The organism is Streptomyces sp. NRRL B-1347, from assembly GCF_000720325.1.
Taxonomy (GTDB): Bacteria; Actinomycetota; Actinomycetes; order Streptomycetales; family Streptomycetaceae; genus Streptomyces.
The window spans coordinates 57,672-115,342 of sequence record NZ_JOJM01000037.1 but is presented as its reverse complement, the minus strand read 5'-3'; the positions used below and the strand labels follow the sequence as shown (position 1 = coordinate 115,342).

General features: G+C 73.0%; 40 protein-coding genes (1 of these 40 only partly in view). 27 read left to right on the top strand and 13 right to left on the bottom strand.

The features are described from left to right. Positions 1 to 527 precede the first annotated feature (527 nt). The 9 genes from IG74_RS0127885 (at position 528) to IG74_RS0127845 (ending at position 18,794) form a co-directional block, all read left to right on the top strand. The gene (locus IG74_RS0127885; RefSeq protein WP_030682957.1) at positions 528 to 767 is read left to right on the top strand and encodes a phosphopantetheine-binding protein; all 240 of its coding nucleotides are present in this window, start codon (positions 528 to 530) and stop codon (positions 765 to 767) included. Continuing rightward, positions 764 to 1,618 carry a siderophore-interacting protein gene (locus IG74_RS0127880; protein WP_030682956.1) on the top strand — a complete coding sequence of 285 codons (855 nt, stop codon included), beginning with the start codon at positions 764 to 766 and terminating at the stop codon, positions 1,616 to 1,618. Before IG74_RS0127885 ends, IG74_RS0127880 begins: the two co-directional genes overlap by 4 nt. Positions 1,619 to 1,726: 108 nt before the next feature. Next, positions 1,727 to 2,722 carry an ABC transporter substrate-binding protein gene (locus tag IG74_RS0127875; protein ID WP_030682954.1) on the top strand — a complete coding sequence of 332 codons (996 nt, stop codon included), beginning with the start codon at positions 1,727 to 1,729 and terminating at the stop codon, positions 2,720 to 2,722. Then, on the top strand, positions 2,719 to 3,762 hold the full coding sequence (locus IG74_RS0127870; protein WP_030682952.1) for a FecCD family ABC transporter permease: 1,044 nt from the start codon (positions 2,719 to 2,721) through the stop codon (positions 3,760 to 3,762). The genes IG74_RS0127875 and IG74_RS0127870 overlap by 4 nt, the downstream gene beginning before the upstream one ends. Before the next feature lie 44 nt (positions 3,763 to 3,806). Beyond that, positions 3,807 to 4,802, top strand: coding sequence for an iron chelate uptake ABC transporter family permease subunit (locus IG74_RS0127865; RefSeq protein ID WP_030682950.1), 996 nt, complete (start codon positions 3,807 to 3,809; stop codon positions 4,800 to 4,802). After that, positions 4,799 to 5,584 (top strand): ABC transporter ATP-binding protein, encoded by a 786-nt coding sequence (locus IG74_RS0127860; protein ID WP_030682948.1) that lies wholly within the window; start codon positions 4,799 to 4,801, stop codon positions 5,582 to 5,584. Before IG74_RS0127865 ends, IG74_RS0127860 begins: the two co-directional genes overlap by 4 nt. A gap of 1 nt (position 5,585) precedes the next feature. Next, entirely contained in the window at positions 5,586 to 15,569 is a 9,984-nt protein-coding gene (locus IG74_RS0127855) for a non-ribosomal peptide synthetase (protein ID WP_030682946.1), read from the top strand. After that, entirely contained in the window at positions 15,566 to 16,966 is a 1,401-nt protein-coding gene (locus IG74_RS0127850; protein ID WP_030682943.1) for an MDR family MFS transporter, read from the top strand. Before IG74_RS0127855 ends, IG74_RS0127850 begins: the two co-directional genes overlap by 4 nt. 277 nt (positions 16,967 to 17,243) lie before the next feature. After that, the gene (locus IG74_RS0127845) at positions 17,244 to 18,794 is read left to right on the top strand and encodes an alpha/beta fold hydrolase (protein ID WP_107059037.1); all 1,551 of its coding nucleotides are present in this window, start codon (positions 17,244 to 17,246) and stop codon (positions 18,792 to 18,794) included. Here the strand turns inward: IG74_RS0127845 and IG74_RS0127840 are convergent. The 4 genes from IG74_RS0127840 to IG74_RS0127825 form a co-directional block, all read right to left on the bottom strand. Further along, positions 18,775 to 19,290: a hypothetical protein gene (locus tag IG74_RS0127840; protein WP_158857802.1), complete on the bottom strand. Its 516-nt coding sequence runs from the start codon at positions 19,288 to 19,290 to the stop codon at positions 18,775 to 18,777. The genes IG74_RS0127845 and IG74_RS0127840 overlap by 20 nt on opposite strands. Positions 19,291 to 19,596: 306 nt before the next feature. Beyond that, positions 19,597 to 22,032 carry a CHAT domain-containing protein gene (locus tag IG74_RS0127835; RefSeq protein ID WP_030682937.1) on the bottom strand — a complete coding sequence of 812 codons (2,436 nt, stop codon included), beginning with the start codon at positions 22,030 to 22,032 and terminating at the stop codon, positions 19,597 to 19,599. An 87-nt stretch (positions 22,033 to 22,119) separates the two neighbouring features. After that, positions 22,120 to 23,628 (bottom strand): CATRA conflict system CASPASE/TPR repeat-associated protein, encoded by a 1,509-nt coding sequence (locus IG74_RS46330; protein ID WP_037826130.1) that lies wholly within the window; start codon positions 23,626 to 23,628, stop codon positions 22,120 to 22,122. Next, a complete protein-coding gene (locus tag IG74_RS0127825) occupies positions 23,625 to 24,023 on the bottom strand; it encodes a CATRA system-associated protein (protein WP_030682935.1) in 399 nt (132 codons plus the stop codon). Before IG74_RS0127825 ends, IG74_RS46330 begins: the two co-directional genes overlap by 4 nt. A 273-nt stretch (positions 24,024 to 24,296) precedes the next feature. On the opposite strand from IG74_RS0127825, the gene IG74_RS0127820 reads away from it, so the two are divergent. From IG74_RS0127820 to IG74_RS0127800, 5 genes are all read left to right on the top strand, one after another. Next, on the top strand, positions 24,297 to 26,318 hold the full coding sequence (locus IG74_RS0127820; RefSeq protein ID WP_158857800.1) for a dynamin family protein: 2,022 nt from the start codon (positions 24,297 to 24,299) through the stop codon (positions 26,316 to 26,318). 131 nt (positions 26,319 to 26,449) lie between these two features. Further along, positions 26,450 to 30,541 (top strand): Hsp70 family protein, encoded by a 4,092-nt coding sequence (locus IG74_RS0127815; protein WP_078869087.1) that lies wholly within the window; start codon positions 26,450 to 26,452, stop codon positions 30,539 to 30,541. A gap of 124 nt (positions 30,542 to 30,665) precedes the next feature. Then, complete coding sequence (locus IG74_RS0127810) at positions 30,666 to 31,544, top strand: hypothetical protein (protein ID WP_030682928.1); 879 nt, start codon at positions 30,666 to 30,668, stop codon at positions 31,542 to 31,544. Further along, entirely contained in the window at positions 31,541 to 33,730 is a 2,190-nt protein-coding gene (locus tag IG74_RS0127805; RefSeq protein ID WP_030682926.1) for an Hsp70 family protein, read from the top strand. Before IG74_RS0127810 ends, IG74_RS0127805 begins: the two co-directional genes overlap by 4 nt. 161 nt (positions 33,731 to 33,891) lie before the next feature. Beyond that, positions 33,892 to 34,077, top strand: coding sequence for a hypothetical protein (locus tag IG74_RS0127800; RefSeq protein ID WP_030682923.1), 186 nt, complete (start codon positions 33,892 to 33,894; stop codon positions 34,075 to 34,077). A gap of 291 nt (positions 34,078 to 34,368) precedes the next feature. Here IG74_RS0127800 and cspE read toward each other — a convergent pair whose 3' ends face one another. Beyond that, positions 34,369 to 34,572, bottom strand: a complete 204-nt coding sequence (gene cspE, locus IG74_RS0127795) for a transcription antiterminator/RNA stability regulator CspE (protein WP_199818895.1) — start codon at positions 34,570 to 34,572, stop codon at positions 34,369 to 34,371. A 464-nt stretch (positions 34,573 to 35,036) separates the two neighbouring features. On the opposite strand from cspE, the gene IG74_RS0127790 reads away from it, so the two are divergent. Together IG74_RS0127790 and cutA are read left to right on the top strand one after the other, a co-directional pair. Next, positions 35,037 to 36,392, top strand: coding sequence for a cytochrome P450 (locus IG74_RS0127790; protein WP_030682919.1), 1,356 nt, complete (start codon positions 35,037 to 35,039; stop codon positions 36,390 to 36,392). Between the two features lie 393 nt (positions 36,393 to 36,785). Beyond that, positions 36,786 to 37,109 carry a divalent-cation tolerance protein CutA gene (gene cutA / locus IG74_RS0127780; RefSeq protein WP_030682918.1) on the top strand — a complete coding sequence of 108 codons (324 nt, stop codon included), beginning with the start codon at positions 36,786 to 36,788 and terminating at the stop codon, positions 37,107 to 37,109. Here the strand turns inward: cutA and IG74_RS0127775 are convergent. Then, positions 37,106 to 38,398: a helix-turn-helix domain-containing protein gene (locus IG74_RS0127775; RefSeq protein ID WP_030682917.1), complete on the bottom strand. Its 1,293-nt coding sequence runs from the start codon at positions 38,396 to 38,398 to the stop codon at positions 37,106 to 37,108. The two genes, cutA and IG74_RS0127775, sit on opposite strands and share 4 nt — an antisense overlap. A 244-nt stretch (positions 38,399 to 38,642) precedes the next feature. Here IG74_RS0127775 and IG74_RS52835 point away from each other — a divergent pair, with 244 nt between their 5' ends. The 4 genes from IG74_RS52835 (at position 38,643) to IG74_RS0127755 (ending at position 42,760) form a co-directional block, all read left to right on the top strand. After that, the gene (locus IG74_RS52835; RefSeq protein ID WP_199818893.1) at positions 38,643 to 39,506 is read left to right on the top strand and encodes a hypothetical protein; all 864 of its coding nucleotides are present in this window, start codon (positions 38,643 to 38,645) and stop codon (positions 39,504 to 39,506) included. A 161-nt stretch (positions 39,507 to 39,667) separates the two neighbouring features. Then, entirely contained in the window at positions 39,668 to 41,581 is a 1,914-nt protein-coding gene (locus IG74_RS0127765; RefSeq protein WP_030682916.1) for a carboxypeptidase-like regulatory domain-containing protein, read from the top strand. 22 nt (positions 41,582 to 41,603) lie between these two features. After that, the gene (locus IG74_RS0127760; protein WP_030682914.1) at positions 41,604 to 42,107 is read left to right on the top strand and encodes a hypothetical protein; all 504 of its coding nucleotides are present in this window, start codon (positions 41,604 to 41,606) and stop codon (positions 42,105 to 42,107) included. Positions 42,108 to 42,304: 197 nt separating this feature from the next. Further along, entirely contained in the window at positions 42,305 to 42,760 is a 456-nt protein-coding gene (locus tag IG74_RS0127755) for a Crp/Fnr family transcriptional regulator (RefSeq protein WP_107059039.1), read from the top strand. Between the two features lie 81 nt (positions 42,761 to 42,841). Here the strand turns inward: IG74_RS0127755 and IG74_RS0127750 are convergent, their stop codons facing one another. The 3 genes from IG74_RS0127750 to IG74_RS0127740 all read right to left on the bottom strand — a co-directional run bounded on the left by IG74_RS0127750 (position 42,842) and on the right by IG74_RS0127740 (position 45,212). Continuing rightward, a complete protein-coding gene (locus IG74_RS0127750) occupies positions 42,842 to 43,321 on the bottom strand; it encodes a hypothetical protein (protein ID WP_234334473.1) in 480 nt (159 codons plus the stop codon). Between the two features lie 45 nt (positions 43,322 to 43,366). Then, complete coding sequence (locus IG74_RS0127745; RefSeq protein ID WP_030682911.1) at positions 43,367 to 43,852, bottom strand: universal stress protein; 486 nt, start codon at positions 43,850 to 43,852, stop codon at positions 43,367 to 43,369. A gap of 103 nt (positions 43,853 to 43,955) precedes the next feature. Continuing rightward, a complete protein-coding gene (locus IG74_RS0127740) occupies positions 43,956 to 45,212 on the bottom strand; it encodes an SLC13 family permease (protein WP_030682910.1) in 1,257 nt (418 codons plus the stop codon). Positions 45,213 to 45,530: 318 nt separating this feature from the next. Here IG74_RS0127740 and IG74_RS0127735 point away from each other — a divergent pair, with 318 nt between their 5' ends. From IG74_RS0127735 to IG74_RS0127725, 3 genes are read left to right on the top strand one after another with little or no spacing between them, the layout of a single operon-like run. Next, on the top strand, positions 45,531 to 46,460 hold the full coding sequence (locus IG74_RS0127735) for a metalloregulator ArsR/SmtB family transcription factor (protein WP_078869086.1): 930 nt from the start codon (positions 45,531 to 45,533) through the stop codon (positions 46,458 to 46,460). Then, the gene (locus tag IG74_RS0127730) at positions 46,457 to 47,059 is read left to right on the top strand and encodes a dihydrofolate reductase family protein (protein ID WP_030682908.1); all 603 of its coding nucleotides are present in this window, start codon (positions 46,457 to 46,459) and stop codon (positions 47,057 to 47,059) included. Before IG74_RS0127735 ends, IG74_RS0127730 begins: the two co-directional genes overlap by 4 nt. Positions 47,060 to 47,063: 4 nt before the next feature. Beyond that, positions 47,064 to 47,858 carry a class I SAM-dependent methyltransferase gene (locus tag IG74_RS0127725; RefSeq protein WP_030682907.1) on the top strand — a complete coding sequence of 265 codons (795 nt, stop codon included), beginning with the start codon at positions 47,064 to 47,066 and terminating at the stop codon, positions 47,856 to 47,858. A gap of 77 nt (positions 47,859 to 47,935) precedes the next feature. Here IG74_RS0127725 and IG74_RS0127720 read toward each other — a convergent pair whose 3' ends face one another. Further along, a complete protein-coding gene (locus IG74_RS0127720) occupies positions 47,936 to 48,688 on the bottom strand; it encodes a GNAT family N-acetyltransferase (protein WP_030682905.1) in 753 nt (250 codons plus the stop codon). A gap of 438 nt (positions 48,689 to 49,126) precedes the next feature. Here IG74_RS0127720 and IG74_RS0127715 point away from each other — a divergent pair, with 438 nt between their 5' ends. Then, positions 49,127 to 49,624: an RICIN domain-containing protein gene (locus IG74_RS0127715; RefSeq protein ID WP_158857798.1), complete on the top strand. Its 498-nt coding sequence runs from the start codon at positions 49,127 to 49,129 to the stop codon at positions 49,622 to 49,624. A 139-nt stretch (positions 49,625 to 49,763) separates the two neighbouring features. On the opposite strand, the gene IG74_RS0127710 is transcribed toward IG74_RS0127715, so the two are convergent. Further along, the gene (locus tag IG74_RS0127710; protein WP_030682901.1) at positions 49,764 to 50,774 is read right to left on the bottom strand and encodes a zinc-dependent alcohol dehydrogenase family protein; all 1,011 of its coding nucleotides are present in this window, start codon (positions 50,772 to 50,774) and stop codon (positions 49,764 to 49,766) included. 68 nt (positions 50,775 to 50,842) lie between these two features. After that, entirely contained in the window at positions 50,843 to 51,238 is a 396-nt protein-coding gene (locus IG74_RS0127705; protein WP_037826129.1) for a nuclear transport factor 2 family protein, read from the bottom strand. Positions 51,239 to 51,339: 101 nt separating this feature from the next. Here IG74_RS0127705 and IG74_RS48165 point away from each other — a divergent pair, with 101 nt between their 5' ends. After that, entirely contained in the window at positions 51,340 to 51,942 is a 603-nt protein-coding gene (locus IG74_RS48165; protein ID WP_051855533.1) for a TetR/AcrR family transcriptional regulator, read from the top strand. Between the two features lie 45 nt (positions 51,943 to 51,987). Here IG74_RS48165 and IG74_RS0127695 read toward each other — a convergent pair whose 3' ends face one another. Next, entirely contained in the window at positions 51,988 to 54,834 is a 2,847-nt protein-coding gene (locus tag IG74_RS0127695) for a hypothetical protein (protein ID WP_030682895.1), read from the bottom strand. 217 nt (positions 54,835 to 55,051) lie between these two features. Between IG74_RS0127695 and IG74_RS0127690 the strand changes: the two genes are divergently transcribed. Together IG74_RS0127690 and IG74_RS48160 are read left to right on the top strand one after the other, a co-directional pair. Beyond that, the gene (locus IG74_RS0127690) at positions 55,052 to 55,612 is read left to right on the top strand and encodes a potassium channel family protein (RefSeq protein ID WP_051855516.1); all 561 of its coding nucleotides are present in this window, start codon (positions 55,052 to 55,054) and stop codon (positions 55,610 to 55,612) included. A gap of 497 nt (positions 55,613 to 56,109) precedes the next feature. Beyond that, on the top strand, positions 56,110 to 57,671 hold the start of the coding sequence (locus IG74_RS48160; protein ID WP_078869084.1) for a non-ribosomal peptide synthetase. 13,144 nt of this gene lie beyond the right edge of the window; only the first 1,562 of its 14,706 coding nucleotides appear in the window; its start codon is at positions 56,110 to 56,112; the stop codon falls past the right edge of the window.

Below are 57,671 nucleotides of genomic sequence, written 5' to 3'. Positions count from 1 at the left end.
GTCGGCTCCCCTTGTGCGCGTCAGGCCGCGCGCCCGTATGCCGGTGGGCATCGACTGGGCGATCTTCGACGGCATGTGACGCGCAGTCACCTGGCGGGCTGTGGAGGGGTGGGCTTCCCGTGGCGTGAAGTCGTGTCGTACGAGGCCGTACGGCGTGAAGATCACTTGCATACACCGCACATAAGTAGTTAGGTTAGCCTTACCTGAGCGAGCGGGGGAGTATGCGTGGATTGCGGGGGTTTCGGGGCTGGTCGCCCTAGTTTTCGGAGCGGCCGCGGCGATTCGGCACGGCGTGGATCGGCCAGATCCGGCCAACGCGCTGACGTGACGTGGATACCGCGCCGCCCACTCCGTGCTGTTCCCGTCCCACCGCCGCCCTGCGCGGCATCCCGCAGAGCCTGTTCGCCGACGGCGGCGCGACCTCGCGCGCCGGTCGGGCCCTCGGCGTGCGGGCCACTCGGCCGCCAGACCACCACCGCCGCCGTGCCGACCGCGCCGTCGGCACCGATTCCCACAGGAGCCACCCGATGAACCAGACCCTGTCGCCCGAGAGGATCCGCGCCGACGTCGCGGAGCTGCTCGACTGCGACCCCGCCGAGATCGCGCCCGACGACAACCTGATGGACCACGGTCTGGACTCGGTGCGGATCATGACCCTCATCGAGCGCTGGCGCGCCGCGGGGGCGGCCGCGGTCGAGTTCCCCGACCTGGCCGAGCGGCCCGAACTGGGCCACTGGACCGCGCTGTTGACGGGTGGCGCCGCATGACGCTCAAAGACCACCGGGACCGGCACCTGGAGCGCATCGCGGAGGTCCGTGCGGGCCGCCACGCCGAGAAGGTGGGCTACCCGATCCGCATCCGGGAGACCGAGGTCGTCCGCACCGCCATGGTGGGCACCGGTCTGCTGCGCCTGACCCTGGGCGGGCCCGGCGCGGCCGGGTTCGAGGCCCACTCGCCGGACGAGCACGTGAAGTTGCTCTTCCCGGAGCCGGACGGCTCGCTGCGCCTGCCCGAGCCCAACGGGTCGATGCTGCGCTGGCCGCGGCCCTCGCCCACCTCGCGCGAGTACACCGTGCGCCGCTACGACCCCGTCGCGGGCGAGATCGACATCGACATCGTCCCGCACGCGGGCGGCCTCGCGTCGGACTGGGCCCACGAGGTCGAGCCGGGCGCCGTCGTGCACCTCGCGGGCCCGCCCGGCGGCCTGATCGTCCCGCACGCCTACGACCGCTATCTGTTCGCGGGCGACATCACCGCGCTGCCCGCGATCGCGCGCTGGCTCGAGGAGCTGCCGAGGGGCGCGCGCGGCTGGGCGTTCGTCGAAGTCGCCGACGCCACGCAGGAGATCGACCTGGCCGCGCCCGAAGGCGTCGAGGTGCGCTGGCTGCACCGCGGCGACCGCCCGCCGGGCACCGGCGACGCCCTGGCGCGGGCCGTGACCGAGGTGACCGTCCCCGAGGGCGAGCGCCTCTACGTGTGGGTCGCGGGCGAGGCCGGGCAGATCAAGCCGCTGCGCCGCTGGGTCCGTGACGAACTGGGCCTGGAGAAGGCCGACCACGACATCACCGGCTACTGGAAGCGCGGCGTCGCCGACTTCGACGACGAGCACGACCACTGACCGACCGGCACGCCGCCGCCCGCCCCCCGGAAGGCCACCGCTCGGCCTTCCCCCCTCCCCGAAACGCCGCCCACGAGGCGGCCTCCCCGAAAGAGCAAGGAGCTCCACATGTCGATACGCAGATCGTCGGGCCTGGTCGGCGCCGTCGCGCTGGGCCTGGTACTGACCGGATGCGGCTCGTCCAAGGACAAGTCGGACGCCTCGGACAAGGGCGGGACCCGGGTCTTCGCCGCGGACAACGGCAAGATCAAGATCCCGGCCAAGCCGAAGCGCGTCGTCGCCACCGGCTACGCCGTGCCCGTCATGATCGAGGCCCACGCCCCGCTGGTCGGCATCTCGTCGTGGAAGCGCGGCGAGCCCATGATGAGCAAGAAGGACCTGGCCGCCTACAAGAAGCTCCCCAAGGTCGCGGGCGAGCAGGCGACCGAGACCAACTACGAGGCCATCGCCGAGGCGGAGCCCGACCTCATCATCATCGGCGTCCCCGCCCCGGTGCTCGGCGACATCGACGTCAAGCGCCTGGAGTCCATCGCCCCGGTGGTGGCGATCGGCCCGACCGTCCCGTCCGCGTGGCGCGACCTGTCCCGCAAGCAGGCCGACGCGGCGGGCTCGCTCAAGCAGTTCGACGCCCTCCAGTCCAAGTACGAGGCCAAGGCCGCCGAGTTGGCGAAGAAGTACAAGAACGTGCTGCCCAAGCTCAAGCTCGGCCACGTCGGCGCCTACGGCGAGTCCGCCAAGGGCACCTTCCAGCGCGAGTTCGGCCGCTCCTGGGGCACCAACATCGCCGAGGACGTCGGCGCCAAGTACTACGGCAAGGTCAAGAAGCCCGGCCCTGGCTCCCGCGCGGTCAGCGAGTACCCCTCCATCGAGGAGCTCCCGGCCTCCCTGCGCGACGCCGACGCCATCACGTACTCGGTGATGGCCGACGGCAGCGTCCCGAAGTCGGTCCAGTACGTCATGGACTCGAAGCTGTGGAAGAACCTCCCCGCCGTCAAGGCGAAGAAGACCTTCCCGATCCGCTACACCGAGGCCGCGACCTACGGGCAGGCCATGCAGACCCTGGACGCGATCGACGAGTCGTTCGCTCCGCTCCTGAAGCGGTGACCGTCGCGGGCCGCGCGTCCGAAGCGGCACCCACCGGGCGGGAGGCGGCACCCGCCGAGCGGGGCGTGCCGCGGATCGGGCTGCTCGTCGGCGGCCTGGTGCTGCTCGCGGCCGTCGCCGTGATCAGCATCGGCGTCGGCGCCCGCTCGGTGCCGCCCGCGGAGGTCGTACGGGCGCTGTTCGACTTCCAGGGCACCGACGACCACGTGGTCGTGCGGGACGTCCGGGCGCCCCGCGCGCTGCTCGCCATCGCGGTGGGCGCCGCCCTCGCGGTGGCGGGCGCGCTGATCCAGACGCTGGCCCGCAACCCCCTGGCCGAGCCCGGCATCCTCGGCGTCACCGCGGGCGCCGGGTTCGCCATCACCATCGGCTCGGCGCTCGGCCTGGCCGGGGGGCAGGCGGGCGAACTGGGCTTCGCGGTCACGGGTTCCGTGCTCGCGGCCCTGCTCGTCGCCGCCGTCGGGCGGCACTCGCCGCTGCGTCTCGTGCTCGCCGGAGTCGCCCTGACCGCGGTCCTCAACGGCGTCGCCCTCGGCCTGCGCCTGATGCTCCCGGACGTCTTCGACACCTACCGCTTCTGGTCGGTCGGTTCGCTCGCGGCCCGCGAACAGGCGCCGCTCGCCCTTCCGTTGACGGCGATCGTGCTGTGCCTGGCCGGCGCGCTGCTGCTGAGCCGGGCGCTCAACGTCCTGAGCCTCGGCGAGAGCGTGGCGCACACCCTGGGCGCGGGCGTGGCCCGCGTACGGTTCGCGGCGCTCGTCCTGATCACCGTGCTCAGCGGGGCGGCCACGGCGGTGGCGGGCCCGATCCTCTTCGTCGGCCTGATCGTGCCGCACCTGGTCCGCAAGCCCGCCGGGGGCTCCGTGCCCTGGCTGATCCTCTACACGATGGTGCTCGGCCCGATCCTGCTCCTCGTCGCCGACATGGGCTCGCGCGTCCTGCTGCCCACCGGCGAGGTGCCGGTGGCCATCGTGACCGCCTTCCTCGGCGGACCCATGCTGATCTGGGCGGTCCGCCGCCACGGGGCGGGGGCGCTGTGAACACGCGGGAAACGACCGCCGTACGCACCCGGCGGGGGAGCGCAGTGAGCGCGTACGGGCTGCGGGTCGAACGCCGCACGGTGGTGCTCGTCGCCGTCCTGACCGTGCTGATCCTGGCCCTCGGCCTGGTGGGGCTCTGCTACGGCGCGTCCTGGTCGACCCCTCGCGAGGTGTTCGACGCGCTGAGCGGGGCCGAGCCCTCCGTGGTGATCCAGGACTGGCGGCTGCCGCGGGTCCTGGCCGCGGTGGTCTTCGGCGCCGCGCTCGGCGTGGCCGGGGCCCTCTTCCAGAACCTGACCCGGAACCCGATGGGCAGCCCGGACGTGATCGGCCTCGACTCGGGCGCCTACACCGGCGCCCTGGTCGCCCTCACCGTCCTCTCGGGCACCTCCACGCAACTGGCCGTCGGCTCGGTGCTCGGCGGTCTCGTCGTCGCCGCCGCGATCTACCTCCTCGCCTACGACCGGGGCTTCTCCGGTCTGCGCCTGGTGGTGATCGGCGTCGCCGTCAACGCCATGGTGACCGCGCTCAACTCGTGGATCGTGCTGCGTGCCGACCTGGAGGTCGCGATCGCCGCGGTCGGCTGGAGCGCGGGTTCCCTCAACGACGTGGACTGGGACGACGTCGGCATCCCCTTCACGGTCATCGGCGTCCTGCTGGCCCTGATCGCCACGCGGGCGCACGCCATGCACCAGGCGTCGCTCGGTGACGCCGTCGCCGTGACCACCGGGGTCGGCCTCGACCGGCTGCGGCTCCTCATGGTCCTCGTCGGCGTCGGCTGCACGGCCACGGTGACCGCGGTGGCCGGGCCGATCGCGTTCATCGCGCTCGCCGCCCCGCAGATCGGCCGCAGGCTCGCGGGCGCGCCCGGCGTGCCGCTGCTGCCCGCCGCGCTGACCGGCGCGGTCCTGCTGCAGGGCGCGGACCTGATCGCGCAGATGCTCCTCGCGCCCGTCTCCCTGCCCGTCGGAGTGGTGAGCACCGCGATCGGCGGCTGCTATCTGATCTGGCTGCTTACCAAGGAGGTGAGGCGCGCGTGACCGCACGCCTGACCGCGCGGGAGATCACCCTGCGCTACGGGGACCGCGTGGTCTCCACCCGGCTGAGCCTCGACGTGCCCGACGGCGCGTTCACCGCCATCGTGGGCCCCAACGCCTGCGGCAAGTCGACCCTGTTGCGGGCGCTCGTACGGCTGCTCCGCCCCGACACCGGGCACGTCGAGCTCGACGGCCGCGAGGTCGGCGGCTACGCCACCAAGGCCCTGGCCAAGCAGCTCGGCTTCCTGCCGCAGGACCCGCTGGCCCCCGAGGACATCAAGGTCCGCCAGCTGGTGGCCCGGGGCCGCTTCCCGCACCAGTCGCTCCTGGCCCTGTGGTCGCCCCGGGACGAGGAGGCCGTCGCCGGGGCCATGGCCGCCGCCGGAGTCGCCGACCTCGCCGACCGGCCGGTGCAGCAGCTGTCCGGCGGCCAGCGCCAACGCGTCTGGATGGCCATGGTGCTCGCCCAGGAGACCCCCTACCTCCTGCTCGACGAACCGACGTCCTTCCTGGACATCACCCACCAGTACCAACTGCTCGGCCTGCTGGCCAGGCTGCGCGACGAGGGCCGCACGGTCATCGCCGTCCTGCACGACATCAACCAGGCGTGCCGCTTCGCCGACCACTTGGTCGCCATGAAGGACGGCCGCGTGATCGCCGAGGGCGAGCCCGGCGCCATCGTGGACGCCGCGCTGATCAAGGACGTCTTCGACCTGCCGAGCATCATCGTCCCCGACCCCGTGACGGACACGCCGATGGTCGTCCCCACACTGCAAGGAGAGTGAATTGAGCACCGCACGCGTGTCCTCGGACGGGCTGCTCGACCTGACGAGCGCTCAGCTGGGCATCTGGAACGCCCAGCGCCTCGAACCGGACTCGCCGTACTACGTCGTCGGCGACGTCGTGGAGATATCCGGTGACGCCCCGGTCGACGTGGCCGCCCTGGTCGAAGCGGTCCGCGCCACCACCGAGGAGGCCGAGACGCTGCGGCTGCGGGTGCGCGAGACCCCGGACGGGCCGCGGCAGTCGGTCAGCGACGAGCCGGTCCCGGCACCCGAGGTGGTCGACGTCAGCGGTGCCGCCGACCCCGCGGCCGCCGCGGCCGCGCTCGTCGACGCCGAGCGCGCGCGGGCGGGCGAGACCTGTCGCGGCATGGTGGAACGAACGCTCTACTCACGCACGGTGATCCGGCTGTCCGACCACGAGGTCTGGTACACCCAGCTCGGCCACCACCTGATCTTCGACGGCTACACCGCCGCGATGCTCGCCCGGCGCACCGCCGCCCGCTACACCGCCCTCGTGCGCGGCACCGAGCCGCCCAGGTCGGCCTTCGGCTCCTTCGCCGAACTCGTCGCCGCCGACCGCACCTACCGGGACAGCGACCGGGCCGCCGATGACCGCGCCTACTGGGTCGAGCGGTTCACCCCGCTGCCCGACCTCGGCGACGTCGACACCGCCGCCGGGCCGCCCGACCGCACCCTGACCGCCCGCGCCGTCGTCCCGGCCGGTCAGGTCGCCCGGCTGCGCGCCTTCGCCGACGAGGCGGGCGTCACCTGGGGCGAGGCGCTGATCGCCGGATACGCCGCGTTCTTGCACCGCATGCTGGGCCGCACCGACGTGGTGTTCGCGCTGCCGCTGATGTGCCGCACCGGCTCGACCGAACTGCGCACCCCCGCCATGGCGGTGAACGTCCTGCCGCTGCGAGTGACCGTGCGCCCCGGCGACGACCTCGGCGAGCTGAGCCGCCGGGTCGCCGCCGCCATGAAGGAGATGCGCGACCACCAGCGCTACCGCGGCGAGGACCTGCCCCGTGACCTCGGCGTGCCCGGCGCGGGCGCGCTCCTGCACGGCCGCGGCATCAACCTCAAGGCGTTCGACCTCACCCTCGACTTCGCCGGGTCCACCGGAGTGATGCGCAACGTCGCGGGCGGCCCGCCCGAGGACATGGGCCTGAGCGTCCTGCCGACCCGCGACGGCGGCCTGCTGTTCGGCTTCGAGGTCGACGCCCGCAGCAACGACCAGGCCGCGGTCGACGCCAAGCTGACCGGCCTGCGGACCCTGCTCGCCGGGCTCACCGACGGCCTGCCCGTGGGACGGATCGCCCTGACCGACGACGCGGACCGGCTCCTCGCGGACTGGGCGCCGCCCGCCCTGCCCGGCACGCCCGTGGACGTGCCCACCGCCTTCGCCGCGACGGCCGCCGCCAACCCCGCGCACACCGCCCTGGTGTGCGGCGCCGAACGCCTCTCCGCCGGGGACCTGGCGGGCCGGGTGCACCGCGTCGCCCGCGCGCTGCGGGCCCGCGGCATCGGGCCCGACGACATCGTGGCCCTGGCCCTGCCCCGCTCCGCGGACCTGGTGGCCGCGCTGCTCGCGGTCCTCGCCGCGGGCGCCGCGTTCCAGCCCCTGGACGCCGCGCACCCCGCCGAGCGGCTGCGCGAACTGATCGACGACACCCGCCCCGCCCTCGTCCTCACCGACGGCACGCTCGACGGACTGCCGTGGACGACCCTGCTCGACGAGGCCGCCGGACGGTCCGACGCGCCGCTCCAGGCCGACGAGCTGGCCGCGCCCAGCCACCCCGAGCACCTCGCCTACGTCATCCACACCTCCGGTTCGACCGGCCGCCCCAAGGGCGTCCTCGGCCGGGTCGGCGGCCTCGCCGCGCTCCTGCACCACCAGAAGGCGACGGTCGTCGCCGAGGCCGAGGCAGCCGCGAGCAGGCGGCTGCGCGTCGCCCACACCTACTCCTTCGCCTTCGACTCCGCCTTCGACCACCTGGTGTGGCTGCTGTGCGGGCACGAACTGCACGTCTACGACGCCGAGACCACGCGCGACGCCGACGCCCTGCTCGCCGCGTACGCCCGCGACGGCATCGACGTCGTGGACACCACGCCGTCGATGGCCGCGCCGCTGGTCGACGGCGGCCTGCTCGACCTGCGCCCGACGCTCCTCGTTCTGGGCGGCGAGGCCACCCCGCCCGCGCTGTGGCGCAAGGTCGCCGCTTCGGGGACCACCGCGCGCAACATGTACGGGCCCACCGAGGCCACCGTGGACGCCACCACCGCACGGATCACCGGCGACGAGCCCACCATCGGCCACCCGCTGGCGGGCACCCGCGTCCTCCTGCTCGACCACGCGCTGCAGCCCGTACCGCACGGCACCGTCGGCGAGCTGTACCTGGCGGGACCGCACCTGGCCCGCGGCTACCTCGGCAGGCCCGGGGCGAGCGCCGAGCGCTTCGTCGCCGACCCCTTCGGCGCGCCGGGGCAGCGGATGTACCGCACCGGCGACCAGGGCCGGTGGGTGCCCGGACGCGGCCTGGAGTACCTCGGCCGCGGCGACGGCCAGATCAAGATCCGTGGCCACCGGGTGGAGACCGGCGAGGTCGAGGCCGCGCTCGGCGCGGTGCCCGGCGTCACCGCCGCGGCCGCCACGGTGCGCTCGTCCCGTCTGATCGGCTACGTCGTGGCCGCCTCGGTCACCGGCGACGCCGTCCGCGCCCATCTGGCCGAGCGGCTGCCCGAGCACATGGTGCCCGCGGCCGTGGTGGTCCTCGACGAACTGCCCGTCACGCCCAACGGCAAGCTCGACCGGGCCGCCCTGCCCGCGCCCGCGGCCACCGGCGGCGGCCGGGAGCCGCGCACCGAGCGGGAACGCCTGCTGTGCGCCGTCCTCGCCGAGGTGTTCGACGTCGAACGGGTCGGCGTGGACGACGACTTCTTCGCCCTCGGCGGCGACAGCATCACCGCCATCACCGTCAGCAGCCGACTGCGGGCCAAGGGCTTCGAACTGCGGCCGCGCGACCTGCTGGCCCGCCGCAGCTTCGCCGCCCTGGCCGCGTCCGCGGACGCGGTGGACGACGGCGCCCAGGAGGCGGACGACCCGACCGGGCCCGTGCCCGCGCCGCCGATCGTGCGCGGCCTGCTCGACCCGCACCCGGACGTGGACACCGTCGCCGGATACGCCCAGTGGACCGTCCTCAGCGTCGACGAACTCGCCCACGCCGACCTGGCCAAGGGCGTCCAGACCGTACTCGACCACCACGACGCGCTGCGGCTGCGCGCCGACGACGGCCTGGAGGTGCTGCCCCGCGGGACGGTGCGAGCCGTCGTCAACGAGGTGCACGTCACCGAGGTGCACGACGAGGACGTGACCGGGCTCGCCGAGCACCTCGCCGGTGAACTCGACCCGCGCTCGGGCGACCTGCTCCGCGCCACCCTGGTGCGGACCGGCGACGACGCCCCGGACCGCCTGCTCGTCGTCGTGCACCACCTCGCCATGGACGGCGTCTCCTGGCGCGTCCTGCTGCCCGACCTGCACACGGCCTGCACCGGCGGCACCCTCGCCCCGGCCGGCGCGTCGTGGCGGCGCCACGCGACCCTCCTCGCCGAACAGGGCACATCCGGCGCGCGGCGCGGCGAACTCGACCACTGGCGCGCCGCGCTCGACGCCGCGCCCCGCCTCGGCGCCCGGCCCCTGGACCGGACGCGGGACACGGTCGCCACCGCCCACCGCTCGGTCACCGTGGCCTCGCCCGAGGCCACCGACGCGCTGCTCACCACCCTGCCCGCGGCCTACCGCGCCGGAGTCGACGAGGTCCTCCTCGCCGCGCTCGTGCTCACCCTGCGGAACTGGGGCGTCGGCGGCGACGCGGTCACCGTCACGATGGAGGGCCACGGCCGCGAACACCTCGACCTGGCCCGCACGGTGGGCTGGTTCACCAGCGAGTACCCGGTGCGCGTGCCCGCGTCAGGGGACGTGGGACGGCTGCTGCGCGCGGCCAAGGAGGCTCGGCGCGCCGTCCCCGACGGCGGCGTCGGCTACGGCGTCCTGCGCCACCTCGACCCGGAGGCGGGCGCCGAGCTCGCGGCCACCCCGCCGCCGGACGTGCTCCTCAACTACCTGGGCCGGTTCGCCCAGCTGACCGGAATCGGCTGGCGCCTGCCGGAGCGGGACGCCTTCGCGGTCACCGAACCCGAGGGCAAGGCGCTGGAGCAGGTCCTCGCCCTCAACTGCTTCGTCCACGAGGAGGGCGCGCCGCGCCTCGCCGTCGAGTGGACGGCCGCGACCGAGGTGCTCCCCGCCGCCGCCGTGACGGCCCTCCAGGAAGCCTGGGCCGCGGCGCTCGACGCCCTCGCCGAGCACGCGCGCCACACCCCCGGCGGGCTCACCCCCTCCGACCTGCCCCTCGTCGACCTCGACCAGGACGCCATCGACGCCCTCGAACGCACCGGGCGCGTCACCGACGTCCTGCCCGCCACCCCGCTGCAACTCGGCCTGTCCTTCCACACGCTGGTCCGCGACGATCAGGACACCGACGTCTACGTGGTCCAGGCCGTGACGACCCTGGTCGGCGAGCTCGACCCGGACCGGATGGCCGAGGCCGCGCGCGAGCTGCTGCGCCGCCACCCCGCCCTACGGGTGTACCTGGGCACGGCGGGCGACGACGTGGTACAGGTGATCCCCGCCGACGTCGCCCTGGACTGGCGGCAGGACGACCGCTTCGACGAGGCGGTCCGCGCCGAGCTGGCACGACCGTTCTCCCCGGAGCGGCCACCACTGATCCGCTTCCTGCTGTCCCGCGTCGGCCCGCACGAGCACAAGCTGGTGATCACCAACCACCACGCCCTTCTCGACGGCTGGTCGATGCCGCTGGTCGGCCGCACCCTGCTCGCGATCTACGCCGAGCTGGGCGGCGGCCCCGCCGCGCCCGTCGCCCCGCCGCTCCAGGAGTACTTCCGCTGGCTGGCCGGGCGGGACCACCAGGCGTCCCTGGCCGCGTGGCGCACCGCCCTCGAAGGCGTCGACGACGCGACCCGCCTCGCCCCCGCGAGCACCGTCACCGGCGTCGAGCGGCCCGGCCGCGTGAGCGTCGACCTCGGCCGGGAGTTCAGCGACCGCCTGCGCGCCTTCGCCCGCGCCCAGGGCGTCACCCTGACCACCGTCCTCCAGACGGCCTGGGGCCTGCTGCTCGGCCGGCTCACCGGCCGCCGCGACGTCGTCTTCGGCTGCCCGGTGTCCGGACGGCCCGCCGAGGTCGACGGCGTGGAGTCGATGATCGGCCAGCTCGGCACCACCATCCCGGTGCGCGTGGCCCACCCCCAGGACCGCACCGCGCGGGACCTCATGGCGGACGTGCACGCCCAGAGCGTGGCCCTCGCCGACCACCACCACGTCGGACTGCCCGCGATCCAGCGCGCGGTGGGCGTCGGCGAGCTGTTCGACACGATGCTCGTGATGGAGAACTTCCCGCTCTCCAGCCGCAAGCGCACCCCGCTCGCCCCCGGCCTCGACCTGACCGGCGTGGACATCACCGACGCCACGCACTACGCGCTGACCGTGATCGTGATCCCCGACGACGCGATCACCATCGGCCTCGGCTACCAGCCGAGCGCCTTCGCCGAGACGACCGTGCGCGACTACGGCCGCTGGCTGCACCACCTCCTGCGGGAGATCGTCGCCGACCCGGCACGGCCCGCCGTCCGGCTGCCCGCGCTCGACCCGGACGAGCGGCAGCGGATGCTCCGCACCGGCACCGAGGTCGTCCCCGCCAAGACCCGCGGCCACTGGCTGGAGGAGTTCGCCGCCTGGGTCCGCCACAAGCCCGACGCCGAGGCCCTGGTCTGCCGGGACCGCAGCCTCAGCTACGCCGAACTCGACCGCGAGGCCAACCGCCTCGCCCACGCCCTGATCGCGCGCGGCGTACGGCCCCAGGACCCGGTCGCCGTCCTCCTCGGCCGGGACGTCGAGATGACCGTGGCCCTGTTCGGCGTGGCCAAGGCGGGCGCGGTGTACGTCCCGCTCGACCCGAGCTACCCGCGCGAGCGCCTGACGTTCATGCTCGACGACATCGCCCCGGCCGCCGCCGTGACGACCGGCGCCGAACTGCCCGCCGAGGCCGACGTCCCGGTCCTGCGGCTCGACGACCCGGCCACGCTCGCCGCCGCCCCCGAAACCGACCCGGCCGAGGCGCGCGCCAAGCTCACCGACGACGCGCTCGCCTACGTCATCTACACCTCCGGCACCACCGGGCGCCCCAAGGGCGTCGGCGTCACCCACCGCGGCGTACCCGACCTGATCGCCCTCCAGGAGGAGGTCGTCGGCGTCACCGAGCACGACCGGTACCTGCACTTCGCGTCGACCAGCTTCGACGTCGCGTTCTGGCAGACCATGGTGCCGCTGCTGTCCGGCGGCACCTCCGTGATCGCCCCCGAGGAGGTCCGCGTCCCCGGCGACGAACTCCTCGACTACATCGTCGAGCACCGGGTGACCGGCGTGAACCTGCTGCCGTCGTTCCTGGCCGCGATGCCCGACGACCGCACCGTCGACCCCGACGTGTTCTTCGTCGTCGGCGCCGAGCGCCTCGACCCGGCGCTGGCCCGGCGCTGGGGCACAGGACGCAAGGCGCTGTTCAACGCCTACGGCCCCACCGAAGTCACCATCAACTCCGTGACCTGGCACTACGAACAGGACGACCCCGGCCCGCTGCCGATCGGCCGCCCCGACCCCAACGTCCGCGCCTACGTCCTCGACGGCGGCCTCCAGCCCGTCGGCGTCGGCGTCACGGGCGAGCTGTACCTGGGCGGGCCCAGCGTGGCCCGCGGCTATCTCGGCCGCCCCGGCCTGACGTCCGAGCGGTTCGTCGCCGACCCGTTCGCCGCGCCGGGGGAGCGCATGTACCGCACCGGCGACCTCGTGCGCTGGCGCCCCGACGGACAGCTGGTGTTCCTCGGCCGCGTCGACCACCAGGTCAAGGTCCGCGGCTTCCGCGTCGAGCTGGGCGAGATCGAGTCCACGCTGACCCGCCACCCCGCCGTGCGCGCCAGCGCGGTGATCGTCCGCGAGGACCGGCTCGTCGGCTACGTCATCCCCACCGACGGCGCGGACCTGGACACCGCGGAGGTCCGCGCGTACCTGGCGGGCGAACTGCCCGACCACATGGTGCCGACGGCGTTCGTGGAGCTCGACCGGCTGCCGCTGAGCCCCAGCGGCAAGCTCGACGCCGCCGCCCTGCCCGCCCCCGAGATCGCGGCCGCCGCCCGCCGCGCACCGGCCACCGAAGCCGAAGCGGTGCTCCTCCGCGTGTTCCAGGACGTCCTCGGCACCGAGGACATCGGCCCCGACGACGACTTCTTCGCCATCGGCGGCGACAGCATCGTCTCGCTGCAAGTGGTCTCGCGCGCCCGGCGCAAGGGCCTCGGCCTGACCGCGCGGGACGTGTTCGAGGGCGAGACGGTCGCCGGGATCGCCGCGCGGGCCCGCGCCCTGGACGGCGGCGCCGGTCCCGTGACCGGCGACGCCCCGCTGACCCCGGTCATGCGGGACCTGCTGCGCCGCGCGGGCACCGCCGCCGACGGCTTCTGCCAGTGGGTGGAGATCTGCGTGCCCGCGGGCGGTGACGAGACGACCTGGCGGTCCGTGCTCGACGCGCTCCTGGCCCGGCACGACGTACTGCGCGCCCAGTTGGTGGCCGACGCCCTGCGCGTCCCCGAGGCCGGCGCCGTCACCGCGGCCGACGTCCTCACCCGCGTACGGGCGGACGACGGCGATCTGCGTGCCCTGGTCGACGCCCACGTCGCCGCGGCCCGCGAGGCGATGGACCCGCGCACCGGACCGCTCCTGCGCGCGGTGTGGGTGGACGCCGGACCCGAACGGCCCGGCAGGCTCGTCCTGATCGCCCACCACCTGGTCGTCGACGGGGTGTCCTGGCGCGTCCTTCTGGACGACGTCCAGCACGCCTACTCCGGCGGCGCCCTGGCCCGGCACGGCCAGTCCTTCGTCGGCTGGGCGCGCACGCTGCGCGACGCCGACCGGCGGGCCGAACTGCCGCACTGGCAGCGCATGACCGTCACCCAGGCGCTCGCCGCGCCGCTCGATCCCGCCCGGGACACCGTGGCCACCGCGGCGCACCACGAGCTCCGGCTCGACGCCGCCACCACCCGCGCCCTGATCACGACCCTGCCCGCCGCCTACCGCAGCACACCGGACGCCGTCCTCCTGACGGCGCTCGCCCAGGCCCTCCACGCCTGGCGCGGCACCCCGGAGGTCCTGGTCGCGCTGGAGAGCCACGGCCGTCCGACGTCGGTCGACCTGTCGCAGACCGTCGGCTGGTTCACCGCCGTACACCCCGTACGGCTCGACGCGAGCGACGACGTGCGCGCCGTACGCGAACGGCTGCGCGCCCAGGGCGACGGCCTCGGCCACGGCATCCTCACCGCCGCGGGCCTGCTGGACCCGGTGACACCGGAGGTCGCCTGGAACTACCTCGGCCAGTTCCCCGGCGCCCCGACCGCGGAGACGCCGTGGCAGCCGGCCCCGGACGCCGACCCGCTCGGCTCCGGCGGCACCGGCGAACTGCCCCTGCCGCACAGCCTGATGGTCAACGCCCTGGTGCGCGACGACGCGCTCGGGGTGCGGATCACCTGGCCGTCCGCGCTGTTCACCGCCGCCGAGATCGAGGACCTCGGCGAGCGGCTGCGGGCCGCCCTGGTGCGCACCGCCGCCGCACCGGAGATCAGCGCGCTCGACGGGGGCCGCCCCATCGCCGAGGTGCAGCCGCTCACGCCGCTGCAGGAGGTGATGCTGCGGCACGCGCGCACCGAGCGCCCCGACCCGTACACCGTGCAGTCGACGTTCACGCTCGCCGGTCCGCTCGACGTCGACGCCCTGCGCGCCGCGGGCACCGGGCTGCTGGCCCGGCATCCGAACCTGGGCGCCGTGTTCCCCGCGGACCTCGCGGTGCTCCCGGAGTCGCCCCGGCCGGACTTCCGGGTGTCCGACGGGCCCGCCGACGAGGTCCTGGCGGCCGACCTGGCCGAGCCCTTCGACCTGGCCGAGGGGCCGCTCGTCCGGCTGACCGTGATCCGCCGCGGCCCCGACCTCGCCGACCTGGTCCTGACCACCCATCACGTGCTCTCCGACGGCTGGTCGGCGCCGCGCGTCCTGACCGAGCTGTTCGCCCTCTACGCCGCCCACGTCCGGGGCGAGGACGCGGACCTGCCCGCCCCCGTACCGTTCGGGAACTATCTGCGCTGGCGCGCCGACCACGAGCCCGACCTCGACGTGTGGGCCGCGGAACTGGACGCCCTGCCCGAGGGCGACCATCTGGGCGGTGGCGAGCCGGGCCCGTCATGGCAGGAGCCCACCCTCATCGGCTTCGACGCGCCCCTGGTGGCCGAGCTCGCCCAGCTCGCCGCGCGCCGCGGCCTGACCCAGAACACGCTGGTGCAGGGCGCGTGGGCGGTCCTTCTCGCCCGGCGCTCCGGGCGTGCGGACGTCTGCTTCGGCGCCATGGTCGCCTGCCGTCCCCCGGAGGTGGAGGGGATCGAGGAGATCATCGGTCTGCTCGCCAACACCGTGCCCGTCCGCGCACGTCTCGGCGGCACGCTCGCCGAGACGCTCAGCGACCTCCAGGCCCGGCAGCGGGCCCTGGTCGAGCACCAGCACGTCGCCCTGACCGATCTGGAGCGGCTGACCGGGCGTCACCGCCTCTTCGACAGCCTCGTGGTGTTCGAGAACTATCCGGTCGACCCCGACCGGCTGCGCGAGCCCGCCCCCGGCCTCACCGTCGTGGGCACCCGCTTCCGCGAGGCCACCCACCACCCGGTGACCCTGACGGTCATGCCGGACGGCGACGGCTGGACCGGGGTGCTCGCCCACCGGGCCGGAGTGGACGTCGAAGGACTCGCCGACGAACTCCTCGACCTGCTCCGCGACCTGGGCGCCCACCTCGACGCCGACGTACGCGACCTCCTGGAGGACCGATGAGCGAGAAGGTCGCACCACCGCCCGCGAAGGTCGACGCGGAACTGCTGCGCATCGCGTTCATCCTGGTGCTCGGCACCTTCATGGCCACGGTCGACGCCACGATCGTCAGCGTCGGCATCGACACCCTGTCCGCGGAGTTCGGGGCCTCGGTCACCGAGATCCAGTGGGTCTCCACCGCCTACCTCCTCGCGGTGGTGGCGGCCGTGCCCGCGTCCGGCTGGCTGGCGGGACGCTTCGGCGGCCGCCGGACGTGGATCGCCGCCGTGGGCGTGTTCCTGCTCGGCTCGGCGCTGTGCGCGCTCGCCTGGTCGGCGTCCAGCCTGATCGTGTTCCGGGTGATCCAGGGCCTCGGCGGCGGGATGCTGCCCGCCACCGGGCAGGCCCTGCTCGCCCGGATCGCGGGACGCGAGCGCACCGGCAAGGTGATCAGCGTCGTGTCGGTCGTGCCGCTCCTGTCGCCGGTCCTCGGCCCGCTGCTCGGCGGCTCCATCCTGGGCGTGGCGTCCTGGCCGTGGCTGTTCCTGGTGAACCTGCCGATCGGCGCGGCCGCGGTGCTCCTCGCCCGCCGCTACGTGCCCGAGGTGCCGCCGTCGCCCCAGCGCACGGCGTTCGACCTGCGCGGCGCCGCACTCCTGTCGCCCGGCCTCGCCGTGCTGGTGTTCGGCCTCACCGAGGTCGCCCACGGCCGCACGCTGCCGGCCGCGATCGGCGTCTCGGCGGGCGTGGCGATGCTCGTCGCCTTCACGGTGCACGGGCTGCGCACGAGCGGGACACCGCTGGTCGACCCGCGCCTGTTCACGCGGCCGCCGTTCGGCGCCGCCGCGCTGGCCCTGCTCGTCCTGGGCGCTTCGGTGTTCGGCACGATGTTCCTGCTGCCGCTGTACTTCCAGACGGGCCGCGGCCTCTCGGCGTGGGAGGCCGGGCTGCTGCTCGCCCCCCAGGGCCTGGGCGCTGCGGCCGGTTCGGTCCTCGTGAACCGCACCATCGACAAGGTGGCGCCGCGGACCCTGGTGGTCACCGGCATCGCGCTGATCGTCGTCGGCACGGTCCCGTTCACCCAACTCGGCCACGAGCCACCGGACCTGCTGATCGCCGCGGCGCTCACCGTGCGGGGCGTCGGCATGGCGATGATCGGCGCGCCGGTGATGAACATCGTCTACAGCCGCATCGAGCCCGAACACCTCCCGCGCGCCTCCGGAGCCCTCAACCTGCTCAACACGGTGGGCGGTTCCCTCGGCACCGCCGTCCTCGCCGTGGTCCTGCAGAACCGGCTCTCCGCCCACGACGCCGACATCTCCTGGGCGTTCGGCGACACCTTCTGGTGGGTGCTCGGCTTCTGCCTCTTCGCGGCCGCCGGGGCGACACGACTGCCCCGGACCCAGGCCAGGAAGCCGTAAGGCGCTCCCGGCCCTGCCCGGCCGAGCCACCCGTGCGGGGGCGGCTCGCCACCACCGGAGGCGGTGACCGGCTCATGCCGGTCACCGCCTCCGGTGCGTCGGACACCCCTGGCACGCTGCCGACGCGGCCTCGTCCAGCAGCGACGCCAGCCGATTCTTACGTGCTTTTGCCGTAGCTCTGCCGTCCCTGTGAAGCCCGCCCCGCACTGTGGTGCTCGCACCCGGGGAACACCGGGGACTCCGGGAGCCCGAGGGGCCCGAGGCAGAGGAGAGGGCGATGACGTACAAGAGCACGGCGCGGCGCGCGGGTCTTGCGGTGGGCATGATGGCGGTGGTGGCCTCGGTGCTACCCACCGCGACCACGACGGCCACGGCGGCGGCGCCGGTGAGCGGCCCCGCGGCCGCGGCGGCCCCCGGCTGGTGCCCGGGCGTGCCCGGGCACCAGGTCGACTGCGACCGGGAGGAGCGCCCGCTGGTGACGGGCAAGCCGAAGCTCGGCACGGTCAAGGTGAGCTACGCGGTGGTGCGCCACCGCGCGCCGGGCCCCGCCAAGGGCACCGTCGCCCTGAACCCGGGCGGCCCCGGCGAGACCCTCATCGACAAGGCCAAGGAGGTCACCTGGGCCCTGGAGGGCCTCCTGAAGGACCACGACGTGCTGCTCGTCGACCCGCGCGGCACGGGCAAGTCGCAGCGCGTCCCGTGCGGCGTCACCGACGCCGAGTACCGGCTCGGCACGCGCGTCCAGCAGCGGGCCGCCGTGGAGCGGTGCGGCAAGAACCTCGGGCCCAAGGCCGCGGGCTTCACCTCGGCCGCCACCGCCGACGACATCGACGCCATCCGCGCCCGCCTCAAGGTGCGCAAGCTCAGCCTGTACGGCCTGTCGTACGGCACCTACTTGATGCCGGTCTACGCCTCCCGGCACCCCGAGAACGTACGCAACATCGTGCTTTCGGGGGCCTACCCCCTCGCGCTCGACACGATGGCGCGCCCCAGCGCACAGGCGGTCTCGACGACCCTGCGCCGGATCTGCGAGCGCAGCGTCCCGGTGGCGTGCGACGGAGAGCGGGCAGTGAAGGACCTGGCCACCACGGCGGCACGCCTGCGCACCAAGCCCCTGACGATCCCGATCACCACCGACCACGGCGTCTACAAGAAGAAGTTCACCGAGGACAAGCTCGCCAACCTGCTGTTCGAGGCGGCCAGCAGCCAGGTCGGCTTCCAGCCGGACCAGCCCTCGCTGCTCGGCCAACTGCCGTACGCCCTGCACCGGTTCGTCAAGGGCGACACCGCGCCGCTGCGCAAGCTGGTGCGCGAGGAGGGCGCCTCGGGCAGCAAGCTGGACCAGGCGCCGTACATCGCGGTCGTCTGCAACGACTACCGCAGGGACTGGTCGAAGGACGCGTCGCTGTCCGAGCGGTGGCGCCAGTACCGCGCCGCCCTCGCGGCCGTGCGCCCCGGTGAGCACGGCGCGTTCAGCGCCAAGGGCTTCACCGAGGGGACCACGGACGCGGGCGAGGTGTGCATCGGCTGGCCGGGCAAGAACACCCCCGACGCCCAGCCCACGAAGCCGAAGCTGCCGAACGTACCGGTCCTCGTCCTGTCCGGCGACCTCGACTCCAACACCCCCGACGCGAGCGGGAAGAAGGCCGCCAAGCAGTTCCGCGACAGCCGGTTCCTGTCCGTCCGCAACATGGGCCACGTGCCCGAGCTTGAGCTGAGCCGCTGCGTGACGGGCGTCTCCTCGCACTTCATCCGCGCCAACACCCCGGGCGACACCTCCTGCCTGCGGGCCCTCCCGCCGATCGCGGTCACTCCGGTACGCGGCTGACCCCGCCCCCCGGGGCCCCGGCCGCCGTCGGCCAGCAGGCGTGGAAGGCGAAGCGGAGGTGCCCCTCGGGGGTGCGGTGCAGCGCGAGGTCGTCATCGTCGGCCTCGCGCTGCGCGTACGTGTGCGGTGGCTCGGGCAGCGGCTGCTCCTGGTCGGCGGAGGACGCGGGCAGCCAGGTGGGCTGACCGGTCGGGCTGGTGCCCGCGTGGTCGGTGATGGTCAGGGTGACGCCGTCAGGACCGGTGTGCACCCACAGGCGGCAGCGCGGCCGTTGGCTGTGGCCCGCCACGTAGTCGGCCCCGAGCCGGGCCACCTCCGCCGCGCGCCGCGCGAGCACCGGTGGCGCGCCGATCGCGGTGAGCAGGCACTGGGCGGCCTCGCCCAGGAGCATCTGGGTGTGTGGCGCACAACCGACCTCGACGGCGAGGCACAGCCTCGGCGGTCGAGCGCCCGGAGCGCGGCGCGGGTCCACGTGGCGGTGGACGGCGGTCGGCATACCGGCCCTCCAGCTACGAGCCAGGAGAGGGCCGTGAGGGGACGCTCGCACGCCCGCCCGCGGCCTGACGACTACAGCGGTGGCCGGGGTCTGGGACCACGAGGAACCTACGGCGTGCGGCGCACGGATCCTAGGACGACCTCGGCCAATCTGTGCCGACCAGGGGCAACACCGCACGAGATACGCAGGATGGACGATCCGGTCGACCGCGAATCGAATGAACTTTCGCTGCGACGGGCGCGGTACGGCTGCGAGCCCGCCGGGTGGCGGCGGCACCCCGCCCCGACCTGCCGCAGGACGTCGGCATCACGGCGTGTCCCGCCGTGGCCCCGGTGAGCCGATGAGGGTGAACGCGGCCCAGATCTCCGGGGCCCGCCACTTGCGACGGGTCGTCAGGATCGCGCGGCGCAGCGCCTCGGCGGGGTCGTCGGTCAGGGCCAGCTCCTGGTGGAAGCAGACCAGGGCGTCGTGGGTCGGCTCCTCGGGAACCTCCCAGAGCGTGGCGACGACCGTGGAGACGCCGGACATGAGGAAGGTGCGGGCCAGACCGAGGACGCCGTCGGCGGTCACCAGGCCCTGGCCGGTCGCGCAGCAGCCGAGGACCGCGATCCTGGCCCGGGTCGGAGTGCTGGCGAGCAGGGTGCTGGTGAGCTGGCCGTGCTCGTCACCGGCGGGGGTCAGCGCGATGCAGCCGGGGAGCTGGTCGAGCCGCAGCCGGGCGTCGAGCACGGCGTGACAGGAGAAGTGCAGCAGGTCGGCGGAGCCCATCCGGTCGAGCACGGCGGGCACGGTCGCCGCGGCGCCCGCCAGGGCGGAAGCTCCGTGCACGCGAGCGACGGCCCGCGCGGTCTCCAGGGTCAGGGGCAGGTCGGACAGCGGCAACAGGCGCCCGTCCGGGGTCGGCACCACCGCGTCCCGGACGCCGCCCACCACGAGTGCGCCGGACGCCCCGGGCTCCCGTCCGCCGGCGCGCCACACGTCCTCGTGCGCGATCAGTTCCAGGGCGTGCAGGGACGGCACCAGGGTGAGGGAGCACCGGCTCACGAGCGGTTCCCCCGCGCCGACGGGCAGCGCGGCGAAGGGCACCGACCACAGTCCGCGCTGCGGCACGATGACCAGGCGCGCGGCCGGCCCCGAAGGCAGCAGCCGCGCGACCTTCCCCAGCAGGACCTCGGCCCACCCCGCCATGAGCGCGGCATCGCCGACCTGGCTCTCCAACTGCCGTACGGCGTCCAGCAGGTCCACCGGCCGCGACTCGTCCACGCGGTCGTGGTCGGTCACCTCATGTTGCACCTCGTGGTGGATGTCCCCGTCGGGAGTCACCACCCACATGTGGACCTCCCGCAGCCGCGGGGCCTGGCCGCTGACGGCCTCGATCTCGAAGTGCGGGGCGTACACGAGCAGCGTCGCTCCCAGGCGGCGGGCAAGGCGGCGCATCCGCTCGCTGCCGGGCGGCTCCGCGGGCACCTGGGCCCGCGCGGGGCGGGCCGCGCGGATGCGCTCGCTCAACGGGCCGGAGCGGCCCCGCTCGGCGGCCTCAAGCGCCCCGGTCACGTCGTCGACGCCGAGCCGCAGCTCCTGGGCGACCTGGGTGAGGGCCGTGGCGTGCACGTCGAAGAGGCCGACCGAACCCGCCTCGTCGCTCGCGGCCCGCAGCAGGGGCTCCCACAACTCCTCGGCCCGCCGCGCGTGGTGACGGGCGGAGGGCAGGTTCCCCGCGCCCAGGAAGGCGTGCGCCAGATTGAGGTGGCCGGTCGCCATACCCCGATGATCGGCGATGCGCTGCTTCAGTTCGAGGGCGCTCTCCAGGTCCGCGATCGCCTCGCCGGGGCGGCCTCCTTGGAGGCGGATGCCCGCCCGGAGGTTGAGGGCGACGGCACGCTGCCGCGGCTGCCCCAAAGGCAGCGCGGCGAGCAGCGCGTCGGCCATGGCCACGGCCTCGTCGTGCCGCCCCGCCCGGCTGAGCACCTCAAGCCTCGTCACCTGCGCCTGCTGGGCCATCAGCGGGATGTTCCGGGCGGCGGCCCAAGCCCGCCGCATGGCCTCTTCGGCCTCGTCGGTGTGGCCCGCGCGGCTCAGGGCCAGCGCGCGATTGCCCTCGACCTCGGCCACCACGAGGTCGTCGTCGTCAGGCCGCACCAGGCGGTGGGCGGCCTCGGCCCACTCCAGCGCCCGCTCCCGGTGCCCGACCCCGTTGACCGCCAGGCTCAACTGGCTCGCGGCGAGGGCCGCCCTGGGGGCGCTGTCCAGCTCCCGCGCGACATCGAAGGCCCGGCGCTGCACCTGCTCCGCATCGCCGAAGCGCCCGGCGTGGGCGAGGGCGCTGCCCAGGTTGCTCAGCAGGGACCAGCGCAGTTCCCGGCCCGCCTCGTCAGCGGGCTCGCCCAGCGCCACCAGGGCCTCGCGGAACGCCTCGGCCGCCTCGACGAGACGCCCGATCTGCGCGACCACCTCCCCGTACTTCCCGAGGGCGATGGCCCGGTCCTCGGGGCTGCCGTGGTCGGCGGCCCACGCGCGGTAGTCGATGGCGCGCCGCTCCGCCTCGTCCAGGAGTCCCGCCATCATGCAGGCGGTGACCAGGGGTTCGAGCGCCTTGGGCAGTTCGTCGCTCAGACCTTCGGCGGTGAGCGCCTCCAGGGCGAGGGTGAGGTCGTCACGGGCGGCCTGCCAGCGCCCTTCGCGCGCGGCCCGCAACCCGTCGACGCGCTTGACCTCGGCCCGCAGCCGCCGCCTGATCCCCATGCCGTTCTCCCCCCCTCGTACGTGCTCATGTCCCGCCCCGCGTACGTGGCTTGAGCTCATGCCCCGCCTTGCGTGCGCGGCCGGTGCTCACGTCCTGGTCCGCGTGCGCCACCGGCGGCCGAGCACGTCGGCCGCGGCCGCGGCCACCGCACCGGCTCCGGCGCCCACCAGCGACCACCGGTCCTGTTGCGCACCGCCGTCGGTGCCCCGGGCGACCAGGGTCGCCGCGAGCCACCCCACCGAAGCGCCCACGGCTCCCAGGAGCACGGGGTGCAGCACGGCGAACGAGCCCGTCCGCACGGTGCCGCGCGACCAGGCGAGCACGGTCACCGGAAGCGTCAGGGCGAGCGCGGCGAGCAGGGCGATCACCGGTGCCTGCACGGGGCCGGGCATCGGCACGCGGTAGCTGAAGGCCTGCACGGCGGCGAGACCCATCAACAGGGCGCCGATGAAGGAGGTCTGCAGCAACGTCAGGCTCTGCCGGTGGTCGGCCAGGTGCACCTCGGCCGCCGCCAGGGCCTCGCGGGACACCTCGGCCGACGCCTCGACGGCCGCCTGGAGGTACTCCAGCTCGTCGTCGACGTCCTGCCGCAGCCGCTCCCCGAGCAGCCGGTCACCGGCGAACGGGCTCGCGGACGGCAGCGTCGCGTCCGGCGGCGGATCGCACTCCCCGGGCACGGACGCCATCAGGTTGTCCAGGGCGATCTCCACCGTGCGGCGCATCATCCGCAGCCTCGACGCCGCCACGATCAGCCCTTGCGCGTCGGTCCTCAACGCGACCAGTTCGCCCCGGGCGTCGAGGACCTCGCGCAGCGCGGGCCCGTCCCCGCCGAGCAGCCGCGCGGTGACCTCCGACGCCCGCCGCACCGCCTCACCGGCACGGTCGCGCAGCTCCCCGTGACGGCTCCGGTCGAGCACCGCCCGCTCGTACCGCAGCTTCGCCGCGTGCAGCGCGTAGCGCGTCAAGGGGGCGGGACGGTCCCGGGCGTGCCAGGCGAAGGCGTCCAACTCGCGCTCCAGCGCGACCGGGGCGAGCGCCACGAGACGCCTCCGCGCCCCCGGGGTGCCGCCCCCGGGCGCCTCCCAGAGCGCGAAGCCCTGCCGGGTGCGGTGCGGCTCGCCGGGGCGGCTCCCCGGGAACAGGACAGCCACCTCACCCGCCACCTCGGGCACCACGCCGCCGCCCCCGTCCGCCGTGAACAACGCACCGGCACTGAGCCCGAGCAGCACCTGGACGGACCCCAGACTTCCCGGGCAGGCCCACGGCACCAGCCGCTCCAGCGACTGCCCATCGCTCTCGTGCTCCGGAGCCAGCAGGAGCGTGACGCCGACGACGTCATGGCTCTGGAAGAGCAGCGCCTGACGCAGTCCGCCGCCCGTCCGCTGCCGCGCCGCCAGGACGCGGTAGCGCGGCGCGGGCCCGTCGATCCCCGGCACCTCGTCGAGCAACGCCTCGCCCGGCACGGCCGCGTCCAGACCCAGGCGGCCGCAGTCGTCCCAGACGCGCTGCACCTGCGCGGCCCGCGCGCCCAGACCCGCGCGGCCCACTCCGTAGAAGACGTGCAGCAGCAGCGCCCGCCGCACCACGGCGCTCACGCGCCGCCCCCGTCCTCGTCGTCGTCCGAGTCGTCCGCACAGTCCGCACCGTCCTCGCCGACCGCCCCGGAACCCGGAGCGGAGGACCGCGACCGGTTCAAGATCTCCGTGATCAATACGTTGGACCGCTCGTGCACCTCCGCCGGGGCCGGGACGAGGGGGTCGTCCTCGTGACGCGTGGCCACAAGACGCGGCCCGGCCAGAGCGAGTCGGGCCGCCGCGAGGCGCAGCCGCTCACCGTCACCGGCCCGCCACGACTGCCCCACGGCCTCGACGGCCGCCGCCACGGCGCGCCACCGCGGCGCGGGCATCGACCACTCGGCGATGCGCCCCAGAGCGGACGCCGCCTGCCGGGCCGCCTCTTCGAAGTCGTTTCCCGCCGCCGTATCAGCCACGCTGCCCCCCAGCCGCGTACCACCACCCAGGAACGGATGCCGATTGTCTTCGACGGCACGCGGCCCGTACACCGCTTCGGCGGAACCTGTGTCGCCAGGGCTTACCGGAGCGCTGGCAGGGCGTGCGTGAGTGCGGTGGTGTTCACCCGTGTGGGGGACGGGTATTGGCCAACCACATCGATCCGGACGAGACTGCGCGGGAAGGCGGAGTCAGGGCGGCCGACCCGTGGGGGGTGTGCGGCCTCGGCCCGGTCCGCCGTTGGGGGGCGTTCCATGCGTGACAACGACGACTTCGCAGATCGAATGGTGGCTTTCGTTCCCGCTGTGGTGCGGTGCGCACTCGAAGCGGGGCGCCGGGACCTCGTCGCCCGCCTGGACGAGGTCGAACGGCGGGTGCGGCAGGCGCAGGTGACCGCGGTGGTCATGGGCGAGTTCAGCAGCGGCAAGTCGTCGCTGCTCAACGCGCTGCTGGAGGACGCGACGCTGTTCCCCGTCGACTCGTACGTCGCCACGCGGGTCCTGACGTCGGTGCGATGGGCCGACCGGGAGACGATCACGGTCGAGCTGGCCGCTCAGGACGCGGGCGCCACCGAGGAGCGCGACATCGGACGCGACGGCCTTCGCCGCTACATCTGCGAGGCCGAGGTGCAGGACGGCACGGCCGCGGCGGACGCCGAGCGCGTGCTCACGGCCTCGATCCGCACGCCCAACGCCAAACTCGCCGACGGCATCGTGTGCGTCGACACTCCCGGCATCGGAGGCGTGCACCGCGGCCACACGGCCGCGGCCCTGGGCGTGCTGCCGCAGGCCGATCTCGTGCTGTACGTCATCGACGCCATGCGGCCGCCGCTGCCGTCCGAGACCGCCTTCATCGAGCGGGTGGTCCGCGCGGTGGGCGCCGAAGAGCACCCGGAGCGGCTTCTGTTCGCCGTGACGAAGGCCGACCAGACGGCGGATCCGGAACAGGCGGTTCGTGAGGTGCGCGCCCGCTTGTCGGCGGTCGCGGGGATCGAGGAGCGGTCCGTGGTGCTTGCCGTGTCGAGCCGCAGCCGACTGCTCCAGCTGACCGGAGCCCAGCCGCCGGGCGACAGCCTCACCGGTTTCGAGGAGTTCGAGGCGCGCCTGTGGGAGGCCGTCGCCCACGCGCGGCTGCGGCTGCGCGCGGGAGCGGCACTCGCCGAACTGGACGCCGTCGTACGCGGCCTGACCGAACCCGTCGAGGAGGCCATCGCGGTCCTGGACGCCCAGGACACCGCGACCCGCGAGGAGCTGGCGGGGTCCGCGGCGGCGCGCCTCGCCGAGGCCGGACGCCTCGGCGCGGGCTCCGCCGCCTGGCAGACGGAACTGGACACGGCCTTCACCGACGTCACCACCGCGTTACGGGCCCGCGCGGCCGCCGCGCTCGCCAAGGCCTGGCGGGACCTGCGGGCCCGCTACCGGACGGACGTCGCGTTCCTCGACGACCCGCAGGCGGTCCTCGACGAACTGGCAGGCAAACTCGCCGTACTGGTGGGCGAGCTGGGGCGGGCGGCGACCGAGCTGACGGGCGCGGCGTGCGCGGGGGTGGCCGAGCGCAGCGGAGTCCCGCTGCGGAGCCCGGTGTTCGCCGACCTGCCGCTGCCCCCGCTGCCGGACCCGCTGACCGTGCCCGCGCCGTCGGCGACGGCCACGCCGAGCGCGGTGAGCAGCCTGACGGAAGCCTTCGAGGCCGCCGCGCGCGGGGCGCGGCTCGGCGTCACCAGAGGCGGCCTGGTCGGCGCGATCGCCTGGGACCAGGCCGTGCAGCTGGCGCTCCCGGGCGGCAGTCGTACGGTCAAGGTGGTGAAGGGCGTCGTCCAGTCGGTGTCGTGGGACGGGGCCTCGCGCGAGCCGTCCCCGGGCGTCGTGGCGGGGCGCGTCGTCGGCGGTCTGGTCGGCGCCGTCATGGCCTTCGTCGGCGAGGTCCGGGACCTGCGCAAGGCGACGAACGCCGAGCAGGTCGCCGCCCTCGACCAGCTGTTCCGGCCCTGGGAGGCACAGCAGCGGGACTTCCTGCACGAGGCCGTGCAGGACCTGGTCGACGCCTCCGCGGTCCGCGCGCTGGCCGAGCTGCGGGACCGGATCGCACAGCGCCAGGCGGAGTGCGAGACGACCCGGACCGAAGTGGCCGCGGCACTGGAAGCGGCCCGCCGCGACGCCGACGCGGCCCGCGCGCCGCTGGCCGCCCGCCGCGACGGCCTGAAGCGGATCGAAGGCGACCTCACCGGGCTCGTCGACGAACTGCGCGGCCGCCTCGCGGCAGCTTGGGACGACTGACGCGGCCCCCCGCCGGACGGTGCCGGAGGGCACAACACTCCTGTGCATCAAGGCTGTTCGGCGGGGGCGCGGCGCCCGCATGCCGGAGCGGCACGACAAGGGACAGACGTACGGGACGGACGGACGCACCGATGACCCTTCGGCACAGAGCCGAGCGAGCCGTGCGCGACGCGCTCGCCAGGATCCCCGTCAGCACGGCCACGCGAAGCGCCCGCGCGACGCTCGAAGCCCAGGTGCCCAAGCTGACCGCCCCGCTGCGGATCGCGGTCGCCGGACGGGTCAGCTCCGGCAAATCCACCCTGGTCAACGCACTCGTCGGCGCCCCGGTCGCGCTGACCGGCAGCGCACCGCTCACCCTGGTGGTCAGCGTGCTGCGCCACGGGGACCGTACGGCCCTGACCGTCCACTACAAGGAGGGGCCGCCCACACATCTGGAGGGCCTGGGCCGGATCGACGAGTTCACCGCCCGCGGCCACCAACCGGCGGTGCCACGCCCCGTGGACTTCGTCGAGGTGTTCGGACCGCACACCTGCCTACGGCAGTTCGACCTCGTCGACACACCCGGGTTCGACTCGCCCTACGCGCGGGACACTCAGGAGGCGATGCGCGCCGTCGGTGTCGACCAGGCGTCGGTGACGGCCTCGTCGGCGGCCCGGCTCCGCAGCGCCGACGCCGTGATCGCCGTCCTCAACAGCGACGTCACCGCGCCCGACGCCGACGTGCTGCGCCGGTTCCACGACGCCGACGGCACCGGATTCTCCCCGACCCCCGTCACCTCCATCGGCGTCCTCACGAAGGTGGAGCTGCTCTGGCCCGGCGAGATCGGGCAGCCGGTGCGGGACCCCCGCGACACCGCACGCAAGCACGCCCGCCGCATCATGGCCGCCGCGCACACCGCCCGCATGTTCCACGACGTACGCCCCGTCTGCAGCCTGCTGGCGGCGGGCGCCGCGGCGTTCGACCACGAGGACGACTTCGAGGCGCTGCACGCCCTCGCGCACGTACAGCCGGACGCACTGGACCTGAGGCTCGGCCATCTGTCCGGCTTCGTGGCCGCCACTGATCTGCCGCTGTCCGCGGACCGGCGGCGGCGCCTGGCCGCGCTCTTCACCCCGTACGGCGTGTCCCTGGCCTGCCGTCTGCTGCGGGACGGCGTGGACCGGCCCACCGTGCTGCGCCGTGAACTCGAAGAACGCAGCGGCATCACCGCCCTGCGCCGGGAGCTGACGGAGCGGTTCGCCGCCCGCAGCGGTCTGATCAAGACGGCCAGGGTAATCGAGGAGATACGCGGCATCCCGGCGCTGCTCGCACCGGACGCGTCCGACCGGGACCGTGACCTGGTCGGCCGCGCCGTGGAAGCGGTCACGGGACTGGAGCACTCCGAACCCGCCTTCGCGGAGTTCGACCTCCTGCTGCGGCACTACACCGGTCGCATACCGTTCTCCGAGAGCGACGCACGCGAGCTGGAACGCGCCACCGGCGAACACGGGACCCCGGTGGCGGCACGCCTCGGCCTCCCGCCCGAGACCGGCCTGGCCGAGCTGGAGCGCACCGCGCTGGACCGCCTCGCCCACTGGAACGGCCCCCAGTACGCACAGGAGCCCGGTGGCAGAGCCCTGGCCCAGGTCCTCAAACGCCGCTACGACGAGATGTACCACCGGCTGCGACAGGCGCGGGCGATCGTGGGGGAGGGGGCCGAGCCCTGCGACACCGACCCGCACGAGGAACGGAATCCGGTGGACCCCGATTCCCCTCTCGACCTCCTGAGCACCGACGGCCCCGGAGCCGTCGGCGACGGCCGCTCCGCCGACGAGCCGGTATTGATCGTCGACCTGGGTACGACCACCTCGTCCGCGATCCTGCTCAGCCGGGGCAGGACGCGCCTTCTGAAAGAGCCCGGCAGCGGGCGGGACTGGTGGCCCACCTCGGTGTACGACGACGGGCGGCTGCTCGTCGGCTCCGTGGCGGAGGCCCGTAGAGCGGGCGGCCCGCACCACTTCCGCACCGAGTTCAAACCCGAGATCGGCAGCCCCGTTCCGATCCTGCGCGGCCCCGGCGGCGCGCACACGGCGGAGGACCTCGCGGTGGCCGTCCTCGCCGCGTTCCGCCGCCACACGGAGCACTTCCCCGGCGGCGCCCCCTCCCGCCTCCTCGTCACGGTCCCCGCGCGGACCGCCGGGCGACGGCGGGACGCGATGATCCGCGCGGGCGAACGAGCCGGTTTCCACGACGTCGAACTCCTCGAAGAGCCCGTGGCCGCGGCCCTCGCACCGTCGGACGGCGGGCCCTGGCCCCCCGGCACCACCGTGCTCGTCTACGACCTCGGCGGCGGAACCTTCGACGCGGCGCTCGTACGCATCGGCGACACCGGCCACACCCTCCTGGCCACCGCGGGCCTCGCCGACGGCCACGGCGGGCGGGACATCGACGCCGCGATCGTCCAGGACCTGGCTCCTGCCATGGAGGACTGGCTGCGGACCGCCCCCGAAAGGGCCGCCCCTGAAGGCGCCGCCCCCGAAGCAGCCGCCTCTGAAGCAGCCGCCTCCGAAGAGGCCGAGCGTCGCGCACAGTTGGCCCAGCTCACACTCCGCGCGGCCATCCGCCTCAAGCACAGCCTGGCGGCCGAGGACAGCCCGGTGGAAAACGTCGTCCCCGGGATGCCGCCGCAGAGCCTGAGCCGCAAACGCCTGGGACAGCTCACCGAGGAGCTGCTCGCCGACTCCGTCGCCTGCTGCCGCACCCTGATGGCCGAGACGGGCGTGGACCCCAAGGACGTCGATGTCCTGCTGGTCGGCGGAAGCACCCAGATGCCGTCGGTACGGCCCTACCTGGAGCGGCGGCTGGGCGCCCGCGTGCCCGTGCGCTCCGCCCTTGACCCGGTGCTCGCCGTCGTGGAGGGGGCCGTGACCTGGGCCGAGGGGATCCCGGAGCGGCGGGTCACCAACGACGGCCCGTCCTCACTGCGCGAGCCCCTGTCCTGGACCGTGCCGGGGGGCCGGGCGACCCTGGTGCGCTGGTTCGCCTCCAGGGGAGCCGCGTATCGCGCCGATGCCGCACTGGCCCGGGTCCGCCTCGCCGACAACAGCCTCTTCGACCTGTACGCGCGTACGGAGGGCCGGATCGAGCAGCACCACGTCTGGCCCGGCGGCACCCTGTACTCGGGCACCTGGCTTGCGACGGCCCTGCGCCCGGCAAGCCCCGACGATCTCCTGCCGCACCCCCGGGAAGTCCGGCACTGGCCGGGCGCGGCCACGGCTCTGGCGGTCGGTCCCGACGGCCGCCACCTGGCCGTGGCCGTACGGGAAGGGACCGAGGACTCGGTGCTCCGGCTCCTCGACACCTTCACCGGCGAGAGCCGGGCCGAACTCCGCATCCGCGGCCGCGTCTTGTCGGCGGCGTGGACCTGCCCGGGGACGTGGCCTGTCTTCGGGGTGTCCGGGGCCGAGGGGTACGAACACGGCGTGTGCGTGCTGGCCGCCTCGACGGAGGGAGGCGCGTCGGCGCGACTGACGCTCGTCGCCGAGCAGCCCGCGGCGGTGCTCGGGCTCGCGCAACTGCCGGGTGGGGGTGAGGTCGTGGTGCTGTGCGGGGACGGCACCGTGCGGATCGTCGATGGGGACGGTGCGCGGGACCGGGTGGTCGGTGAGTTCCCACGCCACCCGACCGTGCTCGCGGTTCGTGCCGACGGTCAGGAAGCCGTGCTGGGTGGGGCTGGAGGACTCCAGGGTGTGGCATGGGTCGTCGACCTCGGGAACGGGAGCCGATGGACGTCGCCTCCGCTGCCGGCACAGATCCGATCCCTGGCCTACGGACCGCACAAGGACGTCCTCGTCGGTGGCGGCAGCTCTGAGGACTCCGGATTCTGCCGATTCCTCCGGGGATCCGGGCCGATCGTGCCGGCCGGCGTCCAGCGGGTCAGGTCCGTAGCGTTGTCGGATGACGGCGCCCTCCTCGCGGCCGCGTCGGTCGACGGACAGGTCTGGGTCGGCAGGACGCACGGCCGCGGCGACTGGGCCCGCCTGCGCTACCCGGACACCCCCGTCACCCTGGCCTTCTCCGCCGACGGCCACTACCTGCACATCGCGGGCGACGCCGGGCTCAGAACCTGGGCGCTCACCGACGCGCACCGCCCCGCCGACGACAGCCGCGCCACCACCACGGCCCACCTGCGACCACCCGAACCGTCCGCACAGCCAGGGGAGTCAACCAGCCATGACACCTGACGAGGGGCACGCGTCGAAGCCGACTCACCCCCCAGAAGCGGCGCTTGCGGACCGGAAGTCCGCCACCGACCCACCTGTCCCCCCGCACACCCTGACGAACCTCTTCGCCTCCGCCCGACGGAGAGTGGCCCAGCCCACCAGCCTGAGCCCCGCGTACAACATCGGCGTGGCGCTCGGCGAGGCGATCGACGGAGTACGCCGAGACCTGGACGAGGTCCGGCTGGACCCGCACACGCGCTACCAGCTCACCCACGTACTGGACGCGCTGAGCACCGCCGTGACGGAGACCGTCCGCGCGGTCCTCACCCGGCAGCCCGAAGCACCACCGACGGATGCCACGGGCCGAACGTCCCCCGGATCACGGGTCGATGAGGCGGAACCCAAGAAGCTCATCTCCGGTGCGCTGAAGAATGCCTTCAGCCGAAAGCAACCGCCCCACTCGCCCTTCGACGCACCACCACCCGCCGTACCCCGCTCCACGTCCGCCCTCGCCCTCGACGCCGTCGGCAAGGCGCTGCCGCACATCGAGAAGGCATTCGGGAAATGGCCCAGCACGGCCGGGCCGCCCGCCCCGCCCTGGTACGAGCACGACGTCATGATGGAACTGATCCAGGACCTCGTCAGCCTCCGCGAGCGCGGCCGCGAGGAGCGGGTGTGGGACCGCGTCGACGTGCTGCGGGAGATGCTGCGAGCCCAGGGGATCGAGATCCTCGCCTACGACCCGGACGTCCGGCCGGAGTACCAGGCCGACGCCTTCCGCGTCGAGCAGGTGACTCAGGACGCCGCATGCCGGTACGAGACGGACCTGCCGGCGCTCGTCATGGACCCCGACGGCGACGACCGCCGGGTCCTCGTACGGGGCAGGGTGCTACGCGTACCGACGACGCCCGTTCCGACCGCGCGCAGCCACCAGAAAGCCCTGGCCAACACAGAGAACGACGTACAGAACGACGTACAGAACGACGTACAGAACGTCGCCCGGAACGAGGAGAACAGCCGATGACGACGACCCAGGAGCGGACGCCGGAGGAGAACAGGAGCCTTGTCATCGGCTTCGACCTGGGGCACGGGGAGACCGCCGTGGCCACCCTGTGGTCGTGCGCCGACGGCGAGCCGCACGTGGAGGACATCTCCCGCACCCCGAGCCGCGTGCACCCCACCGTGGTCGCCCTGTGCCACACGGAAGGGGAGGACACCGGAGTGACGACCCTGGTCGGGGAGCAGTGCTTCGCCGTGTTGTCCGCGCAGCTCGCCCGTGTCCCCGAGGACGGGCCGGACGGCCTCGTACCGGGCGACACGGAATTCTACATGGCGTTCAAGCACGCCCGGCTCGACGCACGGACGCGGCGGGCGACGGAGCTGTTCATCCGGCAGGTCGCCCGGGAGCTCGCGACGGAACGCACCGAGGGCGTCGAGACCTCCGGCATCCTCAAGGTCATGCCCGGGACGCGGCTGCACTGGGTCTTCGGCATCCCGTCCGGATGGGACAAGCGGGAGTACGAGGAGTACGAGCGGCTGCTCCGCTCCACCGTGACCGGCCTCTTCCCCCTCCCCGAGCACAGCGTCGAGCTGATCCCCGAGTCACGGGCCGCGATGCTCTACGCCAAGGAGTCGGACGAGTTCAAGACCGCCGAGCAGGACCTGATGGGGGCCGTGGCCGGACGGGGAACGGTCCTGGTGATGGACATGGGATCCCTCACGACGGACTACACGTTCGTGTCCGGCACCAGCGAACTGCCCGTCTCCGACTGGAACTCCCGCTTCGGCGCCTCGCTCATCGAGAAGGAGCTGCTGCGCCGCATAGTCGCCGACCACCGCGACAGCGCTCTTCTGGAAGAAGCGCTCGCACACGACCCCCTCCAGCGCGCGCGTCTTGAGTTCGCCTGCCGACGCGCCAAGGAGAGGTACTTCGGACTCTCGCCCGACGAGCTGCGGTTGAACCCCGGCCCGCGACGCCTCGGGGGCGACGACGTCGTCACCCGGTCCGGTGAACTGATCGAGGTCTCCATCCGGCTCTCGCCGCCGCTGATGGACGACATCCTGGACGCCCGCCTGGACGACCTCGGCCGGTCCTGGCGCACGGCGTTCCGGAAGGCGGTCGAGGACGTGCGCGACAAACTGGTGAAGGACACCGGGAAGCCGCCGGACGTCGTGCTGATGACCGGTGGGGCGTCGCGCATGAGGTTCGCGCAGGAGATCTGCCTCGACGCCTTCGAGGCGGGGAAGGGCGGCACCCGGGTGCTGCTCGGTGTCCGCCCCGAGCACGCGATCGCCAAGGGCCTGGCTATCGCGGGCCGTACGCGCCGCCGCGTCGAGGCGTTCCTGGAAGAAGTGGGGGAGTTGGCCGACAGCCGGGTCCCCGCCATCATCGGCGACAACCTCGAAGCCCTCGGACTCGCTCTGGGCAAGGTCACGGTGGACGGCATCGTCGACGACCAGGTCTGCCCCGCCGTCGTACGGTGGCGCGAGGGCGAGCTGCGGCTGCTCACAGACATCGCGGTGGAGGTGGCGAAGAAGCGCGAGGTCTACCTCAAGAGCCCCGCAGGGCAGGCGAAGCTGAAGGACGTCACACGGGCTTGGTACGCCGAGATCACCGCGGTCATCGACCGCGAGGCCGCGGCGATCGCGCACCGGTACGGGATCCCGACCGGGCCGCTGCGGGTCTCGCCCTTCGGCCCCAGGGCCACGACGCCCCGGGCCGACGTCAACCTCGATCCGCTCCTGGAGACGCTGGACACGATCCTCGGCCTGGTGGCGGTCTGGATGACCACCATGACCGCGGGGGCGGCCATCGGGGTCATCTCGGCGGCGTCGCAGGGGGCGGCCGGGGCCGGAGCCGTGGCCGCGGCGTCCAACCCGCTGGGCTGGATCATCGGCTCCATCGTCGCGGCCGTGGCCCTGGTGATCGGCATCTGGATGGGCAGGGACGCCCTGATGAAGTGGATCTCCAACGCCGACATCATCGGGCCGGCGCGCAAGCTCAACCGCGAGAAGACCCTGCTCCGGAAGATCCGCACCCAGGCCGAGGAGGACGGCCTGGAGGAGAAGGCGGCCGCGGACTTCGCGCGGCAGTTCGCCCTCGCCCACCGCGAGACCATCGTCGCCCGCCTCTCCACCACGGTCGGAGCCCAACTGACGGAGGCGGCACGGGAGGCCGCGCTCCTGATCGACCGCCGATCCGATGCGTAGCGACCGACGGCGGGACCGCTCGGTGCCTGGCCGACGACGCGTTTCCCAGCCGTGGCCACGGGAACCCGGAGGGCACATCACGGAGAGCACATCACGGAGAGCCGGACCGTCCGCCTCCGCTCCGCCGACCGTCTTCCGACGCAGAGAGAAGTTGAAGTGCCGTGACCGCGCGCACCGGCAAGAGGGAAGTCCTTCACCTGCACGAGACCGGCTGGGCGAAGGCCCGCCGCCTGCGCGGCCTGCGTGGCAGGGGCGTGCGCACGTGCCTCTCGCCGGTGCCCGACGACAGCGCCGAGTCCTCTGCGTACGTGAGCCCTGACGGGAACATCGTCCGAGGTGCTGACTGAGGGACTGCCCTGCCGAGAAGCCCGCGGTCCTCGTGCCCCGCCGCTGGCTCCCGCGCCGGGGGCAGGCGCGGGAGCCCACCAGTCGCCAAGGGGGGGCGGACGACCGGCTCCCCTCAGGCTAGGTCCATCCCGGCCTCATGGACCCCAACTGGTCCACACCAATTTGAGAACGCGGCACGAGCATCAGCGATCTCGCCCCTCCCCACCCTGACCGGGCGTTGGGCGTCCCCTCGTCTCCGGTCGTCCACGGATCCGGTCGTCCACGGATGGACAGCGCGGCGTGGGTGGCGGTCAGATGGCGGTGACGTCGGCGGCGGAGGGACCCTTGGCTCCGTCTTGAATCGAGAACTGAACCTGCTGGCCCTCGGCGAGGGTCTTGAAGCCGTTGCTCTGGATCGCCGAAAAGTGGACGAATACGTCCTTGCTGCCGTCCTCAGGGGTGATGAAGCCGAACCCCTTGCTCTCGTTGAACCACTTGACGGTTCCCTTCAGCATCGACGACATCCACATCTCCCTTTGATCGAGTCCCGGTCCCCAGCCGTGCAGCGGCGGGGACTTCCTCCGTCGTGCTCCGTCGTGCCCAAGGGGTGGATCACGCAACCCTGGAATCACGCCAACCTGTTCCAGCCGCAGCCCGGCCCATGGCTCGCGACTGACCCCGGCCCGTCACAGAAGCGGCCGGTCTGCGAGGGCGTCGGACAACTCGGCCTTCTCCACAAGCATTTCAACCTCTGGGAAAACGCCGTCGAGCTCGGGAAAGCTTCCGGCTCTCGCCGTGCACGCCCGACATGAACCCGGCGGAGGGCATCTGGGCGAACCTGAAAGCCGGCCCCGCTATGACGTCACTCCGAAACGAAAACCTCAGTACTCGCAGGGAGGCGGCAGCGTCGCTTGTCGTCGTCAGCGGGTGGGTAGAAGTCCACCATGCCGAACTCCAACATCCATGGCGGGGAGAGCCCATGGGCGTATCAGCACCAAGGCTCGTGCCCGTGCGCGGCCCGCGCGGGCTGCCCGTGCTGGGAAATCTGACCGCTTTCGGGAAGGACCCCCTGGCATTTCTCACCTGCCTGCGCGATGAGTTCGGGGACGCGGTGACGTGGTCACTGGGGCGTCGGCGCAGCCTGTTCGTCTCCCATCCTCAGCACATTGCGGAGTTTCTGGCAGCCCGCGAGGACGCCTACGAACTACTGGATCCCGGCTGGGCGTTCAAACGCTTCGTCGGGCAGAGCGTGATCGTCAGCGAGGGCGGCGACTGGCGGCGCAAGCGCTCGCTGGTGCAGCCGGCCGTCCGGCCGCGCCAGGTCCGCGCCTACGCCGCGATCATGGTCGATTGCGCGCGGTCGGCGGCTTCCGGCTGGCGCCACGGCCAGCAGGTCGATGTCCGCCGGGAAATGGCACTCATCACCCAGCGAGTGATCCTGCGCACCCTGTTCGGTAATGACCTGGGAGACCGGACCCGCGCCCTGTGTGAGGCGATGGAGGTGTCAGGAGAGGTGGTGGGCCAGGAGATGCGGGGCATCAGGCAGTTCCTGCCCCCCTGGGTGCGCACGCCCAGCCGCCGACGCTTCCACGCCGCACTGGCCACCGTGGACGCCGAGGTGCACCGGCTCATCCAGGACCGGCTGAGCACCCCTCAGGCCACCGAGGAGCGCGACGATCTGCTCAGTCGGCTGCTCGCGGCCCGTGACGTGGAAGGCAGGCCCCTGACACCCCAGGAGGTACGGGTCGAGGCGGTCACGCTCTGGGCCGCCGGGCAGGAAACCACCTCCACCGCACTCACCTGGGCCGTCTACCTGCTCTCCCAGGCGCCCGAGGCCCGCACCCGTCTTGAGGCCGAGCTCGCCCGGGTGCTGGCCGGACGGCTGCCCGCCATCGAGGACTACGACCGGCTCCCCTGGACGCGCCAGATCGTCCAGGAGGCGCTGCGCCTGTACCCGCCGGCCTGGTTCATCCTGGCCGTGGCCCGGCGCGGGGCCGCGCTCGGCGGGACCCCCGTTCCCGCCGGGACGATCGTGTGGTGCAGCCCGTGGACGACTCACCGTGACCCGCGCTGGTTCCCCGACCCCGACCGGTTCCGCCCCGAACGCTGGGGCGACGACGCAGCCGATCCCGTCCTCGACCACGCTTGGTATCCCTTCGGCGGTGGCCAACGCAGCTGCCTAGGAGCCCGCTTCGCCCAGGTGGGAGCCGCCCTGATCCTGGCCACGCTCACCCAACGCTTCCGCCTGGACATCCCCAGCACCCAGGTGACACCCCACGTAGGACTGCTCCTGCAACCATCCACTCCCCTCCACGCCACCTTGCGAGCCCGGTGACCGGGCGCCTGACGCATCGGCTGGCCCGCTGGCGCGTCGTGGACACCCTCTGACCACCGAGGCGGGCCCCCTTCGTCCGGGCTCGCGTGGCGTCGCGCTTGAACTGGCCGCATTTCGGCGGACGGTGGAGGTGGGGTTCGTCGAGCAGGGCGGGCAGCTCGCGCTCCTGGTGCAGCGCGGCCAGCAGACAGACAAGCTCTGGGCGAGCATGAGCGGCGGCTGGCCGCGCTGGAGCGCGGTCGGTGGGTGCTCCCGACGATCGCGGCCCTCGCCGGGGTGATCGGCGCCGGGTCCGGCCTCTTCGCGCTGCTCGCCCGCTGACACATCTGGTTCCCCTCCGTCTTCGGGTGGAGGGGGTCTTTAGTCTTTCGTGCGCGCGGCTACGCTCGCGGCATGGCTGACTATGTACAGGTATCGACAGCGACTGAACAGCGAGAGCAGGCGGTCGAGTTGGCGCGCGTTGCAGTGCGTGAGCGGCTCGCGGCGGGCGCCCAGATCATCGGCCCGGTCACGTCCGTGTTCTGGCATGCCGGGGAGTTCGGGACCGGGGAGGAGTGGCAGTTGCTCCTGAAGACGACTGCTGAGCGGTACCCGGAGCTGGAGAAGCACCTCGTCGACCACCACCCGTGGAGGAACCCGGAGGTGTGTGCGACTCCTATCGTGGCTGGTGCCGAGGCGTGCTTGCAGTGGATCCGGTCATCCACGACGGCTGACTAACCGCGGGCCTGGTCCAGCAGGTCGGCGACTGCGGGCAGCGTCCGGTACCTGGCGGCCGACAGGTCGTTCAGGACGGGTGCCAGGCGCTTCCGCGGTCGCACCGAGGCCACCCCGTCCGACAGGGCGAGGGCGCGGCTGACTACGGCCGCCGACTGCTCCGCTTCCCCTGCCGTGAGGTAGGCCTGCGCGAGCCAGGACGAGTACAAGGCCTTGTCGCGGGCGTGGCTGTCGTCGTACCGGGCGAGTGCCGCCTCCAGCACGGGTACCGCTCGTAGAGGTCGGCGCAGCTCTGCCCAGCAGCGGCCCGTCATGATGTCCACCTCGGTGTGGTCGACCCAGGCCGCCCAGTCCGGCTGTGGCTGGCCGTGCACTTCGGCGAGAGCTGCGCTCGCGGCGGCGAGTGACCGTTCCGCCTCGGTCGGCATGTCGGCCACGGCGCACGCCCAGGCCCGCCGCTCGTGCAGCAGCGCACGGACCCCGGCAGGCGTGTCCCCGCCGATCGCTTCGGTGGAGCGGCTCGCGATCTCCGCCCCAGCTCTTCTGTCTCCTCCGAGCCTCTGATACGCCAGGAACGCGAGCGCGTTCCCCGAGAGGGCCGTATCCCCGGCGTCTAGCGCCGCGGTCCGGCTGGCCTCGTACAGGCTGACCGCGTCCGCCTCACATCCGCCGTCGAACGCCGCCCAACCGGCCTGCTGCGCCTGCTCGGCCAGGAGGGACAGCAGCGCGCGGCCGGTCGCCTCGTCGTACCTGGTGTCGCGCAGCAGCGCCTTGGTGGCCTGATACTCGGCGGTGTAGACCCGGTAGGTGTCACCCCCACCGAGCACGTCGTCCAGGCGCCGCAGGCGCGCCGTGCGCTCACGCAAGCTCGCGACGGTCCGGCGGCCGATTCGGCCGGATGGCTGAGCGAGCGTGGTGGGCATGGTGGCAGCGAGCCCAGCGACCTGGACGAACCGACGCCGCAGCACCTCGTCCACCTCCGCCTCGCCGCTCGCCGGCCTTGCCTCCCATGGGCGATCGGCCAACCCCGCCAGATGTCCAGGGATGCGCAGCGCGTCGCAAATCTGAACGATCTTTTCGAAGGTTGCCACCTTGCCCCGGCCGCGCGCCAGAGTCCCGACGCGATCAGGTTTGATATCGCACTCAGCCGCGATCTGCGAATAGCTGATGCCCGCTCGCTGGCGCGCGAGGCGGAACAAGGTCCCGAAGTCGTGACGTGCGGCCGCGGCACGCAGCTCGCCCTCCCCCAAGAGCCAGGCCGGGAGAGCGGTCGGTGGCGTGTATCCGGTCATACGGAGAACTCTTCCGTGAGGCCACGGCCTGAGGCGGCTGCTTCCAGAAACCTCTACCCATGATGGGTATACCCGCGCGCGGGAGGAAAGCCTGAGGCCTCCTCTACGACAGTGGGCGGCAAGGCCCCGGCGACCGTGCGACCGGCCCCGGGGCGTGGCCGACTACCGAGGAGTCGACATGGGCGAGAGTACGGCCCCCGTGCCAGCGTCGGGCGGCAGCGCTCAGACGCAGGGGGAGAACAGGTTGATCGCTGACTGGCTTGCTCAGGCTCATCCGCTGCCGGGCAAGGCCCGGCGGGAGTGGACGGACGCCTACGTCGCGATGATCCCGCTCGGACGGCGCTTCGACGCGGTACGCGTACCCGCTCGGCGAGTGCACGCCGCGGTCGCCAGCGAGGAGCCCGCCACGTTGGCGGCAGCCCTGCGGGACTGGCTGCGCGGACCGGTGATCCGGGACTTGCGGAGCCCCCTGGGCGCGTACTACTCGGCATCCTCGCCGACTGCTCCGAAGCGGCGCGTCTGCACACCGCTACGGCCACCGCGCCCGCGGGCCCGGCCGGAGGAGGCCGGGATGCCTGACCCCAAGCCGGTCGTGCTGCTCGCCGCCCTGCCCGGGATCGACACGCTCGGCCCGGCACAGCTGTCCGGTTCCGCCTGCGTCTGGTGCGAGCACACATTCCGCCCTGGCGAGGGGATCGACCTTGGCGGCCCCGGCCCCTTCCGGCCGCACGGCTGCCTGGACTGCTGCGAGACCAGGACGAACTCCCTGTCGACCTACCTGGCCTGGTACGACCACACCGTCACGTGCCTGCGATGCCCGTTCGGCCCGTGTGAACCAGGCCAGGCCCTCGGCACGGCACACCTGGCCGTGCGGGAGCGGGCAGGCCACCCGTCGATATGCTGCGCGGCCTGCGGGACCACCATCGCCCCCGGCGAGGCACTCCGCCCGCATTTCTGGCGCGAAGAGCCCTGGTCGATGTTCGGCTACCTCCACGCGCGCGACTGCCCGGCCTCCGCGAGCCGCCCTACGACAAACCCCATACCGCCACCAAGCCCCTCGTACGGCAACAACCACCCCCGTCTTGACAGCCCCCGCGCCCACAAGTAGGTCTCCCTCAAGCCGATTCCGCCTCGGCGGGGGCCGTGCGGGGGGTGGGGTCGGGTGCCGGACGGTGGAAAGGCGCGCCCATGAGTTGTTGGCCTCCCTGCTCGGAATGGTGTGACTGTGTCGAGGGCAGGTGCCGGCCGGCGCCGTACCGGCCCAATGCCGTGCGGATCCGTACGGCGGACGGTCGCTGTCTCCAAGCCGTCGACGGGCCGGCCGCCTACGACGGGTACCTCGGCCCGACGGCCGGGGCGCCGGGCACGTGGGAGACGTTCCTGATGGACCGGCCGACGACCTGGCCCGTCCGCAGCGGGGACGCGATGGTGCTGCGGGCCGTCGACGACACGTGGCGGCCGCTGCCGGGCGTCCTGGTGCGGGTCGACCACGGTGTGCTGGTGCTTCCCCGGAAGAGCAAGAAGGACCCCCAGCTGGTCACGTACCAGTTCGGCGGGCGCGACCGCCCGCTGTTGGTGTCGTCGCCGTTGCAGGCCGGGTTTCCGGCCTACCAGGGCGGAGATCCGGGGGAGTGGACGTTCACGATCACGGGGATGGCGGGCGGCAGCCCCGTCCCCTTCGGCACGCCGGTCAAGTCCGGCGACCAGGTGAGGTTCAGCTTCGCCACCCGCAACCAGGCCCGGCCGGAACGGTTCTGGCGGCTGCGCGACGACGCGAACCCCCGCCGCGTCGAAGGCGACGCCGAGCCCGGCGGCCCGGCGGCGACCACGTTCACCATCGAGTTCAACGAAGTGCGGCCCGACGTCGGCTGGCGCCCGCCCCTGGACACCGGGTGCCGACGCTGCGCGCGCGTCACCGCCGTCGTCAGCCGCCGTGCCACCGGCACGCCGATCGCCGGCGCCCACGTCACCGCGCTGCCGCCGAGCGTGCCCTTCGCAGGGGACACGGCGCCGACCGACGGCCGCGCCGAGCTGACCGCGTCCGTCGACGGTGCCGTACGCGACTGCGTACCCGCCGGACGGATCGAGCTGCAAGCCACGGCGGACCGCTTCCAGGTCGCGCGCGCCACCGACACCGTGCCCGACCAAGGCGCCGTCGAGGTGCGGATCCCGATGGACTGCACGATGGTCACCGGCCGCGTCCTCGACTCCGCGGGCAACCCCATGCCGGGTGAGTGGGTGTACCTCACCGATGCCCAGGACCAGCCGATCCTCGACCTCGACGAACAGCCGTACCAGACCAGGACCGACGTCGAAGGGCGCTTCTCGTTCGCCTGCGTCCCGCACCGGCAGGTCAAGCTCTCCACCGACCACGATCCCAGCACCGACCGGATCGTGACCATCGGCCCCCGGGGGGACCACGTCGAGCTGGTGGTCCAGCGCACCGCCGCCACCGTCGTCGTCCGGGTGGTCGACGCCGACGACAACGACCAGCCGCTCGACGGCGCCAACGTCCGGCTCACCGTCGGCGGCGCGGCCCGCACCGCCATCACCGGCGGCTCCCCTCCGGAAGCGACCTTCCTCCTCGTCCGGCCCGCGGGGGCCGCCACGGTGCGGGCGTCGACGACGGGCTACCTGCCTAGCAGCGTCCCCGCGACCGTACCGGCGTCCGGAACCGTGACCATCACCGTCAGGCTGCGCCGCGACAAGTCCGTCCAGGCGCCGGTGGCGTTCATGCTGCAGCTCGACAGGGGCGCCCTGCCGCGCGACCTGGACCTGCACTGCTCCGGACCCAGCGGCGGCGAGGGCCGCTTCCACTGCCTGTTCCACGACGCGCGGCCCGTGCCCTTCGTCCGCCTCGACGTCGACGAGGGCCAGGCCACAGGGCCCGAGCGCATCACGGTCACCCCGGTCGCCGGAGCGTTCGTACCGGGCGAGTACCACTGCTGGATCGACAACTTCTCCGGCGAGCAGACCTTCGCCCGGTCCGGTGCCTCGGTGGCGCTGCTCAGCGTCGACGCCGCCGGGCTGCCCACGCGCCGCGGCCGCTGGCTGGCCGCCGACCTGCCCGGCGACCCCGGCAGGCTCTGGTACGTCCTGCGGTTCACCCTCGACGAGCGGGGCGGGCTGACCGTCGACCCCGTCATGGCCTACCGGTCCGGAAGCTGGGACACCGTCCTCTAGCCGTACGAGATGGAGACCGCCCATGTCCGGCAACCCGCACCAGGCCACGCTCCTGCGCCTCGTCGACCTGCACCAGGCGGACCTGGCCGAGCTGCACAGGCAGGCCCGCAGGCTCAGGGAGATGCTGCGCCGCAGGCCGCCGCGGCCCGAACCGCCGAAGCCGCCGCCCTCGCGTGAGGCGCTCAGCGGCGACCTCGCGGGCGTCGAACGCTGCATCGCGAAGCACGAGCGCCTCATCGAGCTCGCCCGGGACGTGCGCGTCGGCGAGGTGCTGCAAGCCGTCGCCGACGACCCGGACCTCGCCCGCGAAGCCGCGGCGGACCCCTCGGCCTTCGCGGCACGGCACGGCATCACCCTGCCCGACACCCTGGTCGTCACCGTGCTCGTCGCGGGCCGCGACGTGTCCGCCCGCTTCAGCAACCCCGACCCGGACATGCCCTTCGAAGTCGCCTGGACGCGGGACGGCTTCCAGGCGCCGCCGGTGCCGGACGCGCCCCGCCTCCGCGCGTCCGCCGAGCCCGTCTGAACGGCCGCCGCGAGGGCCGTTCGGCCCGCGCCCGTGCGGGCCGCCCGGCCCCTGCCCTGCTCCGCACGGCCACTGTGCCGCGCCCCCGCCGAGGCGGACGCTGAGAGCGTCAACGGCCGGGCCCGGCAGCGCCGGAGAGGCGGCCGTGCCCGCCCGGCACGGCGCGACAGGAAGGCACAGTGGTGAACACCAAGACCATGTCCAGCACTCGCATGCTGCGGGCCCTGCCCGCCGCCCACCGGGACCGTCTGCTGCGCGTCGCCCGTGAGGTCACCTTCCCGCAGGACACCCGGCTTTTCGACGAGGGCGGCCGCGCCGACCGGTTCTGGGTCGTCCGCACCGGCACCGTCACCCTCGACATGCACGTGCCGGGGCGCCGCTCACCGGTGATCGAGACGATCGGCTTCGACGAACTGGTCGGCTGGTCCTGGCTGTTCCCGCCGTACGTGTGGCAGCTGGGCGCCGTGGCGACGACTCCCGTACGCGCCTACGAGTTCGACGCGACGGCGGTACGGTCCTTGTGCGCGAGCGATCCCCGACTCGGCGCGGCCGTCGGCCAGTGGGTCGGCAAGGTCCTCGCCCACCGCCTCCAGTCGGCCCGCACCCGGCTGCTCGACCTGTACGCGCCCTACGGCAGCGGCTGTACGCGGTGACGAACCGCGGCGCCTCGCGGGGGCAGCGACGCGTACGCGGCGAAGCCGGGTCCGGATCCGGGGCTCCCCTCCGGCCGGTGGTCATTCGATCCCGAGGGGCCCGACGCCCAGATCCTCACGCATGCGGCGGCGCATCTCCGCCATGGCCGTGCGGCGCTGTCGGATGAAGGCCCTGTCCTCGGCGGAGCCGACCGCCACCCCGTCGGCGTAGGCGTCGCGTATCCGGCGCAGGCTGTGGAACGCCTCGTTCCCGGCCGCGACGACCGGGGGCGGGCCCACGAGCCAGAGCTGTTCGCTCGCCGTGTGCAATCCGGTCCTGCGGAAGGCTTCGCGCACCGCCACATCACGGGCTGACTCGGACATGTGATCGCCCAGGGCGACGGCCCGTATCTCTTCCCCCGCGTCCTTGAGGGCGGAGGCGTACTCGGTGTACACGGCGCGCCGCATCTCCAGGGCGTGTCGTGCTTCCTCACGCCGCCATCTGTTGCGATCGGCGATCAGGGTGGCGGCGATGCCGATGGCGGCACCTGCAAGCGTGGAGAGCAGAGGCATCCAGTCCATGCGCCGCATGCTGTCCGAACCGCTGCCGCGACACCAGTGGCCGGGCTAGTGAGGGGGCGGCGGCGGGAGCGTGGCCGTGCTGGGCGTGGCCTCCGGCCAGACCAGGAGGACCGGGCAGGGGGCGTGGTCGACGATGAAGCGGCTCGCGGGGCCGAGGCTGCGCGGGCCCAGGCGGGCGCGGTCGCCGTCGCGGGCCAGGACGAGCAGGTCGGCGCCTTCGGCGGCGGCCACGACCTCCCGCTCGGCGCGGCCGACGCGCTCGGTGCGCGTACAGGGGCGTCCGAGGCGATCGGCCGCTGCGGTCAGCAGACGTGCGGCGGAGGCGGCGGCGAGGTGTTCGACGGCGGTGCCCGGGTCGCGGTCGGGGCGGGCCCGGCCGAGGAGCCCGGCGTAGGCGCCGTGAGCGGCGCCGGGTGCCTCGGGCCCTGTGATGTGCAGCAGCACGATGTCGGCACGCTCGGGCGCGTGGGCGCGGGCGGCGTCGACGCACGCGGGCCAGGTGCCTTCGACGATCCAGGCGATGACGGTCATGGTGTCCAGCCTCCTCAGCTCCCTGGCCTCTCAGCTCCCTGGCCTCTCAGCTCTCTGGCCTCTCAGCCCCCTGGCCTCTTGCCTCCCTGGCCTCTTGGCCCCCTCAGCCTCCGATCACGAGCAGCGAGACCCACAGTGCCACCACCGAGAGCACCAGCGCGGCGGGTACGGCGAGCAGTCCGAGCCGGGTGAACTCGCCCAGCTCCACGTCACTGTCGTGCTCGCGCACGATACGCCGCCACAGCAGGGTGGCCAGGGATCCCGCGTAGGTGAGGTTGGGGCCGATGTTCACCCCGAGCAGCACCGCGAGGACGGCACCCGGCCCTGCCGGGGCGGTCAGCGGCAGCAGCACCAGGACGGCCGGCAGGTTGTTGATGACGTTGGCCAGTACGGCGGCCAGGGCCGCGATGCCGAGCAGGGCGGTGAGCCCGGTGCCGTCGGGGACCACGTGGCCCAGCGCGTCGGCGAGCCCGTTGTCGACGACCGCGCGGACGACGACGCCCAGGGCCAGGACGAAGGCGCAGAACGGCAGGGACGCGGCGCGCACGAGAGCGGTCGGTGTGGTGCGGCGCCGGAGCAGGGCGCGGCCCCCGAGCACGGCCGCGCCCGCCGCCGCTGCCCACGCCGGGTCGATCCCCACCGCGGAGGTCACCACGAAACCCACCAGCGTGCAGGCCACCGTGGCCAGCGCGAACACCGGCACCTCGCTCGGCCCGGCGACGGGCTGCGCCTCGGCCCCGGCGTCCAGATCGGTGGCGAAGAACCTCCGGATGACCACGTACTCGACCGCGATCGCGGCCACCCACGGCAGGGCCATCAGGGCGGCGAAACGGGTGAAGCTGAGTCCGCTCGCGGCGAACGCGAGCAGGTTGGTGAGGTTGGACACCGGAAGCAGCAGCGAGGCGGTGTTCGACAGATGGGTGCAGGCGTACACGTGCGGCTTGGGCCGGGCGCCGAGCCGGGCCGCGGTGGCGAACACCACCGGGGTCAGCAGGACGACCGTGGCGTCCAGGCTGAGCACCGCGGTGATCAGCGAGGCGGCGCCGAACACCTGCACCAGCAACCGGTGCGGGCTCCCCGCCGCCCGCCGGGCCATCCAGGCACCGCAGGCCTGGAACAGTCCCTCGTCGTCACAGAGCTGAGCGAGGATCAGTACGGCCGCCAGAAAGCCGATCACGGGGCCGAGACGCGCGGCTTCGTCCGCCGCGTGGTCCAGTGAGATCGCGCCGCCGGCGATGACCACCCCGGCGGCCGGAACGGCGACGACCGCCTCCGGCCAGCCCCACGGTCGGATCACCGCGCAGGCCAGGACCGCCAGGAGCAGGACGGCGGAGAGCGCTTCGGCGAGGGAGGCGTTCAGGAGCGGAGCCTTTCGGGACGAGGAACAGCGGGACAGCAGGGGCAGGAGGGGGGAAGGGGCAGGAGGGAAGCAGCAGGACAGCATGATCCGCTGTCGTGTCATCCTCCAACTCTGCGGGGCTCTGTCGGCTCTGCGGCGCTCCGTCGGCTCTGCGGCGCTACGGCACACCGACCTGCCGAGTGGTCCAGGGCCCGGTCGGGGGCGTTCCGGATCGGGCCCGTTCCGGTCGGAACGGGCCCGATCCGGAACGGACTTGGCGTTCACCGGCTGCAAAATATTCCTTGACGCGCATATTCGGCGAGGCGAATAATAGTCGACATGGACGCACTCCTCTCCGCACTGGCCGACCCGGCCCGGTGGCGGCTCGTGAGCCTGTTGGCCGAGCGGCCCCGCCCGGTCGGCGTCCTCGCCGAGCTCGCCGAGGCGCGCCAGCCGCAGACGACCAAGCACCTGCAGACCCTGGAGCGCGCAGGCGTCGTCACGTCCCAACGCAACGGCCAGCGCCGCATCTACGCACTGCGGCCCGGCGCCCTGAGGGAGCTGGTGGCGGAGCTCAGCCGCCTCGCCGACACCGCAGACCGGGCCGGTGGCCCGCTCGCGACGTACGAGCGCTATGGGCGCAGCGTCGAGGTGGAGCTGCTCGCCGCGCGGGGGGCGGGGTGGGCCGATGGCCGCTCCTTCAGGTTCTCCCGGTCCCTGACGGGGAGTCCCGAGCTGGTCTGGCGCCACTTGACCGAGGTCGACCTGCTCACCGGATGGTGGACGCCCGACGACCTCCGCGTCTCCGAGCTCGTCTACGAGGCGCGACCGGGCGGGCGCCTCGTCCTGGAGTACCGCGACGCCGACGACGCACACGGCTCCGACCTGGTCGCCGGGCGGGCGGAGGGCACCTTCGTCGACGTGCGCCCCGGCGAGAGCCTCGGCTATCGCCTCTCCCCGCTGCTCCCCGACGGCGGCTTCGCCTTCACCGCCCACGTCGACTCCCGGCTCCGCCCCACCGAAACCGGCACCGACCTCGACGTCCACTACCGCATCACCGACAGCACGGTGGAGGCCGCGGACATCGTCGCGGGCATCGAGATCGGCTTCGGCCAGAGCCTCGACAAGCTCGTGGCGAACGTCGCGGCGGATCCGCACGGCGCCACCGCTATCAACAGCACCGATACCGGCACTCCCGCCACCACCAGCATCGGCATCACCGGCACCACTGGCACCACCGACCGCCCCGACCCGAGGAGCACGAAGTGAGCGAGCAGACCGCAAGCCGCCGAGTCGTCACCAACATCGCCCTCTCCCTCGACGGCCACTACGCCCGCCCGGACACCCCTCAGGACATGGGCTGGGTGCTGCCCTACGCCATCACCGACGTGGCCCGCGACCACCTCACCAGCCTCTGGGAGCCCGCGACGACGGCCCTGCTCGGGCGGGTCAACGCCGAGGGGTTCCTGGGCTTCTGGCCCACCGTCATCGGCGCGGAGGGCGCCGACCCGCGCGACGAGGCGTTCGCGAGGTGGCTCGTGGACACCGACAAGGTGGTCCTCTCCACCAGCCTCGGCGAGGCTCCGTGGGAGCGGACGACTGTGGTCGACAAGCCGGCCGCGGAGGTGGTCGAGGACCTCAAGGCGACCGAGGGCGGCGACATCCTCGTGCTCTCCAGCGCCAGCATCATCAAAGCCCTGCTGGCGGCCGACCAGGTCGACCGGCTCGCACTCACCGTCTTCCCGCTCTTCCTCGGCGGCGGACCGAGACTCTTCGACGACGGCCTGCCCGAGGGCCGCTGGGAGCTCGTCAGCCAGAGCGCGGGCGACCACGGCACCCTGTCCCTCGTCTACGACAGGGTGCGTTGAGCCGATGAACCGACGCTATCTACTGGACAACCAGCAGTCCGAGGCGGGCGTCCGCTTCGGCGCCCTGGCCGAGCTGTTCGACCCGGTGACGTTCCGGCACGTGGACCGGCTCGGGATCGGGAAGGGCATGCGCTGCTGGGAAGTCGGCGCCGGTGGCCCCTCCGTGCCGCTCGGGCTCGCCGAGCGGGTCGGGCCGACGGGTTCGGTGCTCGCCACCGACATCGACGTGTCCTGGACCCAAGGCATAGCCGACGGCGTGATCGAGGTGCTGACTCACGACGTGGCGGCCGACCCGCCGCCCGCGCCGCCCGGCGGGTTCGACCTCGTGCACGCCCGCCTCGTCCTGGTGCACGTGGCGGACCGCGCCGAGGCCCTGCGCCGGATGGTGCAGGCGCTGAAGCCCGGCGGCTGGCTGCTCCTGGAGGACGGCGACCCCATGCTGCTCCCGCTGCTGTTCCCGGACGAGTCGGGGCCCGAGCAGCAGCTGGCCAACCGGTTGCGGACCGGCTTCCGCACGCTGATGGCGGAGCGCGGCGCGGACCTCGCGTACGGGCGCACCCTGCCCCGGGCGCTGCGCGACGCAGGACTCAAGGAGGTGCACGCCGACGCGTACTTCCCGATCACCTCGCCCGCGTGCGCCGTCCTGGAAGACGCGACGGTGCGGCAGGTCCGTCACCACCTCATCGACCGGGGCCTCGCCACCGACGAGGAGATAGACCGCCACCTGGCCGGCGTCGCCACCGGGCAACTCGACGTGGGCACGGCCCCGATGATCTCCGCTTGGGGGCAGCGCCCGTAGTCGGTTCGAAGGGGGAAGCCAGGGGGCATGAAGCCGCCCCCCCCGGCTTCCCGCCGCACTCACGGGAGTTCCGGTCCTCAGTCCTCCAACGACACGTAGAGACGCGTGCCGCGGGGACGGAAGCCGACCCGTTCGTAGACCCTGCGCGAGCCTTCGCCGCCGTACTCCAGCCACACCGAGTCCGCGCCCTTGGCGAACATCGCGTCGGCCAGGGACGCGGTGACGGCTGCGGCGACGCCCCGACGACGGTGGGCAGGACGAGTGCCGACGCCTGCCAGTTCCGCCGTGCCCACGGCGGGCGCGGAGCAGGAGGCGGCCCCCGCGCAGCCGCCGTCGGCGGACCGTACGAAGCGGACCGCGCCGCCCCGTTCCTGCGTGCGCCGCAGCCGTGCGGCGCCGTCCGGGCTCGGTGGGAACTCGCCGCCGTATGCCTCGGACAGGGCGATGTCGATCTCCGTGAAGTCGGCATCGGTGGACGGGGTTTCGACAACGAGGCGCCCGTCCGTTGCAGCGGTGCGAGTGGCGGGTGTGCAGACCAGATACTCGTGCACGGCTTCCGTGGTGAAGCCTGCCCGGCGCAGGGCGGGCGCCACCTCGGGCGCGGTGTGCGGCGCGAACTCCAGGCGCGGCTTGAGACCGCGTTCGCGGAACGCCGCGATCAGCGTCGCGACGTCCCGCTCGTCGGGGCGGGCGCCCGGCACCGGCGTCGCGTAGTTGACGTAGGGATTCGTGGTCGTGGGATCGATTCCCACGACGAAGCACGCCGCTTCGACCACCTCGGGGCGGCGGCGAAGGTTGGTGACGGCGAAGCGTTGGACGTCGATGTCCATGGTGATGGTGACCTCACGCGGATGGCATGCGGAAGCGCGCTCCCGCCGCTGCGGCGGATCATGGAGTCGCGCGGGGACAAGGCCGCGGTGCATCGGCACCGCGTCGTCGGGCCGCCGTGAGGATGCGGATACGACACCGAGGGCCCGGCCACCCGGGAGGCAGCAGGCTCAGTGCCGTCGGCGGCCGCTGGGGGACGCCGTGATCAATGGCTTCAGTCCTTCGAAAGGAGTGGATCGCAAACGAGTGCGAGCACACGGTATAGCACGAGGTTCTGCCAGGTGGCGGGGAGGAACGGGGAGCGCCCGCCTCGGGTGACGCCCGCTGTGCCGTCAGTGCCGTCGGTTCGGGCGGGCGACGCGATTCCGTCTCACCGGCGGTGGCCCCTTGCCCGTAGCGTCGGCGCTGACGAAAGCGCCTGCATCCACCTGGAGGTACGTGTGAGTACGTCACGACGGTCGGGCTCCCTGTTGGCGGCGGTGATCCTGGGGCTGGTCAGTCTCTTCGCGACCACCGCCTCGGCCTCGGAGCGGCCCGTCAAGCCACGGGCCAACGTCGGCTTCATGATCGCCTCGAACATGAACAACAGATGCCTGGAGATCAGAGCGTCCAACCCCGGCAGCGGCGCACTGGTCAACATGTGGGACTGCCACGGAGGCACGAGCGAACGCTGGTACTGGAACGGCACCACGATCCGCAGCGACCTCAACGGCAAGTGTCTGGACGTCGCCGCGGGAAACGGCGAGAACGGCGCCGCCCTGAACATGTGGGACTGCCACGGCGGGTCCCCGCAGCAGTGGGTCTGGGACGGCGCCCGACTGCGCAACCCGGTGTTCAACCGGTGCCTGACCATCGCCAACGCCAACTGGTGGAACGGCGCCTCCGTCATCATCTGGGACTGCAACCTGGGCTCCCACCAGCAGTGGCACACCACGTGAGGGCGAGGGACCAGCACGACGACGCGCTGGCGGATCACTGAGCGGCGCATGACGCGTCGGCCGCGGGGCGGGTCACGGCGAGGGCGCCGTGCCGCCCGCGGTCGGCACGGCACAGCGGTACGCGCGGCTCCTGCCCGGTTCAGGAGTTGCTGATGACCACTTTGCCGAAGGAGTCACCGGCGGCGTAGTGGCGATAGGCGTCGACGGCCCTCTCGAAGGGGAAGGTCCGGTCGATGACGGGCCGCAGTCCGTGGGTCTCGATGAAGGCGTTCATGGCGGTGAACTGGGCGCGGCTGCCGACCGCCACGGTGCGGACGGTCGCGCCGGAGGTGAACAGGGCGTACGGGTCGAGCGGTACGGCGGTCTTGCCGACGAAGCCGACGCAGGCGATGGTGCCGGCCAGGGCGATGGCGCGGACGGAGTCGTGGAGGAGCCCGGCCACGTCGACGACGCGGTCGGCGCCCCGCCCGTCGGTGAGGGTACGCACCGCGTCGGCCCAGTCGGGGGTGGCCGAGTAGTCGATGACGGCGTCGGCGCCGAGGTCCCGCAGCCGTGCGGCCTTCGCGGGGCTGCTGGTCGTGGCGATCACGCGCGCGCCGAGCGCCTTGGCGAACTGGAGCGCGAAGAGGGACACACCGCCGGAGCCCTGGATGACGACGGTGTCGCCCGGCCGGACCCCGGAGGCGTCGCCGGTGAGGGCGTTCCAGGCGGTGACCGCCACGCACGGCAGCGTCGCGGCTTCCTCGTACGACAGATGACGGGGCACGGCCACGAGCGAGTCCGCTCCGACCACGGCGAAGTCGGTGAGCATGCCGTCCAGTGAGCCGCCGCGCTGCGCGAGGTGCTCCGCGGCGAACGGGCCGTCCTGCCAGGAAGGGAAGAGCGTGGCGGCGACGCGATCGCCGACGCGTGTCGCGTCGACGCCCGCGCCGACCGCGACGACGTCACCGGCCCCGTCCGAGACGGGGACGACGTCCGGCTTGACCGGCAGGACGTACGTCCCGTCGAGGACCATGAGTTCGCGGAAGCTCAAGGACGTCGCGCGCACCGCCACCACGGCCTGGCCGGGGCCGGGCGCGGGGATGTCGTGCTCGCGGACGGTGAGGCCGGAGAGACCGGCACCGCTGTGTGACAGGTGGTAACTCCGCATCGGAGAAGCCCTTCGGGTGACGTGGGTGGAGACACCGGTGGCAGGGAGAGGCGTTGTGGCAGGGCGTCTCACGCGTCGTCGGACTTGGCGGCCAGCGGGACCTCGCCCGCGGTCTTGCTGAAGCCGAGCGCCTCGACGATCCGGCCGCCCGTCACGCGCATGACGTTGACGCCGCGCACCCACTGGTCCGGGCCCGGTCCGAAGCGGTAGCTCCACACGATCGTCGCGCGCTCGCCCGCCACGACGACGTCCTGGGGCGTGAACTGCGTGGCGCGGTCGTCGATGACCGCCGTCCACCAGGCCGTGCACGCCTCGCGCCCGCGGACCAGTTCCCCGCTCGGCGCGGGCTGGACGCTCTCCATGACGCAGTCCTCCGCGATCAGGTCGGCCAGGAGGCCCGCCTCGTGCTCGATGAACGCGCGGTTGAAACGGTCGATGACCTCGGTGGTGGTGCGTACGGACATGGTGTCTCCTCGGAAGAGATAGACCATTCGGTCTATGCGATGTGGCAGGGATATAGATAAACCAGTTGATCTACCGAGTCAAGGGCTGGCACAATCACGCCATGACCGCCGCCACCAAACCGGGACCCCGCGAACGACTGCTGCTCGCCGCCCAGGAGTTGACCTACACCCAGGGCGTCGCTGTCGGCGTGGACGCGCTGCTCAAGGCGGCCGGTGCCGCCCGGCGTTCGCTGTACGAGCACTTCGGCGGCAAGGACGGCCTCATCGCCGAGGTGCTGCGCCGCAGCACCGCCGAGGACCTCGCGAAGTACCGCGCCGCGATGGACGACGCGGGGGACGACCCCCGGGCCCGGCTCCTGGAGGTCGTCGACCGGCTCGCCCGCATCGCCGCGGCCCCGGACTTCCACGGGTGCCGCTATCTGGCCGCCGACCTCGCGCTCACCGACCCGGACCACCCGGCCCACGAGGTCACGCGGGCCTACCGGCGCACCCTCCACGGCCTGTTCGCGGACGAATTGACCGCCCTCGGGCACCGGCGGCCCGCCTTCGCCGCGGACCAGCTCCTCATCCTCGTCGACGGCCTGCTCGCCACGGGCGCGTCCCGCGCCGAAGACCGGCCGCCCGCCGCCGCGTCCCGCGAGCTCGCCGAGTACATCGTCGACTCCGGGACCCGGCCGACGGGCGGCCGTGTGACGGCGGGCTGACGGGTTGCCCGGTCGCGCGCGGTGGCCCGGACGGCCCCGGGGCGCCTACTGATCGGGCGAGACCGGCAGGCGCTCTCCGCTCGTGCCGTCGTACCTCCCGAGGGGCGCCGTGGTGGCCAGGCCGTCGCGGTCGGTGATCCTGACCGCGATCGCGTGGGGCCCGGAGCCGGTCGAGCGGACGTCGAAGGAGCCGCCGGTCGTCGCCGCGCGGCCGTCGACGAGCCAGGCCACGTCGGCGCCGGTGATCGGGCCGTGCTGCGGTGAACTGCCCTGTGCGTGCAGCAGCGGGCCGTCGGTGGTGCCGAGCAGCAGCTCGGGCGGTCGTGGCGGCAGGGCGAAGGGCGGGGTCTGGACGTACGACGTGTGGTAGCCGTTGGTGGCGATGACCTGTACCACGCAGCGTCGGTGGCCCGGCATGGTGCGCAGGTCGAGGTCGAAGGACGTGTCGGTGAGGTTGACTCCGGGGCGGGGTGCGAAGGTGCCGTCGGCGTTGGTGAACCGCACGTAGTACGTGTGGGCGGGGCGGGGTTCGGGTTCGCCGGTGTCGAGGCGCTGCCAGCGCAGGTGCAGGACGCCGTCGGCGTCGATCTCCGGAGTGGACAGCGGTGCGTTCAGGATGAACTGGGGCGGTCCGGACGGTACGACCATGGCGCCCAGCTCGGTGCCGTCGCGGCGCAGGACGACGCGGTGGGCCCGCGCGGTGTAGGGCAGACGGGCGCCGAAGAGGGCTTCCTGCTGCTCACGGCGGTCGAAGACCACGACGGTCGGCGCGCTGGCGAGGACTCGTCCGGCCGAGTCCTCCACGGACACGGTGTAGGCGGGGCCGGGGACCGTCCGCGGCGGCGACGGTTTGCGGAACGTACGCAGACAGGGCCCCCAGCGCACGGTGCCGGAGCGGGTGACCCGGCCGCGGATCCGCACGTACTCGCCCGGGAACGGCCGGCTGGTGGAGGTCTGCACGGCGGGGACCGTGCCGTGGACGGGGCGCTCGGGCGGCGCCGCGTCTGCCTGTTCGCCGCGCACGGACAGGGTGTTGAGCAGTCGTAGCCAGTGGTAGCCGCTCATCCAGCGGTCGTTGACGCCGCAGTAGCTCATCAGGTCACCGGCGGTGGCCGGGTGGACGGTCCGGGTCAGCGGTTCCACACCTACTTCGCCGGTGCGGCCGTCGGGCGGGGTGAAGTCCTCGTCGACGCTCTCCGGGCCGCCGCACGGAGCGTGCCGGAGACCCAGCAGATGGCCCACCTCGTGGGCGAAGGTGGACACGATGTCGTACCCGAACGCCACGTGGTCGTCGTACCGAGCCGCGCCCCTGATGCTCATGGGGGCGGCCTGGGGGAGCATCGCGTACAGCAACTGGTCGTCGTTGCCGTGGTCTTCCTGGATGTCCTCCAGGTCGTCGATGAAGTCCTCCTGCCCGCCGTCGCTGGTGAGGTCGCGGGTGGTGTGGATCTCCGTGAGGCCAGGAACCGTGTGGTAGACGATCCCGCCGGTGTCGGCGATGGGGTACCGCAGGGGGAGGGTGTCGGAGACGGTGCGGTAGTGCGCCGCGCTGATCGCGGGGACGGTGGGGGTCGACACCCGCACCATCCAGACGGTCACCGGCCGCGTCGCCCGGATGTCGGCGGTGACTTCCATGGGGTTGCTGGTGGTGCCCGCGACCTCGGCCTGGACCAGGATCTTGGCGGTGCCGGGGGTGATGTGGTTCGCGGGGATGAGGAAGTTCAGGGTGTGCCCGATCTGCGCCCGGTCCACCTGGGCGATGGGCCGGGCGGTGATCGGATTGAGCGAACGGGTCGTGAAGGAACCGCCGTTGAGGGTCAGTGTCCCGGTCACCCCGTTCACGGTGCCGCCCTCGCGCGGGTCGATGCCGGAGTCGAGGTAGACGCGGACCAGAGTGGCCTTGCCCGCCGCCAGCGCGTGCGGGGTGCCGCCCGTGGGCGGGGTGAAGTGCTGGGTGGCCTGGGTGACTTCGACGCCGGTGATCTCCAGGTCGGGCGTGGCGTCGGGCGGCAGGAGTTCGCTGCTCATGGTGAGCAGGAAGCCGTTGTGGGTCTGGTCGGTCTGGGTGGGGCCGAGGACGTGGCGGCCCAGGGTGTCGGGCTCGTTCGGGTCGATGGTGATCATGGCGCGGCCGAGGTGGTTCTCGTAGGCGCCGCCGCTGGGCCAGGCTTCGTCGTCGTGGGTGTACGCCTCGACCCAGATCCGGGTCGGTCCGCCGATGGCCAGGGTGGTGACGGGGGAGGGGAGGCCGCTGGCGAGCGGGAAGAGCGCTTCGTCGAAGACGCGGTCACCGCCGTTGTTCCAGCGCAGGAGTTCCTGGTCGATGGCCTCGGCGCCGCCCTGGGCGGGGGCGAAGGCACGGACGTACAGGCCCATGTGGGTGAAGTCGCTGTTCTCGTCGTCGAAGACCACCACGTCCTTGAAGACGAGCCGTGCGTGCCGGAATCCGCGTGGCGGCACGGTTTCGAGGAGGCCGGTCACCGCGTAGCCGGTGTTGCCGTTGTCCGTGGTGGTGGGGCCGAGCAGGATCTGGCCGAGCTGGCTCGGCTCGCGGGTGTCGAAGACGACCTCCGCCTCGCCGAGGAAGTTCTCGTGGTGGCCTTCGTCGGGCCAGCGCTCGTCGTTGTCCGTGTAGGCCTTGACGTGGAGGCGGCCGATCCCGCCCGGTTCGCCGCCGATGTCGAAGACCAGGACGCTCGGGTATTCCTGGTCGCCGTCCAGCGGATACTGGAAGTTGTCCTCGACCTCGCCGTTGCGTCTGTTCCAGCGGAACTCCGCTACCTGGGTGCCGGAGTTGTCGAGCACGCGGACGTACAGGCCCATGCGGGTCGAACCCGACTCCTCTTCCTCGAAGAGGTAGACGGTGTTGAGCGTGAGACGCATGAGGGTCATGAGCGCCACCTCTGATCGCGGGGTCGATGAGTTCTCCCGGCGCGCTCGTGCAGGCAGAGGCGCGGAATGCCGACTCTGCCGAGGGGTGCGCAGGACGGCCAGCGTGCGTTCCGTTCAGCGGAACACGGCGGCGGTGCCGTACGGGGAATCACCCGATCGTGTGACCCCCGGGCGCGCCCGGCCCCGGCATCAGCGCAGGTTCGCGCAGGATCCGGCCATGCTGCCGGGATTCCTCACCAGGGCGGTCGCGCTGCTGCTCGGCCGCGAAGGCCGTGAAGGTCGCGAGGGGCACGAAGGTCGCGGAGACCGCTCGCTGCATCTGAAGGCGGCAGGCGGGGCCACCGTCGTGCTCGCCGTGACGATGGCGGTCGGCTCCTGGGCCGTGGTCGCCGCCGAGCACGGTGCGCGGAACGCCAACCTCACCACCTACCCGAAGGCCCTGTGGTGGTCGATCGAGACGGCGACCACCGTCGGCTACGGCGACTTCTACCCGGTCACCCTGTGGGGCCGCGTCGTCGGCGCGGTGGTGATGGGGGTCGGCATCACCACGTACGGCGTGATGACCGCCGCACTGGCCACCTGGTTCGTCGGCCGTGAGCAGCGGCGCCACCACCTGGTCCGGAGCGCCGAGCGGGAGGCGCGCGCCCTGCGCGACGACACCGCCCGCGCCCTGCACGAACGCTTCGACCGCCTCGAACGGATGCTGACGGCCCAAGGGGTGGACGACGAGCGAGACGCCGAAGACGACACCACGAGAGACACCACGAGAGACATCTAGCGAGACATCAAGCGCGACATCAAGAGAGGCGGCGAGTGACCGGCACCGTCCGCAGCCTCGTGCCCGCGCGCATCGACCGGCTCGGGCCGCCCGGCCGCTGCGCCGCCGGCAAAGGCGCGGCAGAAGGCGCCGGATGATTTCTCTGTACTGTCGCCGGGACGCAACTCACCGGCGCATATGGGAGTTGCCGGGGGAATCGAGTGGGAGCTGTACCCGTAGCGGTCGCTGAGCTAGGTTCTTCGCTACCTTCACGTGGCATGTATGGGCCGCCCTCCGGTCAGCCAGAGGCGGGCAGTTCCGGAATGGGGGATTCGGATCCGGAACTCATCCCGAGCGGCAAGGCCGCGCGGAACATGCGCTGAGGGTACGGGGGGTGGTCCCTCACCTGCGCAATCCCTTGAAGGGATGTTGTGAGGGTGGGTCAAGTGGCATGGGTTCCTCTTTCCCCGTCTCGATCCCGTTGACGCTTTTTCTCTTTTGACGAGTAGTGACGAGCAGTGACGAGGGAGTTGAATTCGTTGCGTTCCTTCAGTGTTTCGGAAGCGCAGAAAAGCCTATGGTTGGCCCAGAAGATCACGCCGGACATGCCCATCATCCCCGCCTCGCGCTGGCTCATCGAGGGCGAGATCGATGAGGAGCTGCTGTGCGCCGCGCTGCGGATCGTCTTCCGTGAGAACACCGCGGCACGGGTGAACTTCCGGCAGCTGGACGACGAGCTGCGGCAAGTGGTCCGGGAGGACGACGACGCCTGGACGCCCTTCTTCCACGACATGAGCGATGACGACGACCCCGAGGCAGCGGGCCGGGCCAGGGCCGACGCCATCGAGCGGGAGCCGTTCGACCTGGAGCGCGACCTCCTGTTCAGGGCCGGGGTCATCCGCCTCTCCGCGTCGCGCCGTCTGCTGGTCCTCGCCGCTCACCACATCGTCGCCGACGGCTACACCCTGGGCCAGCTCCTGCCGCTCCGGACGGCGGAGTGCTACCGGGCCCTGAGACAGGGCACGGCGATACCGGCGCGCCCGGAGAGCGGCCCGGAGGAGATCTACCTGGAAGACCTGCGCTACCGGAACTCTCCGCAATTCACCGAGGACGCCGCGTTCTGGCGGACCTATCTCGCGGATGCCCCCGATGCCCTTCGCCTTCCGGGGAAACGAAGTTCCGACCGTCCCACCGCGCTCCATCGCACCGTGGCGGTTCCCGCGGCGGAATCGGACGCGTGGTTCAAGGCCGCCGCTTCCATCAACGTGCGCATGCCGGCCTTTCTGACCGCGGCGGCGACCGTCTTCTTCCGTCACCTCGGCGGTCGCCAGGACTTCACCTTCTCCATGACGGGCCTCGGCCGCACCGAAGCCGCGCGGTCTTTCTACGGCTCCCAGGCGACGCTTCTCCCCGTACGCGCGCACGCGCCGTTGTCGGCGCGGTTCCACGACGTGGCGCACGTGCTCTCCGACGAACTGAAGCGCGTCCGGGAGCATTCCACCCACCAGGTCTCCGATATCCGTCTCGGTGCCGGGGCGGCACTCGAGAAGGAGTCGGTCGCCAGTCCTTTCGGCGCCACCCTCAACATCCTTCCCTTCGTCAGGCCGGTCGACTTCGACGGCGCCAGGGCGTCCATGGAACCCGGCTCGTCCTGGGGAGCCATCGACGACCTCCACTTCGGCATCTACTACGACGGCCGCGCCAGGAGCGACCTGCACGTCCGCGTGGACGCCAGCGGCACCTCGTACGGCGCGGACGACGTGGACCGCCTCACCGCCACCCTGGTCGCCTTCATCAGCGGCGTGGCCCGCGACCCGCAGGCCGCGATCGGCTCGGTCGACGTACTGGGGCCGGAGGAGCGCGCGCGGGTGCTCAAAGCGGTGAACGACACCGCGGTCGAGACGCCCGAGTTGACCATCCCGGAGCTGGTGGCGCGGCGGGTGACGGCCGCTCCGGACGCGGTGGCGGTGGTCTTCGAGGACCAGCGGCTCACCTACGCCGACCTCGCTGCGCGCGCCGACCGGCTCGCCCGCGAACTCATCGACCGCGGAGTGCGTCCCGAGACGCTCGTGGGCCTGGC

Bases quoted from the DNA above. Each gene is read 5' to 3' on its own strand.
- IG74_RS0127750 (WP_234334473.1), bottom strand. From the start codon at position 43,321: ATGGACTGGATGCCTCTGCTCTCCACGCTTGCAGGTGCCGCCATCGGC.
- IG74_RS0127805 (WP_030682926.1), top strand. From the start codon at position 31,541: ATGACGACGACCCAGGAGCGGACGCCGGAGGAGAACAGGAGCCTTGTC.
- IG74_RS0127790 (WP_030682919.1), top strand. From the start codon at position 35,037: ATGGGCGTATCAGCACCAAGGCTCGTGCCCGTGCGCGGCCCGCGCGGG.
- IG74_RS48165 (WP_051855533.1), top strand. From the start codon at position 51,340: ATGACCGCCGCCACCAAACCGGGACCCCGCGAACGACTGCTGCTCGCC.
- IG74_RS0127775 (WP_030682917.1), bottom strand. From the start codon at position 38,398: ATGACCGGATACACGCCACCGACCGCTCTCCCGGCCTGGCTCTTGGGG.
- IG74_RS0127850 (WP_030682943.1), top strand. From the start codon at position 15,566: ATGAGCGAGAAGGTCGCACCACCGCCCGCGAAGGTCGACGCGGAACTG.
- cutA (WP_030682918.1), top strand. From the start codon at position 36,786: ATGGCTGACTATGTACAGGTATCGACAGCGACTGAACAGCGAGAGCAG.
- IG74_RS0127745 (WP_030682911.1), bottom strand. From the start codon at position 43,852: ATGACCGTCATCGCCTGGATCGTCGAAGGCACCTGGCCCGCGTGCGTC.
- IG74_RS0127815 (WP_078869087.1), top strand. From the start codon at position 26,450: ATGACCCTTCGGCACAGAGCCGAGCGAGCCGTGCGCGACGCGCTCGCC.
- IG74_RS0127755 (WP_107059039.1), top strand. From the start codon at position 42,305: ATGTCCAGCACTCGCATGCTGCGGGCCCTGCCCGCCGCCCACCGGGAC.
- IG74_RS0127835 (WP_030682937.1), bottom strand. From the start codon at position 22,032: ATGGGGATCAGGCGGCGGCTGCGGGCCGAGGTCAAGCGCGTCGACGGG.
- IG74_RS0127820 (WP_158857800.1), top strand. From the start codon at position 24,297: ATGCGTGACAACGACGACTTCGCAGATCGAATGGTGGCTTTCGTTCCC.
- IG74_RS0127695 (WP_030682895.1), bottom strand. From the start codon at position 54,834: ATGACCCTCATGCGTCTCACGCTCAACACCGTCTACCTCTTCGAGGAA.
- IG74_RS0127840 (WP_158857802.1), bottom strand. From the start codon at position 19,290: ATGCCGACCGCCGTCCACCGCCACGTGGACCCGCGCCGCGCTCCGGGC.
- IG74_RS0127725 (WP_030682907.1), top strand. From the start codon at position 47,064: ATGAACCGACGCTATCTACTGGACAACCAGCAGTCCGAGGCGGGCGTC.
- IG74_RS0127690 (WP_051855516.1), top strand. From the start codon at position 55,052: ATGCTGCCGGGATTCCTCACCAGGGCGGTCGCGCTGCTGCTCGGCCGC.
- IG74_RS0127845 (WP_107059037.1), top strand. From the start codon at position 17,244: ATGACGTACAAGAGCACGGCGCGGCGCGCGGGTCTTGCGGTGGGCATG.
- IG74_RS0127880 (WP_030682956.1), top strand. From the start codon at position 764: ATGACGCTCAAAGACCACCGGGACCGGCACCTGGAGCGCATCGCGGAG.
- cspE (WP_199818895.1), bottom strand. From the start codon at position 34,572: ATGCTGAAGGGAACCGTCAAGTGGTTCAACGAGAGCAAGGGGTTCGGC.
- IG74_RS0127720 (WP_030682905.1), bottom strand. From the start codon at position 48,688: ATGGACATCGACGTCCAACGCTTCGCCGTCACCAACCTTCGCCGCCGC.
- IG74_RS0127875 (WP_030682954.1), top strand. From the start codon at position 1,727: ATGTCGATACGCAGATCGTCGGGCCTGGTCGGCGCCGTCGCGCTGGGC.
- IG74_RS0127760 (WP_030682914.1), top strand. From the start codon at position 41,604: ATGTCCGGCAACCCGCACCAGGCCACGCTCCTGCGCCTCGTCGACCTG.
- IG74_RS0127705 (WP_037826129.1), bottom strand. From the start codon at position 51,238: ATGTCCGTACGCACCACCACCGAGGTCATCGACCGTTTCAACCGCGCG.
- IG74_RS0127710 (WP_030682901.1), bottom strand. From the start codon at position 50,774: ATGCGGAGTTACCACCTGTCACACAGCGGTGCCGGTCTCTCCGGCCTC.
- IG74_RS0127885 (WP_030682957.1), top strand. From the start codon at position 528: ATGAACCAGACCCTGTCGCCCGAGAGGATCCGCGCCGACGTCGCGGAG.
- IG74_RS0127735 (WP_078869086.1), top strand. From the start codon at position 45,531: ATGGACGCACTCCTCTCCGCACTGGCCGACCCGGCCCGGTGGCGGCTC.